The sequence below is a fragment of the Kocuria rosea genome (genome assembly GCF_023715525.1).
GTDB classification, from domain to species: domain Bacteria; phylum Actinomycetota; class Actinomycetes; order Actinomycetales; family Micrococcaceae; genus Kocuria; species Kocuria rosea_A.
The window spans coordinates 114,257-158,923 of record NZ_JAMBOG010000009.1; the positions used below are offsets into that span (position 1 = coordinate 114,257).

A 44,667-nucleotide genomic window follows, 5' to 3' on the forward strand; every position below is an offset into this window, starting at 1 on the left:
GGCGGGGAGATCGTCCTGTTCACGGGCATCGACAGCGCCGTCCGGCGGCGCTCCTGGCCCGACTACGCGCGGCGGCTGGCCGGCAGGGGCGTGGTGGCCCTCGGGATGGGGGTAGGGGAGCACCTGTCGTACACCGGCGTGCCCGATCCCCTCGCGCAGGCCTGCCGCGAGGCGGGGCTGACGCTGTTCCGCGTGCCCGAGCGCACGCCGTTCCTCGGGATCATCCGGGCGGTGGCCGACATGCGGGCCGCCCAGGAGCGGACGGACCTGGAGGCGATGCTGTCCATGCAGCGGGCGCTCACGAGGGCCGCCGTGGGCGCCGACGGCCCGGCACTGGTCCTGCGCTCCCTGGCCTCCCAGCTGGAGGGCTGCTGGGTGGCCGTGTGCACCGCGGACGCCGAGGTCGTGCGCCAGTCCGGTCCCCCCGTTGCCGTCCTGCCCTCGGACCGGACGCTGGGCGAGCTCGTCGGCCGCCTGCGCTCCGCCCGGCTGCGCGGCTCGCTGAGCGAGTCCGGGCCGCGCGGGAGCATCGCCATCCACCCCCTCGGGGTCCAGGGCACCCCGCAGAGCTACCTGGTCGTCGTCCTGCCCCGCGCCTTCGAACGGCTCGAGGTCGCGGTCATCACCACCGCGGTGGCCCTGCTCTCCCTGCACGCGGAGAGAGCCGTGGAGCAGGCCCTGTTCCGGCGCAGGATCCGGGCGGGCGCCCTCTCCCTGCTGCTGAGCGGGGACGTGCGCTCCGCGGACGCGCTGCTGGCCGTCGCCGGGACCGGGAGCTGGTCGGCCACGGCGCGCCGCGTGCGGGTCGTGCGGCTGCGCGGCGGCACCGACCAGCTCCAGGAGGGGATCCGCCGGATCGAGTCGTACGTCGACAGGACCTCCCGCCCGGTGCTGGTCGGCACGCCGACGGCGGAGGCCTCGGGCGAGGAGAGCGCCGCCGTGCTCCTGGAGGACCTGCCCGACCAGCTGGCCGAGCTGCGCGGCGTCGTCGAGCTGTCGGGCCTGCGCGCCGGCATCGGCGGCGCGGCGGACGTCCACGACGCGCGCACCAGCGCCCGCGAGGCCCTCGAGGCACTCGAGCGCACCTCGGCCCGGCACCGCATCGGCGCGTGGGAGGACGCCGTGGCGGGCGGCATCGCGGGGCTCCTCCCGCCCGGGACGGGCCGGATCTACGCCCAGGAGCTGCTCCGGCCCGTCCGGGAGCGCGAGGACGGCGGCGAGCGGCTGCTGCCCGTCCTGCGCACGTTCCTCACCCACAACGGCAACCGGCGGCAGACCGCCGCGGAGCTCGGGATCCACCGCAACACCCTGCTGCAGCGGCTGCAGTCGATCGAGCAGGCCCTGGGCCGGTCGCTGGAGGACCCCCAGGTGCGAGCCGAGCTGTGGATCGCGCTCCAGCTGGCCGGGACCTGAGCGCCCTCCGCCACTGTCCACCATGCACAATTAACAGGCACTTTTTGTCACACATGCTGAACGGCTGTGACGCTAGTCTCAGCGTGTCGGCACAGGTCGGCGGCCCCCGCTGCGGGGCCCGCCCGTCCCCGCGGTGCACCGCCGCGCCGTCGACGCCGTTCCCTTCCCGCACGCCCAGCAAAGGACAGCCGATGACGCCGAACGTTCTTCCCTTCCCGGAGGTCGTGGACGGGAGCCTGAGCCCCGGCGGACCGCTCGGGGACGCCCAGGCACAGTTGGCCGCGGCCGTGGCCACCCTGGGCTACGAGCCGGGCCTGCACGAGATGCTCGCCCGCCCGCGCCGGGAGATGACCGTCTCCGTGCCGCTGCGCCGCGACGACGGGTCGGTGGAGATCCTCACCGGCCACCGCGTCCAGCACAACTTCTCCCGCGGCCCGGCCAAGGGGGGCCTGCGCTTCGCGCCCAACGTGGACCTGGACGAGGTGCGCGCCCTGGCGATGTGGATGACCTGGAAGTGCGCCCTGCTCGACGTCCCCTACGGCGGGGCCAAGGGCGGGGTCCGCATCGACCCCCGGAACTACTCCCAGGCCGAGCTGGAGCGGGTGACCCGCCGCTACACCTCCGAGATCCTGCCGATCATCGGGCCGGAGCGCGACATCCCCGCCCCGGACATCGGCACCGACGAGGCCACCATGGCCTGGATGATGGACACCTACTCGGTCTCCTCCGGCTACACCGTGCCCGGAGTGGTCACCGGCAAGCCCGTGTCCCTGGGCGGGTCCCTGGGCCGGGCCTCGGCCACCTCGGCCGGCGTCGTGCACGTCGCCCTGGCCGCCCTGGCCCACCGCGGGGTCCCGGTGGCCGGCGCGACCGCGGCGGTGCAGGGCTTCGGCAAGGTCGGCGCCGGGGCAGCACAGTTCCTGGCCGAGGCCGGGGTGACCGTCGTGGCCGTGAGCGACCAGTACGGCGCCGTCCACGCCGCGGGCGGACTCGACGTGCCCGCCCTGCAGGCCCACGTGGCGGACACCGGCAGCGTCGTCGGCTTCGGTGGCGGCGAGGTCCTGGACCCGCCGGCGCTGCTGGAGCTCGACGTGGACCTGCTGGTGCCCGCCGCCGTCGAGGGCGTCCTGCACGGCGGCAACGCCGCCCGGGTGCGGGCGAGGATCGTCGTGGAGGGCGCCAACGGCCCCACCACCGGTGAGGCCGACCGGATCCTGGACGAGGCCGGGGTGCTGGTGGTGCCCGACATCCTCGCCAACGCCGGCGGGGTGATCGTCTCCTACTTCGAGTGGGTGCAGTCCAACCAGGCGTACTGGTGGTCGCGGCAGGAGGTGGACGACCGGCTGGAGCGCCGCATGCTCCAGGCGTGGGACGGCGTGCTGGCCACGGCCGGCGCCCGCGGTCTCACGCTGCGCGAGGCCGCCACCGTCACCGCGGTCGAGCGGGTGGCCGACGCCCACCTCACCCGGGGGCTCTATCCCTGAGCACCGGCGCGGACGGCAACACCCCGGCAACACCCGCACCCTACCCTGATGCCACGACCTGGCATCCGCCGGACGGAGGACCTCCTCCGGCGCCTTAAGATGGACGGGCGGGCCCAGTGCTGTCGCCCGCCCGTCCGACCATCCCTGTGACGCACCCGAGGCACCGGCGCCCGGTGTCGAAGCGTCGAGCAAGAGAGGCTGTACAGATGAGCATCACGGACAAGGCTCCCGGCACCACGAGCGGCATCGACCGGGCCAGGATCGAGGAGGTCCTGGGCAAGACCCCGAAGGGGCTGCTGATCAACGGGGCCTGGCGCGACGCCTCCGACGGGGGCACCTTCGAGGTGGAGAACCCGGCCACCGGTGAGGTCATCGCCACCCTGGCCTCCGCCACCCGGGCCGACGCCGCCGCGGCCATGGACGCCGCCGCGACCGCCCAGGAGGGGTGGGCCCGCACCTCGGCGCGGTCCCGGTCGGAGATCCTGCGTGCGGCCTTCGACCTGGTTCAGGAGCGGGCGCAGGACCTGGCGCTGCTGATGACCCTGGAGATGGGCAAGCCCTTCGCGGAGGCCCTGGGGGAGGTGAAGTACGGGGGGGAGTTCCTGCGCTGGTTCTCCGAAGAGGCCGTGCGCGACTACGGCCGCTACGTGGAGTCCCCCGAGGGGAACCTGCGGATGCTGGTCACCCGCAAGCCGGTGGGCCCGTGCCTGCTGATCACCCCGTGGAACTTCCCGCTGGCGATGGCCACCCGCAAGGTCGCCCCGGCCGTGGCCGCCGGGTGCACCATGGTGCTCAAGCCCGCCCGGCTGACCCCGCTGACCTCCCAGTACTTCGCCGCCCTCATGATCGAGGCCGGGATCCCGGCCGGGGTGCTCAACGTCGTCTCCTCCGCCTCGGCCGCGGACGTGTCCGAGCCGATCATGGCCGACCCGCGGCTGCGGAAGGTCTCCTTCACCGGCTCCACCCCGGTGGGCAAGCAGCTGATGAAGGCCGCCACCGACCAGGTGCTGCGCACCTCCATGGAGCTGGGCGGCAACGGGCCGCTGATCGTCTTCGAGGACGCCGACATCGACAAGGCCGTGGCCGGGGCGATGGCGGCGAAGATGCGCAACATGGGCGAGGCCTGCACCGCGGCCAACCGCCTGCTCGTCCACGAGGACGTCGCCGAGCAGTTCGTGGCCAAGCTCGCCGAGCAGATGGGAGCCCTCACCGTCGGCAACGGCGTGGACGAGGGCGTGCAGGTGGGGCCGCTGGTGGAGGCCAAGGCCCGCGACTCCGTGGAGGCCTTCGTGGCCGACGCCGTCGAGCGCGGGGCGAAGGTCGTGGTGGGGGGTGCGCGGATCGAGGGCCCGGGCTACTTCTTCGCCCCGACCCTGCTCACCGACGTGCCCCACGACGCGCGGGTGGTGCGCGAGGAGATCTTCGGCCCCGTCGCCCCCGTGGTCACCTTCCGTGACGAGGACGAGGCGGTGGCGCTGGCGAACGCCACCGAGTACGGGCTGGCCTCCTACGTGTTCACCGAGAACATCTCGAGGGGCCTGCGGATCGGGGACCGCATCGAGTTCGGGCTGATGGGCCTCAACGTCGGGGTGATCTCCAACGCCGCCGCCCCGTTCGGCGGGGTCAAGCAGTCCGGGCTGGGCAGGGAGGGCGGGGCCGAGGGCCTGGCCGAGTACACCACCACCCAGTACATCGGCGTCGAGAACCCCTGGGGCACCCTCCCCCCGGCCGCACCCGGCACCCCCGCCTGAGACCGGCCCGGCACGAACACACTCCACATCGGTGCGGTCGCCGCAGGACGCGGCGGCCGCACCCGTTCCCGAAAGGACTGACCGTCATGACCCAGACCACGTCCGAGGTCCAGTACCGGATCGAGCAGGTCCGCCGCGTCGAGGGCACCCTGCCCGGGCCCCGGTCGCGCGAGCTGTCCGAGCGCCGCTCCGCGGCCGTCGCCTCCGGCGTCGCCTCCTCCGTGCCCGCCTACGCCGCCGACGTCGACGGCGGGATCATCCGCGACGTCGACGGCAACCAGCTGATCGACCTCGGCTCCGGCATCGCCGTGACCACCGTGGGGGGCTCCGCCCCGGCCGTCGTCGCGAGGGTCAAGGAGGCCGTGGAGCACTTCACCCACACCTGCTTCATGGTCACCCCCTACGAGGGCTACGTGACGGTCGCCGAGAAGCTCGCCGAGCTCACCCCCGGCGACCACCCCAAGAAGGCCGCGCTGTTCAACTCCGGCTCCGAGGCCGTCGAGAACGCCGTCAAGATCTCCCGCCTGCACACCGGGCGCCAGGCGATCGTCGTGTTCGACCACGCCTACCACGGCCGCACCAACATGACCCTCGCCATGACCGCCAAGGTCCTGCCGTACAAGCAGGGCTTCGGCCCCTTCGCCGGCGAGGTCTACCGCGTGCCCATGTCCTACCCGTTCCGCGACCCCGAGGGCATGACGGGCCAGGAGGCCGCCCGCCGCGCGCTGCTGCAGGTGGAGAAGCAGGTCGGCGCGGACAACGTGGCCGCCGTCGTGATCGAGCCCATCCAGGGCGAGGGCGGCTTCATCGTCCCGGCCGAGGGCTTCCTGCCGGCGCTGTCCGAGTGGTGCACCGCCAACGGCGCCGTGTTCGTCGTCGACGAGGTCCAGTCGGGCGTCGCGCGCACCGGCGAGTGGTTCGCCGTCGACCACGAGGGCGTCGTGCCCGACCTGATCACCGTGGCCAAGGGTGTCGCCGGCGGCATGCCGTTGTCCGGCGTGGTCGGCCGCGCCGAGATCATGGACTCCGTCCACGCGGGCGGCCTCGGCGGCACCTACGGCGGCAACCCCGTGGCCTGCGCGGCGGCCCTGGGGGCGCTGGAGACCATCGAGGAGTGGGACCTGATCGCCCGCGCCCGCCGGATCGAGGAGATCATCCGCGAGGAGCTGTCCCCGCTGGTGGAGGAGACCGGCATCATCGGCGAGATCCGCGGCCGCGGCGGCATGATGGCGCTGGAGTTCGTGCAGCCGGGCGGCAAGGAGCCGAACGCGGACGCGGCCAAGGCCATCGCCGCGGAGTGCCTGGAGCAGGGCGTCGTCATCCTGACCTGCGGCACGTTCGCCAACATCGTGCGCCTGCTCCCGCCGCTCGTGATCGGCGAGGACCTGCTGCGCGACGGCCTGCAGGTCTTCGCCCGGGCCATCCGCAACGCGGCCCGGTAGGCTCTCCGCCCGCTCCGCAGGGGCCCGTCCGACCGGCACGCGCCCGGGCCGGACGGGCCCCTGCGCGCACTGCGGGTCAGGCCGAGCAGCGCTGCTGCAGTTCCCGCAGCTCCCCGACAACCTCGGTGAGGCGGCGCTCGCCCTGGCGGAAGCCGTCGACGGCGTCCCGGACCTCGCGGATCTGCCCGGCCAGCTCGGCGGGGGCGGTGTCGGCGAGGGCGGTGAGCTCCTCCAGCAGCCCCAGCGGGTCCTCCCCCAGCCGCTGCGGCGCCGTGCGGGCGGTCTCGACCACCCGGGCGCACGCCCGCCGCTCCGCGGCCTCGGAGGTCCCCGGGGACGCGGAGCCCGACCCGGACGAGGCGTCCGAGGACGACGACGGCGGGGGCGCCGGGGCGCCCCCGCCCAGGGAGCAGCCGCTGAGCGCCAGGAGCAGGGCGGCGGCCGCCAGCGGTCGCCGGGCGGCGGGACGGGTGGTCGGCACGGCGGGGCCTCCTGGGGCGCACGGGGACGGGTGGGCCTCACCCTACTAGCCTGGGTCCAGCACCCGGCGGACGACGGGGTGCCGCCGCGAGGACAGGAGCCGCCGTGACCGGGATCGGAGACCTCACCGCCGTGGAACTGCGGGACGAGCTCGCGCGGGGCGGACTGGGCGCGGTCGAGACCGCCGCGTTCTTCCTCGCCCGCATCGAGGAGCGCAACCCCGCACTGGGCGCGTTCGTCCACGTGGCCGCCGGCCCCGCCCTGGACCACGCCCGCGCCCTGGACGCTCTGCCGGCCGGGGCGCCCCGCGGTCCGCTCCACGGCGTGCCGCTCGCGGTCAAGGACCTGCACGACGTCGCCGGGCTGCCCACGACCTACGGCTCGGCCGCCGTCACCGGGGCCGGCGCCCCGGCCGCGGCGGAGGACGACGACCTCGTGCGGGTGCTCGACGCCTCCGGCGCCGTCCTGCTCGGCAAGACGCAGGTGCCGGAGTTCGGTCTCAACTGCTACTCCGAGAACCTCGTCGCCCCGCCCGCCCGCAACCCGCACGACCCCTCGACGGGCGCGGGCGGCTCCTCCGGGGGGCAGGCGGCGGCCGTCGCGGCGGGCATGCTCCCCCTGGCCCCCGGCTCGGACGGCGGCGGCTCGATCCGGATCCCGGCCGCCGTCTGCGGGCTCGTGGGGCTCAAGCCCAACCGGGGCCGGGTGCCCACCGCGGACGCCCAGTCCGACGCGGCGCAGCTCGTGGTCAACGGCCCGATCGCGCGCACGGCCGAGGACGCCGCGCTGCTGCTGGACGTGCTGTGCGCCCCGGCCGCGGGACCGGCCCACGGCAACGTGGTGCACCGGGCCGTGGGCGCCGCCCCGCAGCGCTCCTTCCTCGACGGGGTGCGCGCCGTCCGGCGGGGCGAGCTGCCGTGGGGCGGGCGGGCCCTGCGGATCGGGGTCTCCACGGCGTCACCGTTCGAGTCGGCGTACGACATCGCCGTCGCGCCGGAGGCCCGGGCGGCCCTCGAGGCGGGGGTCGCGCGGCTGCGCGCGGCCGGCCACGAGGTCGGCGACGCCGAGGTCGCCTACGCGCCCGAGTACCCGCAGGCGTTCTTCGACGTGTGGACCACGTCCATGGGCACGGTGCCCCTGCCGGAGGGCGGTGCCCTGCGCCTGACGGGGCTGGCCACGGCGTTCCGCGAGCGCGCCCTGGACCGCTCCGCCGTGGAGCTCGCGCGGGCGGTGGCCGCCCTGCGGCGGATCGAGCAGGACGTGGTGCGCCAGTATGCCGCCTGGGACATGGTCCTGACACCGGCGCTCGCCATGACCCCGCGCCCGCTGGGCTGGTACTGGGAGGGCCACGACCTGGCGGACCCGGCGGGCGCCGACCAGGACTACCGCCGCCAGTGCCAGTACACGCCCTGGACGTCCCTCGTGAACGTGACCGGCCTGCCCGCGGTGACGTTCCCGACCCTGTGGACGCGGGCGGGCGGCGCCGCCGCGCCGACCGTCCCGATGGGCGTGCAGCTCATCGGCCGGCCCAGCGCGGAGGCGCAGCTGCTCGCCGTCGTCGCCCAGTTGGAGGACCAGGGACTGCCGGTCCACCGCCCCTGGCGCTAGGAGTGGCCCAGGGCCACGTCTCCCCCCTCGGGGTCGTCGCCCGGCTCGGGGCTGTCCGTGTCCTCGACGGCCCCGGGGTCCTCCTCGGGCTCGAAGCCGGACGGGTTGTCGTCGGCCGTCAGGCCGATGCCCTGGTCGTTGTCGGGGATGGTGCCCTCCGGGCCCTTGCCCCCGCCGTTCTCCTCGGTGGCCTCGCTCATGCCGTCCTCCTGGCGGTGTCGGTGACTGCTCTGTCGGTGACTGCCCGGTGCTGACTGCCCGGTGGTCTCATCCTGGCCCACCGGCCGCCGATCCTCCACCCCCGGACGAAGGAGGACCCCGGCGCGCAGGAGGACCCCGGGCGTGCGGCCACGGGCGGTCGCTCCCGGGGCGGCGGGCGCGGGGCCGGCTGCGCCGGCCCCGATCGGCGGAGGACGCGGTGCTCGTCCGGCCGCGTGCTACCCGAAACGGGCCGGAGGCTGGAAGACTGTGGGCCATGACCAACCGTGCGGGCACCGTCGCCCAACCCAGTGACCTCGTCGACCTCGGCGCTCTCCTCGACGCCTACACGGACGTCGTGCCCGACCCCTCGGACCCGGGCCAGCGCGTGGCGTTCGGGACGTCCGGGCACCGGGGCTCGTCCCTGAAGGGCTCGTTCAACGAGCAGCACATCGCCGCGATCACCCAGGCCATCGTGGAGTACCGCGCCGGCCAGGGGATCACCGGGCCGCTGTTCATGGGCAAGGACACCCACGCCCTGTCCGGACCGGCCCAGGACACCGCGCTGGAAGTGCTGGCCGCCAACGGCGTGACCGTCCTGCTGGACTCCCGCGACGGGTTCGTGCCCACCCCGGCCCTGTCCCACGCGATCCTCACCCACAACTCCGGCCGCGCCCAGGCCATGGCCGACGGCATCGTCATCACCCCCTCCCACAACCCGCCCGCCGACGGCGGGTTCAAGTACAACCCGCCCAACGGCGGACCCGCGGACACCGACGCCACCGAGTGGATCGCCGGGCGCGCCAACGAGTACCTGGAGAACGGCCTGTCCGGCGTCCGGCGGGTCCCGCTCGAGCAGGCCCGCTCCGCGGAGACCACCGGCGGCTACGACTACCTCGAGGAGTACGTGCGGACGCTGCCGGAGATCATCGACCTCGACGTGGTCCGGGCCTCCGGCCTGCACATCGGCGCGGACCCCATGGGCTCGGCGTCCGTGGCCTACTGGGGCGAGATCGCCCAGCGCTTCGGGCTGAACATGACCGTGGTCAACCCCGCGGTGGACCCGCAGTGGGCGTTCATGACCCTGGACTGGGACGAGAAGATCCGCATGGACTGCTCCTCCCCCTCGGCGATGGCCTCGCTCATCGGCAACCGCGACAAGTACGACATCGCCACCGGCAACGACGCCGACACCGACCGGCACGGCATCGTCACCCCGGACGCCGGGCTGATGAACCCCAACCACTACCTGGCGGTGGCCATCGACTACCTCTTCCGCCACCGCACCGGGTGGTCCCCCGACGCGGGCATCGGCAAGACGCTGGTCTCGTCCTCGATCATCGACCGGGTCGCGGCGTCCCTGGGCCGCCAGCTCGTGGAGGTGCCCGTGGGCTTCAAGTGGTTCGTGCCCGGGCTGCTGGACGGCTCGATCGGCTTCGGCGGCGAGGAGTCCGCCGGGGCGTCCTTCCTGCGGATGGACGGGTCCGTGTGGTCCACCGACAAGGACGGGATCATCCTCGCCCTGCTCGCCTCGGAGATCACCGCCCGCACCGGCAGGACCCCGTCGCAGCGCTACGCGGAGCTGACCCAGGAGTTCGGCGCGCCCGTCTACCAGCGCATCGACGCGCCCGCGACCCGCGAGCAGAAGGCCGCCCTGAAGAAGCTCTCCCCCGCCCAGGTGGAGACCGACGTCCTGGCGGGCGAGCAGATCACCGCCAAGCTCACCAACGCCCCCGGCAACGGCGCGGCCATCGGCGGGCTGAAGGTCACCACGAAGAACGCGTGGTTCGCGGCCCGCCCCTCCGGCACCGAGGACGTCTACAAGATCTACGCAGAGTCCTTCCTGGGCGAGGAGCACCTGGTGCAGGTGCAGCAGGAGGCCAAGGCCCTGGTGGACGCCGTCATCGCCTGACGCGCCTCAGGCGGTCGCCGGCAGCACCCAGACCGCCTCGGCGGCGAGCACCCCGACCTCGACGACGACGCCGCCGATCGTCACCGCCACCGCCCCGGCCGGGGCCCCGTGCTCCCCGAGCACGAGCTCCGCGCCGGGGCGGATCCCGGCGCCGCCCAGCCAGCGCAGCAGCGCGGGGTCGGCGTCGGAGACCCGCGCCACCGTCACCGTGATCCCGGCGGGCACGTCCGCCAGGGGCACGGCCGCGGCGGACGCCACCGAGCCGTCCCGCCGCGGGATGGGATCGCCGTGGGGGTCCCGGTCGGGGTGCCCGAGCAGGGCGTCGAGGCGGGCGACGAACTTCTCGCTCACGGCGTGCTCGAGCACCTCGGCCTCCTCGTGCACCTCGTCCCAGGCGTAGCCGAGCCGGCCGGTGAGGAAGGTCTCCAGGATCCGGTGCCGGCGCACCATCTGGACCGCCGCCTCGCGGCCGCGGTCGGTGAGGGCGATCTCGCCCGCGCCCGGGCGGCGCACCAGCCCCTGGGCCGTGAGCTTCTTGACGGCCTCCGAGACGGTGGACGGGGACAGCCCCATCCGCTGGGCCAGGGTGGTGGTCGTGACGGCCTCCGGCGACCACTCCTGGGCCAGCCAGATCGTCTTCAGGTAGTCCTGGACGGACCGGCTGAGCTCCTCCGCGCGCATCCGTCCAGGCTACCCACCCCCGGACCGGGAGGGGCCGGGGCGCGGGCTCAGCGGGCCCGGAACTTCGCGCGCTTGTGCGAGCCGTCGCAGAAGGGCTTGATGGCCGAGGCCCCGCACCGGCACAGCGCCACGGTGGCGCGCCCCGGGTCGAGCGGGCGGTCGTCGCCGTCCAGCAGCTCGTAGGCGCCGCGCACCAGCAGGGGCCCGTCGGGGCAGACGGTGATCGTCACGGGCTCCGGCGCCTCGGCGGGCTCCTCCGCCGCCGGCTCGGCGCTCACGAGACCAGCTCCTCCGCACCCGCCCGGGCCGGGTCCCCCGCGGCGGGGCGCAGCGCCGAGCGCCCCGCCTCCCAGCACGCGAGCGCCTGGCCCGCGGCGAGCGCGTCGAGGTGCAGGACGCAGCGCGCCCCGAAGAAGACGTCCGCCGCCACGTCCGGGTCGTCCACCACGAGCCCGCCGGCCATGTCGCGGGCCGCGATCTGCTCGTGGGCGGCGTCGGCCACCACGTGCTCGTCGTAGTACGCGGCGACCGCGGGCAGCCCAAGCCGGCGGAAGCCGCGGGCCAGGAACTTGGAGGGCTCCGAGGACTGGATCTCGTACATCGCCAGGTGCCCGACGATCGCCCCGCGCAGCCGCCGGTGCAGCCCGAAGAGCGAGACCGCGTTCACCCCGGCGAGCCACTCGGCGGGCACCCGGTCCACGGCGGCCCCGTAGGCGTCGTCGAGGCCGGCCTCGCGCATCCCCGCCGCGAACAGGGTGGCGTGCACCCGCTGGGGGTTGCCGCCCCCGTACTCGTCGGCCTGGATCTCCACGAGCGCGGCCTTCGCCCGCCCGCGCAGCCGCGGGATCGCCCAGGTGTGGGGGTCGGCCTCCATGAGCTGGTAGACGGACTTCAGCTGCAGGAACTCCCGGGCCTGCCCGGTGTCGGCCCGGCCGGAGAGGAACCGGGCGAGGCTGGGCCCGTCGTCGTCGGCGGCCATGGCGAACAGCGCGTCCGCGACCGCCTGCGGGGTCCGCGGGACGGCGTCCCCGGGCACCTCCGCGCGCAGCTGCGCCTCGAGGGCGCCGGCCAGGACCTGGCGCGCCCGGGCGATCTCCGGGTGGGCCTCCCACCGGTCGTCGACCCCGTCGACCCCGAGGTAGTGCAGGGCGTGCAGGACGAACAGCCCGAGCTGGACGTCCTCGTCCGCGCTCACCGCGTCCGCCCGGGACACGGCGGCGCGGGCCGCCTCCGGGAGGGCCGCGGACCGGCGCTCCGCCTCCACGGAGCCCGGGGCCTCGCGCAGGACCGCGAGCAGCTCCTCGCTGAACGGGCCGCGGGGCTGTGGTTGGCGCATGTCGACTCCTGTCCGATCCGGGCACGCGGTGGCGAGCCCATCCTACTTACCGTCACCGTGCTGATCATATGGCCGGAGGCCGACAGGACCGGGCGCGCCGAGGGCGGCGGGCAGCGACCGAGTACAGTTGGGGAGGCCCGGATCCGCGGCCGCCCCACCCCGCCGTCGAGGAGACCCTCATGAGTTCCCCCGTGCCCGGACGCACCGACACCGCCCGCCTCGGACTGGGCTGGACCCTGCACGGCGACGGCCGCACCGTCGCCCCCGGCCAGGTGGTCACCGCCCGGCAGCGGCTGTCCTGGCCGCGCACCGTCTCGATCGGCGCCCAGCACGTGGTGGCCATGTTCGGCGCGACGTTCCTCGTGCCGCTGCTCACCGGCTTCCCGCCCTCCACGACGCTGTTCTTCTCCGGCATCGGCACGGTCCTGTTCCTGCTCATCACCGCCGGGCGGGTGCCCTCCTACCTCGGGTCCTCGTTCGCCTTCATCGCCCCCATCTCGGCGTCCACGAACCAGTACGGCCCGGGGGGCGCGCTCGGCGGGGTCGTGATGGCCGGCGCGGCGCTGTTCCTCATCGGCCTGGTGGTGCAGTTCGCGGGCACGGCGTGGCTGCAGAAGCTCATGCCGCCGCTGGTCACGGGCACGATCGTGGCCCTCATCGGCTTCAACCTGGCGCCCTCGGCCAAGGCCAACTTCATGGCCGCCCCCGTCACGGCGATCGTCACGCTGGTCTCCATCATCCTCGTCTCGGTGCTGTTCCGGGGGCTGCTGGGGCGGCTGTCCATCCTGCTGGGCGTGGTCATCGGCTACGTCACCGCGGTGCTGCGCGGCGAGGTCGACTTCTCCCGGATCGATGAGGCGTGGCGCAACCAGGGCCTCTTCGGGCTGCCGCAGTTCCAGGCCCCGGAGTTCCACCTGTCCCTCATGGGCCTGTTCGTGCCCGTGATCCTCGTCCTGGTGGCCGAGAACATCGGGCACGTGAAGTCCGTGGCCCTCATGACCGGCGACGACCTCGACCCCTATGCGGGACGGGCCATCATGGCCGACGGGCTGGCCACGGTGATCGCCGGTTCGGGGGGCGGCTCCGGCACCACCACCTACGCCGAGAACATCGGCGTGATGGCCGCCACCCGGGTCTACTCGACGGCGGCCTACTGGGTCGCGGCCGTCGTCGCCGTCCTGCTCAGCGTGTTCCCCGTGTTCGGCGCGGCCGTGGCCACGGTGCCCGCGGGCGTGCTCGGCGGGGCGGCCACGGTGCTGTACGGGATGATCGGCATGCTCGGCGTGCGGATCTGGGTGCAGAACCGGGTGGACTTCTCCAACCCCGTCAACCTCACCACTGCTGCCGTGGCGATGATCGTCGGCATCGCGGACTACACCTGGGAGGCGTCCGGTCTGCAGTTCGCGGGCATCGCCCTCGGCACGGCCGCCACGCTCGTGGTCTACCACGTGATGGCCTCGCTCGCCCGGCACCGCGGGACCGTGGGCAGCGACCCCCTCGAGCCCGACACCACGCGCCTGCCCTCCCCCCTCGGCTGACGGTCCCCCGTCCGGTGGACCTCCGCCGACCCCACGAGGGGGGTTACCCGTCGGTCGGCGACATGTGGAGGGCCTGGACGGGCCCGCCTTGGTGCCCCGGTGCCCCGGTCCTAGCGTGGGGTGCGGGAGGCCGAGCAGCCGGCCCGCTCTTTCGCTGCAGGGGGAACCATGCACCACAAGCTCTCCGTCCTCGTCCACGTGGACCTCGACGGCAGGCACGTCCGCCTGGCCGTCGCCGGGTGCCTCACGGAGCTCAGCCACCGGGCCCTGTGCCCGCTGATCCGCCGCGCCCGGACCGTGGTCCCCGGGATGGTGGTGGTCGTCGACGTCACCGCCGCCCACCACGTGGAGGACTCCGCCGTGGACCGGCTGCGCCGCTCCACGGAGCACGAGGACGCCGTGCGCGGCACGCCCCCGGTGGAGTTCGTGGTGCCCGCCGAGCTGCCGGAGCACGGCACGGTGACCCGCCTGGCCGCGTGGACGGGGACCCGCGGGCGTGCCGGCGTGCGGCCGGCCGTGCCGCTGCGGCCCCTGCCCGGGAACCGGCTCGCCGGCTGAGCCGGGGCCCGGACAGGTCCCGCCGAAGCGAGGAGGGCTCACGACCGGCATCCACGGCGCGCCCATGGCGCACCGGGCCGCCCCGGAGGTCCCCAGCGGGGAGCGCTGGGCCGAGGCCGGGTGCATGGACGCGTGCCCCGGCACCGCCCGGAGCAGCTTCAGCGCCGCACGACGAGCACGGGGCAGTGGGCGTAGGCGACGCACGCGTTGGACACCGAGCCCAGCCGCGCCCCCAGCACGCCCGAGCGGCCGTGCCGGCCCAGCACCAGCAGCTGGGCGTGCTCGCTCTCGGTGATCAGCCGCCCCGCCGGGCGGCCGCGCGTCACCGTGGTGGTCAGGCCCTCGGGGACGTCGTCGCCGAACGCCGCGGCGACCGCCCGGGCGAGGATCTGCTCGTGGCCGGCGACCAGCGCCTCGTCGTCGACGAGCAGCTCGGCGTCCAGCACAGTCGCGTCCCCCGCGCACGCCAGGGCCTCGAGCGGGGCGCCGAGGCCCCGTGCGAGGCGCGCGCCCAGCCGGAGGGCCTCGACCGAGGACTCCGAGCCGTCGACCCCCACGAGGATCCGCTGATCCGACGGTGCACTCATGACAGAACCTCCTCGTTGCGACGTCCGGCGGGCCGGCAGGCCCGCCGCTGGCAGCTCGGCCCGCGGCCCCGTCCGGCCGCGGTCAGTGGCGCACGACGAGCACCGAGCACCGCGCGTGGGAGACCAGCGCCGAGCTGACGGAGCCCAGGATCATCCCGAGCACCCCGCCCGTGCCGCGCCGCCCGACCACGAGCAGCTGCGCGCCCTCGCTCTCCTCGATGAGCCGGGCGGCTGCCTGGCCCCGCAGCAGGCGCGTGGTCAGCCCGGCGGGCCGGTCCTCGCCGAAGACCTCCGTGATCGTGCGCGCGAGCAGCTGCTCGCTGCTCGCGCGGAACTCCTCCGGCTCCACGACGCGGTAGCTCTCGTAGAGGATCGGGTCCTCCCAGCACAGGACCGCCTCGAGGGGCGCGCCCAGGGCCTGGGCGAGGCGGGCGCCCGTGCGCAGGGCCTCCTTGGACGACTCGGACCCGTCGACCCCCACGATGATGCGGCCCTCCGCCGGAACCTCGCTCATGCTGATCCCCCTTGCTCGGGGCGGGCCGCGTCCCGGCCCGCCTGTCGTCACGATGCGCTCCGGCCGGAACGCCCCGTGGTGTGGTTCAGCCGCGGGTCACCTGGATCCTGCGGGTGGCGGGCGGCTCGGTCTGCTCGACGACCGGGACGCGGACCTCCAGGACGCCGTCGTTGTAGGCCGCGCTGATGTCCTCGTCCCTGCACCCCGCGGGGAGGGCCAGGGTGCGGACGAAGGACCCGTAGCGGAACTCGGAGCGGTAGCTGCCCTTGTCCTTGTGCTCGGTCCGCTCCCGCCGCTCGGCCCGCAGGTGGAGCATGTCGTCGGCGACCGTGAGCTCGACGTCCTTGTCGGGGTCGATGCCGGGCAGCTCCGCCCGGATCACCACCGTGTTCCCGTCCCGGTACTCCTCCACCCGGGGCCACGACACGTCCGTCTCCCCCTCGAGGAGTCGGCGGAACGGCTCGAGCATCTCGAACCCCTCCCTGCGCATCAGTCCGGCCATGGCCTGGCTCCTTCCCGTTCACGCCGCTCCCCCGGCGCGGCGGCCGGGTCCGGCCGGCCGGTCCTGCCCGGCGGGGGCGGCACTGCTTCCTGCCTGGGCGCATCCAGCGTAAGACCGCCGCCGCGGTCGTGCCAGGGCCTGTGGCCAGCTGGCGGGCACATGACGCGCACGGCCCGCCCGGCCCCGCTCAGGTCCTGGATCCGCCGTCGCGACGGGACGATAATCGAGGCACCCCCGGGGCGCCGTCGCCGCCGGCTCCGGGCGCCGGGGACGTCGTGGACGGGGTGCTCGGTCGTGGATGACAACAAGGTGATGAAGATCGTCTACACCTTCTTCCTGGGGGCCCTGCTCGCCCTGTTCGTGGGCCTCGGCATCCAGACGTTCTACCCGGGCCCCGAGATGCCGGAGTACCCCGTGGAGATGGAGTACGGCGGGGGCGGGCCGCTCGCGGAGGGCGGTCGGCTCACGGAGGAGCAGCAGCAGGTGGAGCGGGAGTACAACCGGCAGATGGAGCAGTGGCAGGACGAGCAGAGCGACTACCACCGCAACGTCAGCATCGCCTCCCTGGCCGGTGCCGTGCTGCTGCTCGTGCTCAGCCTGCTCGTCGAGAGGCGCAACCGGGTGCTGACCAACGGCATCATGCTCGGCGGCCTGTTCACGCTCCTGTACGCGATCGGGCGCAGCTTCGCGTCGCAGGAGACCGCCACGACGTTCGCCGCCGTCTCGGTGGGCCTGGCCGTGGTGCTCCTGGTGGGCTACCGGCGCTTCTTCCAGAAGCGCGGCGGTCCCCCGCGGCCCCCGGCCGCGGACGCCCCGCGCCGGGAGACGACCGAGGTCTGAGCCGCCGGGGGGCTCACACGCGCACGGGCACGTCCTCGCGCACCACCAGCACGGGGCAGTGCGCGTGCACCAGGCACGCGGAGCTGACGGAGCCCAGCAGCAGGGCGCCGAAGCCGCCGGTGCCGCGGCGGCCGACCACGAGCATCTGGGCGCCCCGGCTGGCCTCGACCAGCTGCTCCCGGGGGTGCCCGCGCAGGAGCGTCCGGGTCAGCCCTGCCGGTGGGTCGTCGCCGAAGACGTCGGCCACCGCGCCGTCGAGGACGCGCTGCGCCTGCGCGCGGAAGAACTCGCTGTCGTACGTGCCGTACCCGGCATAGACGGGGGCGACGTCCCAGCACGTCACCGCCTCGAGGGGAGCCTCCAGGGCGGTGGCGATCCGCGCCCCCTCCCGCAGGGCCGTGCGGGACCACGCGGACCCGTCGACGCCCACGAGAATCCGCTCCGGTGATGTGCTCATGGTCGTGCTCCTCCGCTCGTGCCGGCGCTCACCGGCGGGACCTGGCGGCGGCCGCCCGTGGCGCGCCGCCGTCCTAGAAGCCGGTGGGCTCGGTCTCGAACTCCGGTTCCTCCGGCGGCTGCTCGTGGTGCAGGGGCCGCAGCGCGGCGGTGTCCTGGAACCACAGCAGCGCGTCGTAGCGCCCTCCCATCCGGGTGGGGACGTAGTTGCCGGCCTCGCGCCACGGGTGGTAGACCACCCCGATCGCCCGGTGCCCGTAGCGCCCGGACAGCCACGGCCCGGACCGGTCCGGGCCGAACACCAGCGCGGCCGGCTCCCCCAGCGCCTGGTGCAGCAGGTCCTCGTGGGAGCCGGGACGGGCCGCGGGGACCTCCATGACCTCCTCCGGGTCCCCCCAGGCCCCGGCGGCGATCACCGTGCCGGCGTACGAGGCGAAGCCCACGAGCACCACCCCGTCGGCGGCGTGCCGCTCCCGCAGCAGCTGGCCGACGTTGACCAGCCCGTCCTCGACCATGTCCGTGGCCCTCGCGTCGCCGATGTGGGTGTTGTGCTCCCAGACCAAGCCCTTGGACCCGGGCCCGTGGTGGGCGGCGAGCAGGTCCACGACGTCGGCCATGTGCGTGTCGCGCACGTTCCAGGACCGCCGGTCCCCGCCCACCATGGTGCGGTAGTAGCGCTCGGCGTCGGCGGCGACCATGGCGTTGAGCGCGGCGTCGAAGGCGTCCGGGTCCTCCCCGGCCCGGTCGAGGGTGCGCCGGCGCACCTCGGCGAGCAGGGCCACGACGTCGGCCTCGCAGCTCTGCGGCACGATCCGGGTGCTCCAGGCGTACTCGTGCGGGTCCTCGCGGTAAGGGGTGAAGCACTGCCACGCCTGCCGGGCCGCGGGCAGGGCGTCCGGGGCGTTGGCCTCGAGCCAGCCGATGATCTCGCGCAGGGAGTCCCACAGCGAGTAGACGTCCAGGCCGTAGAGGCCGACCCGCTCCGGCTCGGGCCGCTCCGCGTTGTGCTCCCGCAGCCAGTCCAGGAACTCGGCGACCTCCTCGTTGGCCCACATCCAGGTGGGCCAGCGCTCGAAGCCGGCCAGCACGCCGCGGGCGTCGAGGTGCTGGTCGTCCTGGCCGCGCACCCACCGGTTGAGCCGCCAGCAGTCGGGCCAGTCCCCCTCCACCCCGATCCAGGTGAAGCCGTGCTCCTCGATCAGGCGGCGGCTGAGCACCGCCCGCCACCGGTAGTACTCGTGGGTGCCGTGGGAGGCCTCCCCGATGCACACGAACCGCGCCCCGGCCGCGTGCTCCACGAGCCGGTCGAGGTCCGCCGCGCCCCCGAGGGGAGCGGCGAGGGAGCGGATCTGCGCGAGGACCTCCGCGGCCCGGGCGGCGTCCCGGGCCGCGGAGCGCCCGAGAGGGCTCACCGGGACGCTCCCGCGCGGCGCTCGCGGGCCGCCGAGAGGTGCTCGGTGAACCAGTCGCGCGCCAGCTGCGCGGCCCGGTCGAGGGTGCCGGGCTCCTCGAACAGGTGCGTGGCCCCCGCCACCACCTCCAGCCGGGCCGGGCAGCGCATCGCCTCCTGCGCCCGGCGGTTGAGCCCGAGCACCTCGTGGTCCTCGCCCCCGACGATCAGCAGCGTCGGGGCGCGGACCGCGCCCAGCCGCGAGCCGGCGAGGTCCGGGCGCCCGCCGCGGGAGACGACCGCCGCGACCGGTGACCCGGGCTCGGCCGCGGCCCACAGGGCCGCGCCGGCGCCGGTGCTGGCCCCGAAGTAGCCGACGGGCGAGTCCGCCGAGCCGGGCTGCCGGCGCAGCCATTCCGTGGCCGCCACCAGGCGGCGGGCCAGCAGCTCGACGGCGAAGACGTTGGCGCGGTCCCCCTCCTCCTGCGGCGTGAGCAGGTCCAGCAGCAGGGTGCCGAGCCCGGCCCGCTGCAGGACGGAGGCCACGTGCTGGTTGCGGGGGCTGTGCCGGCTGCTGCCGCTGCCGTGGGCGAAGACCACCACGCCCGCGCCCGGCGCCGGCAGGTGCAGGTGCGCCTCGAGCTCCGTCCCGTCGGCGGGGAGGCGCACGTCGGCGTCGACGGGGTACGCGGTGTCCACCGGGTCCGGGGACGGATGGCCGGGAGGCGGCAGCTGCGGCTGGTGCCGCCGGAGGGCGGAGTCGAGCAGCGCCACCACGTCCTCGTCCTGCGTCGCGGAGAAGTCCCGGTAGTGGTGGCCGACGGCCGTGAAGGACCGCGGCGTCGCGAGGCAGACGATCTCGTCGGCCTCGACGATCCGGGCCAGGGCGTCCTCGGAGGCGACCGGCACCGCGAGGACCACGCGGGCGGCGCCGAGCTGGCGGGCGATCCGGCAGGCCACGCGTGCCGTGGAGCCGGTGGCGATCCCGTCGTCGACGATCAGGGCGGTCCGGCCCGTGAGGTCGATCCGTTCCCGGCCCTCGCGGAACCTGGCCGTGCGGGCCTCGAGCACCGCCCGCTCGCGCTCCTCGATCCGCTCCAGCTGCGCGTCCGTCACCCCGAAGTACTGCAGGGTGCGCTCGTCGAGCACCCGGGCGCCCTCCTCGCCGATGGCGCCCATGGCGAGCTCGGGCTGGGCGGGCACCCCCAGCTTGCGGACCACGATGACGTCCAGGGGGGCGTCGAGGGCCTCCGCCACCACGTGGGCCACGGGCACCCCGCCGCGCGGCAGCCCCAGCACCACCACGTCCTGGCCGCGCCACGGCAGCAGCCGCCGGGCCAGCTGCCGGCCGGCGTCGGCACGGTCCTCGTAGATCGTCATGGCCCCATCACCTCTCCGGCGCGCCGGGCCGCGCGCCCGCCTGCGGTGATCTCCAGGGTAGGCAGGCGCGCGGGGCGGCGGAAGACCCGGGGAGCAGGTGACGGCCGCCGACCGCGCGGCGGCGCCCGGCCTGCCGCACCCGGCGGGTCAGAGGGGCAGCGGCAGCTTCTCGTCGAGCACGGCCCGGACGGCGGCGACGTCGACGTCGGCGACGGAGGGGTGCTCCCAGACGGGGGCGCCGTCCTTGTCCACGAGCACGGCGCGCACGCCCTCGGCGAAGTCGGGGCGCGCGATGGTGTCGACGGCCAGCCGCAGCTCCCGCTCCAGGCAGGAACGCACGCTGCCGTCGGCGGCGCCGCGCTCGAGCAGCTCGAAGGTGCGCACGAGCGAGGACGGGCTCATCCCCGCGACGTCCTCGGGGGCCGCCGCGACGATCTCCTCCAGGGTCCCGGCCCCGTAGCGCTCCTCGATCAGCTCCCACCTGTCGACGAGCGGGGACGGCTCGGGCTCGCGCGCGAAGCGGGCCAGGGCCGCCTCCGGTCCCTCCTCGACCACGGCGTCGGCGAGCGCCCCGAAGTCCTCGTCCGCCACGAAGTGGTCGGCCAGGCCGAGCGCCACGGCGTCGGCGCCGCCGAAGCGCTGACCGCCGAGGGCGAGGTAGCGGCCCACGGCGAGGCCGGGCTCCCCGCGGCGGCCGGGGCGGGAGACGCGCGGGAGGAACCAGGAGGCGCCGATGTCGGGGAAGAAGCCGATCTTCGTCTCGGGCATCGCCATCACCGTGGAGGGCCCCACCACCCGGTGGGACCCGTGCACGGAGATGCCCATGCCGCCGCCCATGCAGATGCCGTTCATCAGCGCCACGTACGGCTTCGGGTAGTCGGCGATCAGGCAGTCGAGGGCGTACTCGACGGCGAAGATCCGCCCCGCCTCCTCGACCTGCCCGCCGAGGACGGCGCCGCGGACCTGGCGGATGTCACCGCCGGCGCACCAGGCCCGGGGCGAGGCGGACGTGACCAGCACGTGCTCGACGCCGGGGTCGTCCTTCCACGCGTCCAGGGCGGCCTTCATGTCGTGGTACATCTGCGCGGTCAGCGCGTTGAGCTGCCGCGGGCGGTTGAGCACGATGTGCCCGGTGCCGCCACGGACCTCGGCGAGGACGTACTGGTCAGTGTCGGTCGGGTAGGTGGCGGTGTCCGTCATGGCTCCCACCCTGCCACGGGGACCGGCGGCATGTCATGGGTCACACGCGCGGCGGCGGCCACTGGCCCCGCTGCTCGAGGAGCCCGGCGAGGAGGTCGGCGCGGTCGGTGACGATCCCGTCGACGCCGAGCTCCAGCAGCTCCGCCATCTCCGCGGTCTCGTTGACCGTCCACACGTGCACGGCGATGCCGTGGCGGTGGGCGAAGTCCAGGAAGCGCGGGGTCACCAGCTCGAGCTCCGCCCCGCCGCGCACCCGGTGGCGCCGGGGGATCTGGACGGTGTCGAACGGCTCGATCCACCGGGCGGCGAGCCGCCGGGCGATCCGCCAGCTGGGCCCGCCCAGCCACGAGCAGGCCAGCAGCAGCCGCATGCCCTCCTTGCCGGAGGACGTGGGCACCGGCTCCCCCGTGAGCTCGCGCAGTCGGCGCAGCGTGCGCCGGCGGCGGCTCTCGGAGAAGGAGGTGACGCGGACGCGGTCCGTGGCGCCCAGCTCGTGCAGCAGCCGCGGCAGCGCGGCCACCGAGGCCTCGTCCTTGACGTCGATGTTGAACTTCAGCTCCGGGAACTGCGTGAGCAGGTCGCCCAGCCGCGGGATCCCGCACACCCCCGCGACCCGTTCGCAGCTGATCCGCTCCCAGGTCATGGCGGAGACCGAGCCCGTGGTGCCGGTGACCCGGTCGAGCGTCCCGTCGTGGAAGCACAGGACCACGCCGTCGCTCGTGGTGTTGACGTCCGTCTCGATCCACTCGTAGCCGAGGTCGCGGGCCGCCCGGAAGGCGTCGAGGGTGTTCTCGGCCCCCTCCCGGGAGAAGCCGCGGTGGGCGAGGGCCGCCGGGGACGCCGGCCGGTGCGCGGATGTGGTCACGGAGCCATTGTTACCCAGTGGTACCGGTTTGTCCCGCGCGTGACGCCCGGGGTCGGCGGCGCAGCAGGGCCTCGATGACCTGCGCCACGCCGTCCTGGGGGAACGGCGGGGCGGTGCGCCCCACCGCCTGCACCACGGCGGGGTGGCCGTCCGCCATGGCGTAGCCGTGGCGGGCCCAGGTGAGCATCTCCAGGTCGTTGGGCATGTCGCCGAAGGCCATCACCTCGTGCGGGCCGATGCCGCGCTCGGCGGCGTACTGAGCTAAAGTCCGGGCCTTGGTCAGCCCCTTCTGGCCCATCTCCACCAGCGGGGCGGCGACCGAGTGGGTCACGGACAACCGCCCGCCCACGAGCTCCGCCAGCGCCCGGAAGTACTCGTGGGGGTCGGCGGAGTCCAGCTTGGCCAGGAACTTCACGAGCCCCGACTCCGCCGGGACGCGCTCGCGCAGGGGACCCACCCGCGGGGCGCCGATCTCCATCCGGTCGCTGCGGGCCCAGCCGTGATCGGTGTAGACGCCCCCCAGGGTCTCGGCGGCGAACAGCGTCCCCGGGTGGCGGGCGGCGACCTCCTCCATGATCGCGAACGCGTCCCGGGCCGGGAACAGGCTGGACTCCACCACGAGGTCGGCCGTCAGGTCGTAGACGACTGCACCGTTCGAGCAGATCACCACGCCCTCGTGGCCGAGCTGCTCGCGCAGCGGGTCGAGCCAGCGCATGGGCCGGCCCGTCACGAACACCACGTGGATCCCGCTGTCCTGGGCGGCGCGGATCGCGTCGACCGTGCGGGGGCGGAAGCGGAAGTCGTGCCCCAGGACGGTGCCGTCGAGGTCGCTGGCGATCAACCGGATCGGGGCCCCGTCCCCGGGGACCTCCAGGGTCGGGCTCACGGACGCAGGGTCACCTCTCGTAGGTGGCGGTCAGGCAGGCGCGGGCGATGCCGTGGCTGAAGAGCTGGAAGTTCACGGCGGCGGGGCTGGCGGTCTCGTCGACGTCCACCCGCTCCTCGCCCACGGCCGTCACGCACACGATGTAGCGGTGCGCGCCGTGCCCGGGGGGCGGGGCCGCCCCGACGAACTCGTCGGTGCCGGCGTCGTTGCGGTGCTTCACCGCGCCCGCCGGCGGGTTCGACGCCGCGCCCCGCTCGAGGGACGTCACGTCCGCGGGGATGTTGGACAGGCACCAGTGCCAGAAGCCGCTGGGGGTGGGCGCGTCCGGGTCGAACATGGTGACCACGTAGCTGCGGGTGCCCTCGGGGGCGCCGGACCAGCTCAGCTGCGGGGAGACGTCCAGGCCGCCGGCACCCATGATGCCGGAGCACTGGCCCCGGCCCAGCGGTTCGCCGTCGACGACGTCCTCCGAGGTGAGGGTGAAGCCCGGCAGGTCGGGGAGGTCGGCGTACGGTTCGCGGTCGAGCACGGGGCTCTCCTTCCGTGGGGGTCCGTGGGTGCGGGATCAGGACGAGGGCAGCTCGTCCCTGCGGGGCAGCTCGTCCCTGCGGGGCAGGTCCGCGCCGGCCCGGGAGACCGTGACGCCGGCCGCGGCGGCGGCGTAGCGGAGCAGGTCCGTGACCTGCTCCCGGTCGAGGTCGTCGATGTGCTCCCTCGCCCGCGCGCCGGTGTAGCCGTGGTCGGCGAGCCAGCCGAGCGTCGCGGCCATGAAGGAGTCGCCGGCGCCCACGGTGTCGACCACCACGGCGCGGGCGGCGGGGACCTCCGCCCCGCGCGGGCCGGTGGCCCGGGTGCGGGCCCAGGGCCCCAGCGCGCCGCGGGTGACGAGGACGATGCCGGCGCCGGCCCTCAGCCACGCGGCGGCCGTCTCCTCGATGCTGCGGTTGGGGTAGAGCCACAGGAGGTCCTCGTCGGAGGCCTTCACGACGTCGGCGAGGGCGACGAGCTGCTCGGCGCGGGCCCGGGCCGCGGAGGAGTCCGGGATGATGGACGGCCGGCAGTTGGGGTCGTAGGAGACCAGGGCGGTGCGGTGGGCGAGCTCGACGGCGTGCCGCACCCTCGAGGCACCGGGCTCCAGCATCGCGCCGATCGACCCGACGTGCAGCAGCTCGGTCTCCGCGAGCAGCTCGGCCAGCTGCTCGTCGGAGAGGTCCAGGGACCAGTCGAGCTGGAAGTCGTAGGTCGCGGCGCCGTCGTCGCCGATGACGGCCTCGGCCACGGACGTGGGACGGGTGTCGGGGTCGAAGGGCAGGAGCACGCCGTTGTCCCGCAGGTGGGCCTCGACCTGGGCGCCGTAGGGGTCCTCGCCGTAGCGGCCGAGGAACTGCACCGCGTGGCCCAGTCGGGCGAGGCCGACCGCCACGTTCATGGGGCTCCCCCCGGCGTGCGCGCGGGGTTCCTGGCCCTGCTTGGAGACCACGTCAACGAGAGCCTCACCGATCACCGTCAGCATTCCCTCACGGTAGCACCCGGCCCCCGGCCCGGACCGTGTCGGCGGGGCGTAACGGGGCCCGTGACCGGTCCCCCCGTACGCCTAGAATGGACGACGGCAACCTGTGTGAGCCGCAGCGGCGCATGCGTCCCCGACCGCGCAACGAGGCGCGGCACGACACGGCCGGGCACGACGACGTCCCCGGCCGAGGAAGAGAGTCATCCTTGAGCACTCCCGAGAGCTGGTCCGAGCGCGAGGCGCTCGCCGAGGCCGTGGTTCCCCTGGTGGGCCGGCTGCACCGCGAGAACAAGGTGGTCCCCACCGTCTACGGCCGGTCCCTGGTCCACAAGTCCGTCACCCAGATCATCAAGGCGCACCGCTTCGCCCGCCGGATCGACGGCGCCGAGCTCCCGCTGGAGGACACCACTCGGCTCCTCGAGGCGCTGTCGGCGCTGGACCTCGGCACCTGCTCCGTCGACCTCGGCAAGCTGAACCGGCTCGCCCAGGCCTCCGACCAGGACCTCGACGCGTTCCTGCGCGAGGAGCTGGCCCCGGTCGTGGGCCGCAAGGAGCAGAACTTCCCGGAGACCCAGGACGTGGTGCTGTACGGCTTCGGGCGCATCGGGCGCCTGCTCGCCCGCATCCTGGTCAACCGCAACGACGGCACCGGCCTGAACCTGCGCGCCGTCGTCGTGCGCAAGAAGCCCGGCAACGACCTCGTCAAGCGGGCCTCCCTGCTGCGCCGCGACTCCGTGCACGGGAAGTTCGACGGCACGATCACCGTGGACGAGGAGAACAACGTCATCACGGCCAACGGGGTGGCGATCCAGTTCATCTACGCGAACGACCCCGCGGAGATCGACTACACCGCCTACGGCATCGACAACGCGATCGTCGTGGACAACACCGGCGTGTGGCGCGACGAGGCCGGGCTGTCCAAGCACCTGCAGGCCAAGGGCGCCGCCAAGGTCCTGCTCACGGCCCCGGGCAAGGGCGACCTGAAGAACATCGTGTGCGGCGTCAACGACCACGTCATCGACCCGCAGGACACCATCCTCTCCGCCGCGTCCTGCACCACCAACGCGATCACCCCGGTCGTGAAGGTGCTCAACGACAAGTACGGCATCAAGCAGGGCCACGTCGAGACGGTGCACTCCTACACCAACGACCAGAACCTCATCGACAACTGGCACAAGGGCGACCGCCGCGGCCGCTCCGCCGCCCTGAACATGGTCATCACCGAGACCGGCGCCGCCAAGGCCGTGGCCAAGGCGCTGCCGGAGATGGCCGGCAAGCTCACCGGCAACGCCATCCGCGTGCCCACCCCGGACGTGTCCATGGCCATCCTCAACCTGCAGCTCGAGCAGGCCCCGGAGTCCAAGGACGCGGTGAACCAGTACCTGCGGGACGTCTCGCTGAACTCGTCCCTGCGCAAGCAGATCGACTACACCGACTCCCCGGAGGTCGTCTCCACCGACTTCGTGGGCTCCCGCCGCGCCGGCGTGGTGGACGGCCTGGCCACGATCGTCAGCGGCAGCTCGCTGGTGCTCTACGTCTGGTACGACAACGAGTTCGGCTACTCCTGCCAGGTCGTGCGCGTGCTCGCCCGGATGGCGGACATCGCCATGCCGCAGTTCCCCGCCGAGCGGGTCCCGGCGGGGGCACTGTCCAGCTGACCGGCGCCTGAGGGCTCCCGGCGCCCAGGGGCCGTCTCCCGTGGGGAGGCGGCCCCTCGGCGTGTCCCGGGCCGGGGCCGGGGCAGCCCCCGGGCGGCGGTCCCCGCCGGTGCCGCCGGTAGGTCTCCGCCGGTGCCGCCGGGCGGTGTCAGCCGGTGAAGAAGGCCCCGGCGACGGCGCCGAGCGCGGCGACGTCGTCCACGTGGCACAGCTCCCGGGCGGAGTGCATCGACAGCAGCCCGATCCCGACGTCGACCGTGCGGATGCCCAGCCGGGCGGCCGTGATGGGCCCGATCGTCGAGCCGCACGGCACCCGGTTGTTGGAGACGAACTCCTGGTAGGGGACGCCGGCGCGCGCGCACGCCTCGGCCCAGATCCCGGCGCCCACCGCATCCGTGGCGTAGCGCTGGTCGGCGTTGATCTTCAGCAGCGGGCCCGCTCCGGGCTCGGGCGTGTTCACGGGGTCGTGGTGGCCCTGGTAGTTGGGGTGCACGAGGTGACCGGCGTCCGCGGACAGGCACACCGAGGCCGCGAGCGCGCGCCGGTGCTCGGCGTCCGTGCGCCCGAGGGCCGCGTCGACGCGCGCGAGCACGTCCTCGAGGAACGGCCCGGCCGCCCCGGAGCGGGTGCCGGAGCCGATCTCCTCGTGGTCGAACGCGGCGAGCACCGCGACGTGCGGCCCGGCCTCGACCGCCTCCGCCTCCCGGACCAGGGCGCCGAGCCCGGCGTGGACGGAGGACAGGTTGTCCAGCCGCCCCGAGGCGAACAGCGCCCCGTCCTTGCCGAAGACCGCGGGAGGCTGCGAGTCGGCCAGCACGACGTCGTAGCCGAGGATCCGCGCCGGGTCCACGGGCCCGTCGGCGGCGTGCTCGGCGAGCAGCGCCAGGACGTCCGCGTCCTGGGCCGCCCCGACGCCCCAGACCGGCTGGACGTGCTGCTGCCGGTCGAGGGCGAGGCCCTTGTTGGCCTCCCGGTCCAGGTGGACGGCCAGCTGCGGGATCCGGGCCACGGGGCCGGTGGCGGTCAGGTGCTCGACCGGCGCGCCGTCGTCGCCGCGCAGGACGAGCCGCCCGGCCATCCGCAGCTCCCGGTCGAGCCAGGAGTTCAGCAGGGGCCCGCCGTAGACCTCGACCGCGGCCTGGTGCCACGTGTGGGTGGTCGTGGTGGGGCGGGGCTTGAGCTTGAAGCTCGGCGAGTCGGTGTGCGCGCCGAGGATCCGGAAGCCCGCCGCGGGCGGGAGGTCCGCGGGCGTGGCCCAGGCGATGATCGCCCCGTCCCGGACCACGTAGCGCCGTCCGCGCACGCCCGGGGTCCCGGGCCCGGACCAGTCCGCCGCCTCGTCGAGCCGCTCGAACCCGGCGCTGTCCAGCCGCGCGGCGGCGGCGTGGGCGGCGTGGAAGGAGCTCGGCGAGTCCAGCACGTAGCGGCCGAGGTCCTCCACGACGGTCAGCGGGTCGGGGGCGGGGGTGCGGGCGCTGGGATCCATGCGGTCAGTCTACGGAAGGCGCTCCGGCGCGGGCTGCGGCGCGGAGGGGTGCCCGGGCCCCGCCCAGTGCCCGGGGCACGCGGGCGGGCCGGGGCACATCCAGGCGCCGGGAGGGACCGGCGCGGCGGGCACGGGACCCCAGCCGCCGGTCAGCGGCGGGAGCGGCGCGGGCACCGTCCGGGTCACCGCGACGCCGTGCTTCCGGGCGAGGCGGACCACCAGGACGGCGTAGACGACGTCGAAGACCACGGTGAGGGCCGCCGCCACCCAGGAGGACTCCGTGGCGTTCGGGTCCGCCCAGCCGACGGCGGCGAGGAGGGTGACGACGACGTTGTTGGCCACGTGCAGGCCGATGGCGGCCTCGAGCCCGCCGGTGCGCCAGCTGAGCCAGCCGGCGACCACGGCCATGACGGCCACGGAGAGCAGCCCCCAGACGTCGTAGAAGTGCGCGAACGTGAACAGCGGCACCGGCAGCAGGACGGCGAACACGGGCCGCCGCACCCACCGGCCCACGGTCTGGAGGAGGTAGCCGCGGAAGACCAGCTCCTCCGCCGCGCACTGCAGCGGGACCACGAGCACGACCATGGCAAGGATCAACCCGAAGCCCTCGACCGGCTGCGGGGCGGAGAGCTCCCCCAGCACCAGCAGCTCGAACAGGCTGACGGCGCCGTAGCCGATCACGTAGATGGTCAGGGCCACGGCGAGCGTGCGCGCCAGGAAGGCCCAGCGCAGCCGCCCGGTCACCGACAGCAGCAGGCCCACCGGACGGGGGCCCATGACGAGGCGGGCGAGGAGGATCGCGGGGATCATCAGGACGATCGAGAAGAACATCATGAAGAAGACCGCCGGGTCCATGACGTCCAGCGCCAGGGGGTCGGCGAAGAGGTCGTCCAGGGCGTCCTGGCCGCGGGTGCTCATCACGCCCACGGCCCAGACGACGCCGAACACGACGGTCACCAGCAGGTAGACGGCACCGAAGACGACGAGCTCCACGAGCGGTTTCCACCACCGGTGCTCGGGGTCGGCGTGGCCGAGCCGGTGGAAGGGCAGGAGTCGGGGGCCGGCGTCGCGGCGGCGGTGGTCGCCGTCGTCGGACACCGGGCCCCAGGGGGCGGTGCGCAGGGTCATGGCTCCACGCTAGCCGCCCCGGCGGCTTCCCGGCAGGAATCGGACCCGTGGACCGGCTCCGTGCCCGGGCAGGGCCCGTGCGTCTCCGGTGCCGGGCTCAGCGGGCGTAGCGGTCGACGAACGCGGCGAGGATCTTCTCCGGCTCGGTCACGGGCGGGCCCGAGCGGATCCGGTCCTTGACGTGCTCGGCGTCCTCCGCCGGGAAGTAGCCGTGGTCCTTGTAGGCCTCGATCCGGTTCAGCAGCGCCGGGGCGTCGAGCTCGGGGTGGAACTGGGTGGCGTAGAGGTTCTGCTTGACCCGGAACATCTGCACGGGGCAGCCGGTGCCGCTGGCGAGCAGCACCGCCGAGGGCGCGAGCGTGCGCGTGCCCTCCTTGTGCCCCACGAAGCCGTGGAAGACGGGCGGCAGCTCTCGCAGCAGCGGGTCCCGCCGCCCCTCCTCGGTGAGGGTCACCTCGATGACGCCGATGTCCTCGCCGTGGGCACGGTCGACGACCCCGCCCTGGTGGGTGCCGAGCGTCCCGACCCCGTAGCAGGCGCCGAGGAAGGGGAAGTCGCGGGCGACGACCTCGTCGAGCAGCTCCCGCATCTCGGCCTCGGCCCGCCGCTGCACCTCGGACTTCAGCTCGGGCGGGTCCGAGGAGTTGAAGGGGGAGCCGCCGATGATGACGCCGGAGTAGCGCTCGAGGTCGACGGGGGGCATGGGCCCGGACTCCAGCCGGACCCGGTGCAGCCGGCCCTCCCGCAGGCCGCTGAAGCGGAGGACGGTCTCGTACTCCTCGTCCGCGACGTCGTCCTCGGCACGGGTGGCGAGCAGCAGGAACGGTTTCATGGCGTCCATCCTATTCAGCGCCGAGGTCCTCCCCTGCCACCTCTGACGAGGTGCCGAGCCCCCACACCGCCGGGCTCAGTTGCGCCGGGCCCCCACGGTGCCTGCGATTCCCCACGATGGACCGTGGGGAATCGCAGGCACCGTGGGGGCCCGGCAGGATGGGCTGGGGGCTCGGCAGGGGATCAGGGGGTGATGCGCTCCCGGTGCGCGTACGCGTTGAACGAGCTGCCCCGGCTGAAGCCGAGCAGGGTGACGCCCGCCTGGTCGGCGAGGTCCACGGCCAGCGCCGAGGGCGCCGAGACGGCCGCGAGCGCCGGGACGCCCGCCATGTACGCCTTCTGGACCAGCTCGAACGAGGCCCGCCCCGAGACCTGGAGCACGGTCGAGCGCAGGGGCAGCAGCCCCGCGCGCAGCGCCCAGCCCACGACCTTGTCCACGGCGTTGTGCCGGCCGACGTCCTCGCGCACGCACAGCAGCTCGGGCGCGGCAGGACCGGCCACGGCGGCGTCGTCGGGAAAGCGGAAGAGGCCGGCGGCGTGGACGCCGCCGGTGCTGGAGAACAGTTTCTGCCCGGTGCGCAGCCGGTCGGGCAGGGCGAGCAGGGCGGGGACGGGCAGGCGGGCGGGGTCGGCGGCGGGGTCGTGGGAGGAGACCTTGGTGACCGCCTCGATCGAGGCCGTACCGCAGACACCGCACGACGACGACGTGTAGACGTGCCGCTCCATGGAGGTGTCCGGCAGGGCGACTCCCGGTGCGAGCCGCACCTCGACCACGTTGTAGGTGCGCTGGCCGTCCGGGCCGATGCCGGAGCGGTAGTCCATCTGGGAGATCTCCGCCATGGAGCGCACCACGCCCTCGGAGACGAGGAACCCGGCCACGAGGTCGAAGTCGTTGCCGGGCGTGCGCATGGTGACCGTGAACGGGCTGCCGTTGAGCCGGATCTCGAGGGGCTCCTCCCCCGCCAGGGTGTCCGCGCGGCCCGCGGCGGTGCCGTCGGCGGTGTACCGGTGCACGCGGCGGCGCTGGGATGCTCGGGTCATGGTGGTCCTCCGGTCCGGGTCCGCACGGGGCACGGACCCTTCCCGGAATCCTAGGCCCGCGCGCAGAGGACGGCCGAAACACGGTAATTACCCATCAGTAACGTCGGGTGAAGTGGGGACAGTCCAACACTGTTCATTTTCATAGACTTTCGTCTAGTGTTGACGTGTCAAGGGATGACGCCGGCAGAGCTGCCGGACGATTCCCTCCGGCGACTCACCGCCGGTCCGCGGCTCCGCGCGCTGCAGCGCGGTCGTCGCACCGGGACCGCCGGCCCCCTCGATCAGGGGCCGTCGCTCCCGGCGCTCACGCGGACACCGCACGGAACGCCCGGCACGACCTGCGCACTGATCCCGCGCAGTCCTCCCTCACCGCTCTCTCGCAAAGGCACCCCCATGAGCACTGCACCGCAGAACCCCCTGTCCCCGTCCGGCCCGGAGGCCGGCAAGAACCGCCGCGCCGGCAAGGCCGTCCTGGCCGGCGTCGTCGCCGTCGGACTGCTCGCCGCCGGCGGGGGCACCTTCGCCAAGTGGTCCGAGGAGCACGCAATCGCCTCCGACGACATCGTCCGGGCCGGCGAGCTGTCCATGACGGCCCCGAAGGTCTCCTGGACCGACGGGCAGGGCAAGCCGATCGACGTGAGGTCCTACCGGATCGTCCCCGGAGACACCATCCAGCTCCACGCCTCGACCACGATCACCGCGGTGGGCGACACCCTCAACGGCAGCCTCGAGCTGAAGCTCCCTGCCGCGCTCGAGGCGGAGATCAAGCAGCTCGACGAGGCGGGCTACGTCGACTACGACGTCACTCTGAGCCGCAACGACAAGACCAAGTCCGCCGACGATTCGTACCCGATCACCGACGCCGACGACGGAACCACCGTAGAGGCCGTCGCCCAGTTCACCTGGGACGCGCAGAAGACCACGGGCAGCGCCGGCGAGCGGGTCACCCAGGCGATGGCCGGCACCAGGCTCGTCCTCGCGCAGCAGTAGCCGCGCCGGGCTGGGACCAGCCCGTCGAGGCCGTGGGACGGTGCCACGCCCCGCCCCACGGCCTCCCCACCCGTTCCTCGTCTCGTCCCCCAGAGGCCCCCATGACGCCCCGTCCCTCCTCCCGGCTCCCGGTCCTCCGCGCCGCCGCAGCGGCCGTGCTGGCCGTGACCCTCCTCAGCAGCGGTATCGGCACCGCGGCACGGTGGTCCGACGACGCACCGCTCGAGCTGCAGGCCATCTCCACCGGAGTCCTCGACCTGCGGCTCGACCCGGCCCGGATCGTGCTGGAGCACACCGACCTGGCGCCCGACGCCGTCGGCACGGTCCGGACGCAGACCGTGCCCGTGGACGTCACGCACCTGCCGAGCCTGCCCGGCCTGGCTCCGGGCGACACCGTCGCCGTCACGACCCGCGCGCATCTCGATGTCGAGGGCACCAACCTGGCGGCGAGCCTCGTGGTGGACCCCGGAGTTCCTGCCGGCAGCCCCCTCACCACGGCCGTCCGTGCCGCCCCGGAGCTCGGCGCCCCGGTCGCGCCCAACACCTGGTCGGTCACCCCCGCCCACGGCGGGGCGTACGACGTCACGGTCACCTACCGCGTTCCGCTCGACGTCCCCGGCCCGCAGGCCGGCGGCACACTGGGCACGCCCCGCCCGACCGTCACTCTCGCGCAGATCTGACCCCAGGAGTTCTCATGCGGCTGCCCCCCACCCACCGCGAGCCGATGGCCTTCGTCCTCGGCGTCCTCGCCGTGCTGGCCGCGGTCGTGCTCGCGACCCCCAGCGGCGCCACGCAGGCCAAGTGGGCGGACCAGCAGGCCGCCGCCGCACCGGCCATGTCGCTGGGACGGATCGGCCTCGGGGTCGCCCCCGCGGGATCCACGGCGACGCTGACGAACACCTCGGACTTCGGCGTCGGGTACCGGCCCGTCCAGGTCTCCCTGCTCGACCGCTCGGGCAGGCCGATGAGCCCGCCGAGCGGCATGACGTTCGAGTACCGCACGGGCACGGGCTGCACCACGGCAGGCGTCCCCGCACGGTGGGCCACCACCTCCGGAGGGCAGGGCCCGGTGGCGGTCGGTGATCCCGCGGCCCCGCTCCGGCGCGGCGGCTCCACCGGGATCTGCCTCGCGGTGTCGACGAACGCCGCCGCCGAGGAGGCGCTGCGCCCCCTGGACGGACAGCGGCTGCAGGTGGTGACCACCGTGGAAGCCGTTCCCGCCGGCGGCGGGTCGTGGGCCGATCGCCGCACCTGGGCGATGGACTACGTCGTGGACGCCCCGCCGGCGCAGGTCACGGGGAAGGTGGTCCCGGGCACGTGCACCGCGAGCGGCGATGCGGTGAGCCTGAAGTGGGACTGGACCGGCACCGCTGCCGTGGACCGCTGGGAGATCTGGATCCGGCCCCTGGACGGCACCGAGACCCCCGCCGTCGTCGGCCTGCCGGCCGCCGCGCGCAGCGTCCAGCTGACGGTGGACAGGTTCCCGAAGACGGCTGCCGGCGCGCGGTCCTACGACGTGGTGGTCCGCGCCTTCCCGGCGGGGTCGTCCGCCTCCGTCGACAGCGCCCCGGTCCGCGGGTTCAAGGTCCCCGGCAACAGCAACAAAGTCCAGTGCGAGTGAGGGCACCGATGACCACCCTGATCCGCCGGACCGCCCGGCTCCTGCTCGTCGCCCTGCTGACCGCGGTCTCCGCGCTGCTGGCCGCGATCGTCGTCGTCCCGCTGCTGGCCGGGTGGGTGCCGCTGACCGTGCTCTCCGGCTCCATGGAACCGACCGTCCCGACCGGCAGCCAGGTCGTCGTCGAACCCCTGGACGGCGAGGACGACGCCGCCCGGCTGGGCGTGGGCGACGTCGTGACCTTCATGCCCCGGCCCGACGACGCGACCCTGGTCACCCACCGGATCGTCCAGGTCGCCTACGACGGCGAGGGGAAGCCGGCCTTCACGACCCAGGGGGACGCCAACGCCGACCCGGACGAGGGCGAGGTCACCGCCGTGCAGCTGCGGGGCCTCGTGAAGTACCACGTGCCGTACGCGGGCTGGGCCGCGACCCTCCTGGACCAGGAGCAGAAGCGGGGCGGGATCGTGCTGGCAGCCGCGGCCCTGTCCGGCTACGCGCTGTGGCAGGCGGTGGGCGCGCTGCGCGACGGCCGTGCGCGCCGGACGTCACGGCCCGCCGCCGAGAACGCCGGACCGGCCCCTCCCGTTGACACCGTCCCCGCTACCCGATAAGCACGGGCCATGGACGGAACACCGCTCAAGCCCCTGCCCGAGAACTGGAACCGCGCCCTGGTGGTCGTCGCCCACCCGGACGACATGGAGTTCGGCGCCGCCGCGGCCGTGGCCCGCTGGACGGGGCAGGGCAAGGAGGTCGTCTACTGCCTCGTCACCAGCGGCGAGGCCGGGATCGACGGGATGGACCCGGAACGCGCCGGCCCGCTGCGGGAGGAGGAGCAGCGGGAGTCGTGCCGGGTCGTGGGCGTGGACCGGGTGGAGTTCCTGCGCCTGCCGGACGGTGTCCTGGAGTACGGCGTGGCGCTGCGGCGGCGGATCGCCGAGGTCGTCCGCCGGCAGCGCCCCGATGTGGTGATCACCAACAACTTCCGCGACACCTGGGACGACGCCACGAACCTGAACCAGGCCGACCACATCGCGGTGGGCCGCGCCACCCTGGACGCCGCGCGCGACGCCGGCAACCGGTGGATCTACCCGGAGCAGCTGGTGGACGGCTTGGCCCCGTGGCCCGGGGTGGTCGCGGTGTGGGCCGCGGCCTCCCCGGGCTCCCGGCACGCCGTGGACGTCACGGACACGTTCGACGCCGGCGTGGCCTCCCTGCGCGCGCACCAGGCCTACCTGGAGGGCCTGGGGTGGGCCGACTTCGACCCGGACGCCTTCCTGCGGGGCAACGCCCGCGCCGTGGGCGAACGGGCCGGGGTCGAGCTCGCGAGCTCCTTCGAGGTCCTGCCCCTGCGGTGGGGCGGCACCGACGACTGACCCGGCCGGGTCAGGAGGCGGGCCGCGGCTCCCGCAGGACCACCAGGGCCAGGACGACGGCGGCCACGACGAGCGCCGCCACGAACCCGACCGCACCGCCCCAGCCCGAGCGGGTGTAGAAGACGCCGCCGGCCGAGCCGAGCACCGAGGACCCCGCGTAGTAGAAGAGGGTGTAGAGCGAGGACGCCTGCGCCGTGCCCGTTCGCGAGCGCACCGGCACCCACCCGGAGGCCACGGCGTGCGCCGCGAAGAACCCGGCGGTGAACAGCAGCAGCCCCGCGACCACCACGGGGATCGACGGGACGAGCGTACCGAGCAGGCCCGCGAGCATGAGCGTGCCGCTGCCGGCCAGGACCACGCGCCGGCCCCGGGCGGCGGCGGCGCGCCCGGCCGTCCCCGAGGACCAGGTACCCGAGAGATAGGCGAGGAACAGCAGGCTCACCACGGTCTGGGACACCCCGAACGGCTCCTCGCCGAGGTGGAAGCCGAGGTAGTTGTAGATCGCCACGAACCCGCCCATGAGCAGGAACCCCTGCAGGTAGAGCACGACCAGGCCGGCGTCCGCGAGGTTCGCGCGCAGCCGCCCGAGCAGCCCGCCCGGTCCGGTGAGCCGGACGCTCTGGCGCACGAACCCGCGCTGGCGCGGGGCGAGGAGGACGAAGCCCACGGCGGCGAGCGCGGCGAGCACGCTCACGGTGATGGTCCCGGTCCGCCAGCCGAGGGCGTCGCCGACGGGCGCGGCGACGATGCGCCCGGCCAGCCCGCCCAGGCTCGTGCCCGCCACGTAGGTGCCGGCGGCGACGGCGGAGTGCCGGCTGTCGACCTCCTCCGCGAGGTAGGCCATCGCGACGGCGGGGATCCCGCCCAGGGCCGCGCCCTCCACGAAGCGCAGGACGACGACGGCCTCGAAGCCCGGGGCCAGCGGCATCGCCAGCCCCAGCACCGTGGCGGCGGCGACGGCCACGACCATGGTCCGCAGCCGGCCCCAGCGGTCGGAGACCACCGACCACGGCAGGACGGCCACGGCCAGCCCGAGCGTCGCGGCGGAGACCCCCAGCGACGCCTGCGCGGCGTCCAGGCCCAGGTCCGCCGCCATCAGGGGCAGCACGCCCTGCACGGAGTAGAGCTGGGCGAACGTGGCCACCCCGGCGCACAGCAGCGCCAGCAGGACGCGGCGGTAGCCCGCGCTGCCCCGCTCGTAGCCCTCCCAGCCACCGGGCGGGACCGGCTCAGCCACGGCGCGCGGCGCGCGGCCCCGAGGCCCCGGAGCGCAGCCCGGCCACGGTCCACAGCGCCAGGAGCAGGAACAGGGCGAGGTAGGGCAGGGTCGCCACGACGTCGAGCACGGGCCCGGGCACGCCCGCGGGACCCAGCCACGCGTCCCAGCGGATGGGCCCCACGTAGAGGCCCACGGCGGTGACCCCGCCGAGCACGAGGGCGGCCGTGCGCGCGCCGCCCCGGAGGAACGCGGGCCACGCCTCGACCCACAGCGCCGTGAGGACGACCGGCCACCACACGTGGTGGTGGGACCACGTCACCGGGGACATGTACATCATGACGAGGGCGTTGACGGCCACGATCGACAGGGTCATCCCGCGGGCCGCGAGCACCCGGATCAGCAGCGCCACGCCCACGACCATCGCCAGGATCAGCGCCCAGCGCAGCACGGGCTCGGCCCCGGCGGGCACGCCCAGGTGCAGGAGCACGCCCTGCAGCGAGACGTTGTCGATGTACGCGGTGTTGCCGACCCGCTCGTCGCTGACCACGGCGTCCGTCCAGAACACGACCGCGTCCCGGGGCAGCGCCAGGAACCCGACCAGCACGGTCGCGGCGAAGGTGAGGCCCATCGTGAGGATCGGCCTGAGCTCCTTGCGCATGAGGAACACGAGCCCGAACGCCAGCGGGGTCAGCTTGATCCCGGCCGCCAGCCCGATCCAGAACCCGCGCGGGAGCCGGCCCAGCAGGGTGTCGTCGCGGGTGCGCAGGAGGTCGTAGGCCACGAGGGCCAGCAGGAGGGCGTTGATCTGCCCGAGCCCGGCGTTGCGCATCCACGGCCCCGACCACAGCAGCACCGCCGTGCCCGCCGCGACGGCGGTCGCCGGGCCCAGCAGGGCCTGTAGCGGCAGCGGCCGGCCCCGCTGGGCGGCGTAGCGCAGCAGGGACCGGGACAGGACGGCGGCGATCCCGATCGTGGCGAGCACCAGCGCGAGCTCGGTCAGCCACTCCGGCAGGTAGGCGAGCGGGACGAACAGCAGGGCGGCGAACGGCGGGTAGGTGAACGGCAGGCCCCCGTCGTCGTGCAGGCTCAGGCCGGGGCCGTAGAGCTCGTCGGCGAAGCCGTGGCGGTCCACGACGGCCATGCCGCCGAGCCGGTAGACGTCGAGGTCGATGCTACCGTCGAGGGCCAGCCACAGGGAGCGGACCACCGCGGCGGCCAGGAGCAGCCAGGCGAGGGCGGCCGGCGCCGCGGCGCGCGCCGGGCGGCCGGCGCGGATCGGTGCGGACGTGGACGGAACGGTCACCGGGGCCTCAGTTCTTGAAGGAGTGGACGGGGGCGGGGATCCGGCCACCGCGGGCGACGAACGCGGCGTTGCCGAAGCCGTTGACGGGCAGGACGGGGGCCCGGCCGAGCAGGCCGCCGAACTCCACGGTCTCCCCCACCCCCAGCCCCACGGCGGGGATCACCCGCACCGCGGTGGTCTTGGAGTTCATCACCCCGATCGCGGCCTCGTCCGCGATCATCGCGGACAGCGTCGACGCCGGGGTGTCGCCGGGCACGGCCACCATGTCGAGGCCCACCGAGCAGATCGCCGTCATGGCCTCGAGCTTGTCGAGGGAGATCGCGCCGAGCTGCACGGCCTCGATCATCCCGATGTCCTCGGAGACCGGGATGAAGGACCCGGACAGCCCGCCCACGTGGCTGCAGGCCATCAGCCCGCCCTTCTTCACGGCGTCGTTGAGCACCGCGAGCGCCGCCGTCGTCCCGTGCGCGCCCACGCGCTCCAGGCCCATCTCCTCGAGGATCCGGGCCACGGAGTCGCCCACCTCGGCGGTGGGCGCGAGCGCCAGGTCCACGATGCCGAACGGCACCCCGAGCCGTTCGGCGGCGAGCGCGCCGACGAGCTGGCCGGCGCGGGTGATCTTGAACGCCGCCTTCTTCACGGTCTCGGCGACGACGTCCATGGGGGCGCCCCGCACCTCCTGGAGGGCGCGCTTGACCACCCCGGGCCCGGAGATGCCCACGTGGATCTCCACGTCGGGCTCCGCCACCCCGTGGAAGGCCCCCGCCATGAACGGGTTGTCGGAGACCGCGTTGGCGAACACCACGAGCTTGGCGCAGCCGAAGCCGTGCCGGTCGGCGGTGAGGTCCGCGGTCTCCCGGACCACCTCCCCCATCCGCGCGATCGCGTCCATGTTGATCCCCGCCCGAGTCGAGGCGACGTCCACGGACGCGCAGACCGTCTCCGTGGTGGCCAGGGCCTCGGGGATCGAGTCGATCAGGGTGCGCTCGCCCGGCGTCGCCCCCTTCGAGACGAGGGCGGAGAAGCCGCCGATGAAGTTCACGCCCACGGCGGCGGCCGCGGCGTCGAGGGTGCGGGCGAACGCGACGTGGTCCGCGTCCGCGCTGGCACCGGCCACGAGGCTGATCGGGGTCACCGACAGGCGCTTGTTGATGATGGGGATGCCGAGCTCGGCCTCGATCCCGTCGGCGACCTCCACGAGCCGGGCGGCGTGGCGGACGATCTTGTCGTAGATCCTCCGCCGGGCCCGTTCGCCATCGGAGTCGGCGCAGTCGAGCAGGGAGATGCCCATGGTGACGGTGCGGATGTCGAGCTTCTCCTCCTCGATCATCCGGAGGGTCTCGAGAATGTTGTCGGTGCGGTCCACGGGGGTCTCTCCGGTTCGGGAACGAGCGGGCGGCGTCCGGTCAGATGGTGTGCATGGCCTTGAAGATCTCCTCCGACTGCAGCTGGATGCTCAGCCGTTCCTGCTGCTCGACCTCCCGCATCGCCTCCCGCACCTGCTGGATGCTGTGCTCGGAGCGGCTGAGGTCGCACAGCAGGATCGCGGTGAAGTACTCGTCCATGAGCGTCTGGGAGACGTCGAGGATGTTGACGCCCAGCTGGGCGAGCTTGGTGGTGACGGCGGCGAAGATCCCGACGTGGTCGAGACCGGTCACGGTCATGATGGCGCGCATGGCAGGGCTCCTCGGACGGTCGGCGGGGTCGGTCCCTACTCTAAGCCCGGGCCCGGGTCCCCGGCTCCCGTGGGACCCCCGTCGACGGCGGCCGCCTCAGGCCGCACCGGCCCCCTGGTCCGCGCCGGCGCGGGTCTGCTCGAGGGCGTCGGCCAGCACGGCGCGGAGGTCGCCGCCGCGCCGGTGGGCCTCGCGCTGGCGCCGGGCGCCGGAGCCGTCGCGCAGGACGTCGGTGAGCACGGCCTCGACCGCCGGCTCCTCCCCGTACTCGGCGAGCACCGGGCGCACCAGCTCGAGCAGCTCGGTGACGACGTCCCCGGCCGGCACGGGGGTACCGGTGCGCGGGCTGACCAGCTGCCCCTCGACGCCCGAGCGGCTGGCCTCCCACATCCAGGCGCGCAGCAGCGTGGTCCGCACGGGCAGCGGCGGCACCCCGGCACGCCACTCGCGCGCGGCCGTCTCGACCAGCGCCCGGACCAGGGCGGCGAGCACGGCGGCGTGCTCGGCGCGCAGGCACACGTCGGCGACCCGCACCTCCACGGTGGGGTGGTTGCGGGAGAGCCGGGCGTCGAAGTAGAGCTGGGCGGCGTCCAGCGGCACGCCCGAGGCCAGCAGCTCCTCCACGTAGCGGTCGTAGGCCTCGGCCGAGCCGAGGACGTCGTTGGGCCCGGCCGAGGGCCACCGGCTCCACGCCTGGTAGCGGTAGCTGCTGTAGCCGGAGTCGGCGCCCTGCCAGAAGGGCGAGTTGCTGCTGAGCGCGAGCAGGGCGGGCAGCCACACCCGGATCCGGTCGAGGACGGCGACGCCCTCCTCCCGGGACTCCACGGCCACGTGCACGTGGAAGCCGTTGGTGAGCTGCTCCCGGGCCGTGAGCCCGAACCGGTCGACGAGCTGCAGGCAGCGCGGCGCGGGCACCACGTGCGGCGGCGCCGTCGAGGGGGCGGTCGGCAGGGCGACGGCGCGGCCGCCGACCCGGGCGGCGACGACGTCGGCCAGCGCGCGGCCCTGCCGGATGGTCTCGAGCTGCTCGGCGAGGGTGGTGCGCGGCGGGCCGATGATCTCCAGCTGCTCCTGCTGCAGCTCGGAGGCGACGCGGTGGCCTCCCGCCGGGGACTCGCCGGCCTGCTCGTGCAGGTCCACGGCCCACTCCCCCGCCGGCAGCGGATCGAGCGTCACCGCGTCCACCAGCAGCAGCTCTTCCTCGACCCCGAACGTCCGCACCGAACCTCTTTCCCACGCGTTTGCTAAGCAGTCTTACCGACATGCGCAGAGAACGATATCACCGCCGCGCCGCACGCCGGCACGCCGCCCCCGCCACCGACCTTCAGGGTGCCCTGCCGAGATGACCGCGGCCTGAACAGCCGGGGCACGCCGGACGAAGAACCCCGGGACCGGGGCACGGGGACCGGAGCCCGTGCGTCACCGTCCGCGGGCGTGGGCCAGGCGGAGGATCCGGTCGGGACGGTAGCCGGACCAGTGCTCCGTGGCGGTCTCCACCACCGGGACCTGCTGGTGGCCCAGCTCCCGGACGTGGGCGAGGGCGCCGTCGTCGGCCGTCACGTCGACCAGGCGGAACGCGATGCCCCTGCGCTCGAGCGCCCTGACCGTCGCCCCGCACTGCACGCACGCCGGCTTGGTGTAGACCGTGACCGCCGCGGCCCCTGCCGGGCCGGTGGGTGCTAGCCCTTCCGCCACTCGTCGCTCGTGAGGTGGGAGCCGGCCTGCGGGCCCATCTGCACCATGCCGCCGTCGACCACCCAGGACGCACCGGTGACGTACGCGGAGGCCGGGGAGGCGAGGAACGCGATGACCGAGGCGATCTCACGGGCGTCCCCGGGCCGGCCCAGCGGGACGCCGGGACGCCGTGTGCGCCGCGGGTTCTCGTCCTCCTGCCCCGTCATGGGGGTGGCGATCTCGCCCGGGGCCACGGAGTTCGCGGTGATCCCGTGCTCGCCGAGCTCCAGCGCGATCGTCTTCACCAGTCCGCCGAGCCCGTGCTTGGCGGCGTCGTAGGCGCTCGAGCCCACGCGCGGCAGGTGCTCGTGGACGCTCGTGACGGCGATGAGCCGCCCGCCCCGGCCCGCGGCCACCATGTGCCGGGCGGCGGCCTGGAGGCACACGAACGCGCCGTCGAGGTCCGTGGCGAGGACCTTGCGCCAGGTCTGCAGGGGGGTGTCCAGGAACGGGACGTTCGCCCCCGTCCCGGAGTTGGCGACGAACACGTCGAGCCCGCCGAGCTGCTCGGCGAGGGAGTCGACGACGGCGCCCGCCCCCTCCAGGTCCGTGGTGTCCAGCCGCGCGACCACGGCCGTGCGGTCGTAGGTGCGCACCTCCTCCGCCGTCTGCTGGGCTCCGGCCTCGTCCTGGTGCCACGTGATGCCCACGTCCATGCCGGCCGCGGCGAGGGCGACCGCCGTCGCGCGCCCGATGCCGGAGTCCGAGCCCGTCACGATGGCCGTTCGAGGGGTGAAGTCCATGGTCGCGCCTTCCTGTCGTCGGAGGGACCGGCCCGGCGGCGGGCACGGCCCGGGATCATCAGCCTACGTCCGGTCGCGGCCCGAGGCACAGGGTCCGCGGCACAGGGGCAGGGGGACCGGGAGGTGACGCCGGCGGAGCATTGCGGCGCGCCCGGAAGGGGAGGATCCTGGTGAGCACCGCGCTGTCGAGGAGGCAGTCATGAGCCAGCAGCACCCGTCGGACAACAGCTCGTGGGACCGCTCCGGCGCGAGCACCCCCAAGGCGCGGCGCCACGAGCTCGTCGCAGCGGAGAAGCAGCAGTTCGGGGGCATGAAGCCCGGCTCGGCGTTCTTCGGCTGGCTGACGGCCACCGGCATGGCGGTGCTGCTCACGGCCCTGCTGGGTGCCGTGGGCGCCGGGCTGGGGGTGGCCACGACCACCGACACCGGGCAGATCGCCGAGCAGGTGGCCCAGGACGCGCCCACCGTGGGGGTCGTCAGCGGGATCGTGCTGGCCCTGGTCCTGTTCCTGGCCTACTTCTGCGGGGGCTACGTGGCCGGGCGCATGGCCCGCTTCGACGGCGTGAAGCAGGGCATCGCCGTGTGGCTGTGGGCGATCGTCATCGCGCTCGTCCTGGCGCTCGTGGCCGCGGTGGCCGGTGACCGGTTCAACGTCCTGCGGGACCTCAACAGCTTCCCGCGGATCCCGATCGGCGAGGGGCGGCTGACCACCGGGGGCCTCGTCGCCCTGGTCGCCGCCGTGTTGATCCCCCTGCTCGGCGCGGTGCTCGGCGGCATCGCCGGGATGCGCTTCCACCGGCGGGTGGACCAGGTCGCCGCCGACCACCGGGCCGGGCTGACGAGCTAGAACTCCAGGACCAGGCGGCCCCGCACACCGCCGGCCTCGAGCCGGCGGTGGACCTCGGCCGCCTCCGCCGCCGGGTGCACGCCGGCCACCCGCAGGGTGAGGACCCCGTCCTCGACGTACCGGCGCAGCAGCTCGAGCTTGTCCCCGGAGTGGTACTCCCGGGGCGCGCTGATCCGGTGGACCGTGATGCCGCGGCCGGGATCGCCCGTCCAGTGCCGCACGGTCGCGAAGCCCCCGCCGTCCCGCACGGCCGGGGCCGCCTTCTCGTCGAGCACGGCGGCGTCCACGACCGCGTCCACCCCGTGGGGGAAGAACTCGCGGATCCGCTCGGCGACGTCGTCCCCGCGGGCGACCACGTGGTCGGCCCCGAGGCTGTCGACGAGCTCGAGGTCCCCCTCCGCGGCGTCGGCCACGACGGTCAGGCCCTGGTGCTTGGCGAGCTCCACCACGTAGTTGCCGAGCACGCCGGCCGCGCCCGTCACGGCCAGGACCTGCTCGGGCTGCAGGTCCAGGACCTCGAGGATCTGCAGGGCGGTCAGCCCGTTCATCGGCAGGGTGGCGGCGGCGGCGAAGTCCGCGCCGGCGGGGATGCGGGCGATCGAGTCGTCGGGGGCCACCAGGTACTCGGCGTAGGCCCCGCCGCGCTCCCCGCGGGGCAGGGCGATCGCCATGACGGCGTCGCCGGGGTGCCAGACGCTGCCCTGGCCGGCCTCGTCGACGATGCCGGCGGCGTCCATGCCGGGGACGTACGGCGGCCGCAGCCCGCCCATCGGCTGACGGCCGGCGCGCAGCATCGTGTCCGTGGGGCTCACGGCCGCCGCCCTGACCCGGATCCGCACCTCCCCCGGACCCGGGTGCGGGTCCGGCACCTCGTGGACGGTGAGGACCTCCGGTCCTCCGAACTCCTCGACTCCCATGACCAGCATGTCCGTTCCAACCGGGCCGGCGGCCACCGCATTCCGGCCCCGTCCCGCCGCCGCTCCGACACGCACAAGTGGGGCGCGTCACATCGTTGCACCAGCACTGCCGGGCGGACCATCCTGGGGGCGAGCCCGACCGCACCACGAGGGACCTGCCATGACGACGACCGCCTTCATCACGCTTCCCGTCTCCGACCTGGAACGGTCCAAGCGGTTCTACACCGGTCTCGGCTGGTCCCTCCACCCGGTGTTCAGCGACGCCGGCGCCGTCCTGATCAGCGACACCGTCCACGTCATGGTCCTCAGCGAGGACCGCCACCACCACCTCGTGGGCCCGGAGCGCCCCGGCAGCGGGGCCGGCTCCTCCGTGGTCAGCGCCCTCGGCGTGGACCGCCCCGAGCAGGTCGACGCCATCGTCGACAAGGCCCTCGCCGCCGGGGCCACCGAGGTCGACGCCCAGGACTACGGGTTCCTGCGCTCGCGCTCGTTCCGGGACCCGGACGGCCACCTGTGGGAGATCCTGTGGGTGGAGCCGGCGACGACGCCGGACCGCCCGGCGCCGCGCTCGGCCGCCGCCCCGACGACCGGACCCGGATGCTGACCCGGGCGCGGGGCCCCGCACCCGGGTTCCGGCGGGACCCGTGGGAGCACCGCGACCGGACGAGGAGGAGATGGGCATGGCCGCACGACGAGTCGTCGTCCTGGGCGCCACCGGCACGATGGGCCGCCGCGTGACGGAGCAGCTGCGCTCCCGCGGCCACGAGGTGACCGGGGCAGCTCGCAGCACCGGCGTCGACGCCTGTGCCAGCACGGGGCTGCGTGCGGCCCTCGAGGGGGCCGACACGGTCGTCGACTGCCTCAACCGCCCGGCCCTGCGCCGGCGCCCGGCGGTCGGCTTCTTCACCGCCTCGGCCCGCAACGTCGCCGCGGCCGCCCGGGAGGCGCAGGTGGGCCACGTCGTGTGCCTGTCGATCGTCAACGCGGGCGACCCCGCGGTGTCCCGGGCCGTGGGCTACTACGCGGGCAAGGCCGCGCAGGCCGCCGCCTACGCGGCCTCGGGCCTGCCCGTGACGTTGGCCGCCACGACCCAGTGGTTCGAGCTCACGCGGCAGCTGCTGGACCAGTTGCGGATCGGCCGGGTCGCGGGGGTGCCGAGGATGCCCGTCCAGCCGGTGGCCGCCGTCTCCGCGGCGCGGTTCCTGTGCGACGTCGTCGAGGCCGGCCCGCTGGACCGGGTCCAGCTGGCCGGGCCGCAGGCCATGGACATGGCCGAGGCCTGCCGCCGGGTCGCGGCCGCCCTCGCGCCGGGCACCGTGGTCGTCCCCCTGCCGCAGCCCCTGCCCATCCTGCGGCACGGCGGGCTCCTGCCGCGGGGATCGGTCCGCAGGGACGACGTGACGCTGGAGCAGTGGCTGCAGGACGAGATGGCCCGCGTCGGCTCGGCGGGGGCGGGTCAGTAGGGTTGCTGGTCGGGGTCGATCTGGTCGATCCAGGCGAGGATCCCGCCCTGCAGGTGGGTGACGTCGCGGTGGCCGTGGCCGGTGAGCAGCCGCAGGGCGGTCTCGG

Annotated in this window: 46 protein-coding genes (1 of these 46 running past the window's edge); 18 read left to right on the plus strand and 28 right to left on the minus strand. The window is 74.5% G+C overall.

Annotated features, from left to right (window positions below; translation table 11 throughout):
* The 4 genes from M3185_RS08555 to gabT form a co-directional block, all read left to right on the plus strand.
* On the plus strand, window positions 1-1,413 hold the 3' portion of the coding sequence (locus tag M3185_RS08555; RefSeq protein ID WP_251333241.1) for a PucR family transcriptional regulator. It extends 129 nt beyond the left edge of the window; the window shows 1,413 of its 1,542 coding nt (coding positions 130-1,542); its start codon lies off the left edge, out of view; the stop codon is at window positions 1,411-1,413.
* Between the two features lie 191 nt (window positions 1,414-1,604).
* Entirely contained in the window at window positions 1,605-2,897 is a 1,293-nt protein-coding gene (locus M3185_RS08560; protein WP_251333242.1) for a Glu/Leu/Phe/Val family dehydrogenase, read from the plus strand.
* A gap of 206 nt (window positions 2,898-3,103) precedes the next feature.
* Entirely contained in the window at window positions 3,104-4,648 is a 1,545-nt protein-coding gene (locus M3185_RS08565; protein ID WP_251333243.1) for an NAD-dependent succinate-semialdehyde dehydrogenase, read from the plus strand.
* Between the two features lie 86 nt (window positions 4,649-4,734).
* On the plus strand, window positions 4,735-6,090 hold the full coding sequence (gene gabT / locus M3185_RS08570; protein WP_251333244.1) for a 4-aminobutyrate--2-oxoglutarate transaminase: 1,356 nt from the start codon (window positions 4,735-4,737) through the stop codon (window positions 6,088-6,090).
* 76 nt (window positions 6,091-6,166) lie between these two features.
* Here the strand turns inward: gabT and M3185_RS08575 are convergent, their stop codons facing one another.
* Window positions 6,167-6,571 carry a hypothetical protein gene (locus M3185_RS08575; protein ID WP_251333245.1) on the minus strand — a complete coding sequence of 135 codons (405 nt, stop codon included), beginning with the start codon at window positions 6,569-6,571 and terminating at the stop codon, window positions 6,167-6,169.
* A gap of 104 nt (window positions 6,572-6,675) precedes the next feature.
* Here M3185_RS08575 and M3185_RS08580 point away from each other — a divergent pair, with 104 nt between their 5' ends.
* Window positions 6,676-8,178: an amidase gene (locus tag M3185_RS08580; protein ID WP_251333246.1), complete on the plus strand. Its 1,503-nt coding sequence runs from the start codon at window positions 6,676-6,678 to the stop codon at window positions 8,176-8,178.
* Here the strand turns inward: M3185_RS08580 and M3185_RS08585 are convergent.
* Window positions 8,175-8,378 carry a hypothetical protein gene (locus M3185_RS08585; protein WP_251333247.1) on the minus strand — a complete coding sequence of 68 codons (204 nt, stop codon included), beginning with the start codon at window positions 8,376-8,378 and terminating at the stop codon, window positions 8,175-8,177. The genes M3185_RS08580 and M3185_RS08585 overlap by 4 nt on opposite strands.
* 275 nt (window positions 8,379-8,653) lie before the next feature.
* Here M3185_RS08585 and pgm point away from each other — a divergent pair, with 275 nt between their 5' ends.
* Window positions 8,654-10,288 (plus strand): phosphoglucomutase (alpha-D-glucose-1,6-bisphosphate-dependent), encoded by a 1,635-nt coding sequence (gene pgm / locus M3185_RS08590; protein WP_251333248.1) that lies wholly within the window; start codon window positions 8,654-8,656, stop codon window positions 10,286-10,288.
* 6 nt (window positions 10,289-10,294) lie between these two features.
* Here the strand turns inward: pgm and M3185_RS08595 are convergent, their stop codons facing one another.
* Genes M3185_RS08595 through M3185_RS08605 form a run of 3 tightly spaced genes read right to left on the minus strand, consistent with a single transcriptional unit; the run spans window position 10,295 to window position 12,305 of the window.
* A complete protein-coding gene (locus M3185_RS08595) occupies window positions 10,295-10,969 on the minus strand; it encodes a metal-dependent transcriptional regulator (protein ID WP_251333249.1) in 675 nt (224 codons plus the stop codon).
* 47 nt (window positions 10,970-11,016) lie between these two features.
* Window positions 11,017-11,247 carry a CDGSH iron-sulfur domain-containing protein gene (locus M3185_RS08600; RefSeq protein WP_251333250.1) on the minus strand — a complete coding sequence of 77 codons (231 nt, stop codon included), beginning with the start codon at window positions 11,245-11,247 and terminating at the stop codon, window positions 11,017-11,019.
* The gene (locus M3185_RS08605; protein ID WP_251333251.1) at window positions 11,244-12,305 is read right to left on the minus strand and encodes an iron-containing redox enzyme family protein; all 1,062 of its coding nucleotides are present in this window, start codon (window positions 12,303-12,305) and stop codon (window positions 11,244-11,246) included. The genes M3185_RS08600 and M3185_RS08605 overlap by 4 nt, the downstream gene beginning before the upstream one ends.
* Before the next feature lie 179 nt (window positions 12,306-12,484).
* On the opposite strand from M3185_RS08605, the gene M3185_RS08610 reads away from it, so the two are divergent.
* Complete coding sequence (locus M3185_RS08610; protein WP_251333252.1) at window positions 12,485-13,843, plus strand: uracil-xanthine permease family protein; 1,359 nt, start codon at window positions 12,485-12,487, stop codon at window positions 13,841-13,843.
* A gap of 168 nt (window positions 13,844-14,011) precedes the next feature.
* A complete protein-coding gene (locus tag M3185_RS08615) occupies window positions 14,012-14,401 on the plus strand; it encodes a hypothetical protein (RefSeq protein ID WP_251333253.1) in 390 nt (129 codons plus the stop codon).
* Between the two features lie 158 nt (window positions 14,402-14,559).
* On the opposite strand, the gene M3185_RS08620 is transcribed toward M3185_RS08615, so the two are convergent.
* The 3 genes from M3185_RS08620 to M3185_RS08630 form a co-directional block, all read right to left on the minus strand.
* Window positions 14,560-14,988, minus strand: coding sequence for a universal stress protein (locus M3185_RS08620; protein WP_251333254.1), 429 nt, complete (start codon window positions 14,986-14,988; stop codon window positions 14,560-14,562).
* Between the two features lie 82 nt (window positions 14,989-15,070).
* Window positions 15,071-15,502, minus strand: a complete 432-nt coding sequence (locus tag M3185_RS08625; protein WP_251333255.1) for a universal stress protein — start codon at window positions 15,500-15,502, stop codon at window positions 15,071-15,073.
* Between the two features lie 85 nt (window positions 15,503-15,587).
* Window positions 15,588-16,004: an Hsp20/alpha crystallin family protein gene (locus M3185_RS08630; protein ID WP_251333256.1), complete on the minus strand. Its 417-nt coding sequence runs from the start codon at window positions 16,002-16,004 to the stop codon at window positions 15,588-15,590.
* A 294-nt stretch (window positions 16,005-16,298) separates the two neighbouring features.
* On the opposite strand from M3185_RS08630, the gene M3185_RS08635 reads away from it, so the two are divergent.
* The gene (locus tag M3185_RS08635) at window positions 16,299-16,844 is read left to right on the plus strand and encodes a hypothetical protein (protein WP_251333257.1); all 546 of its coding nucleotides are present in this window, start codon (window positions 16,299-16,301) and stop codon (window positions 16,842-16,844) included.
* A gap of 13 nt (window positions 16,845-16,857) precedes the next feature.
* Here the strand turns inward: M3185_RS08635 and M3185_RS08640 are convergent, their stop codons facing one another.
* The 8 genes from M3185_RS08640 to M3185_RS08675 form a co-directional block, all read right to left on the minus strand.
* Complete coding sequence (locus tag M3185_RS08640) at window positions 16,858-17,301, minus strand: universal stress protein (protein ID WP_251333258.1); 444 nt, start codon at window positions 17,299-17,301, stop codon at window positions 16,858-16,860.
* 73 nt (window positions 17,302-17,374) lie between these two features.
* Entirely contained in the window at window positions 17,375-18,712 is a 1,338-nt protein-coding gene (locus tag M3185_RS08645; protein ID WP_251333259.1) for an erythromycin esterase family protein, read from the minus strand.
* Window positions 18,709-20,070, minus strand: a complete 1,362-nt coding sequence (locus M3185_RS08650; protein WP_251333260.1) for a phosphoribosyltransferase — start codon at window positions 20,068-20,070, stop codon at window positions 18,709-18,711. Before M3185_RS08650 ends, M3185_RS08645 begins: the two co-directional genes overlap by 4 nt.
* Window positions 20,071-20,217: 147 nt before the next feature.
* Window positions 20,218-21,270: an enoyl-CoA hydratase/isomerase family protein gene (locus M3185_RS08655; RefSeq protein WP_251333261.1), complete on the minus strand. Its 1,053-nt coding sequence runs from the start codon at window positions 21,268-21,270 to the stop codon at window positions 20,218-20,220.
* Between the two features lie 40 nt (window positions 21,271-21,310).
* On the minus strand, window positions 21,311-22,135 hold the full coding sequence (locus M3185_RS08660; protein ID WP_251333262.1) for a glycerophosphodiester phosphodiesterase family protein: 825 nt from the start codon (window positions 22,133-22,135) through the stop codon (window positions 21,311-21,313).
* 10 nt (window positions 22,136-22,145) lie between these two features.
* Window positions 22,146-23,021: an HAD family hydrolase gene (locus tag M3185_RS08665; RefSeq protein ID WP_251333263.1), complete on the minus strand. Its 876-nt coding sequence runs from the start codon at window positions 23,019-23,021 to the stop codon at window positions 22,146-22,148.
* A gap of 10 nt (window positions 23,022-23,031) precedes the next feature.
* Window positions 23,032-23,550, minus strand: coding sequence for a YbhB/YbcL family Raf kinase inhibitor-like protein (locus M3185_RS08670; RefSeq protein WP_251333264.1), 519 nt, complete (start codon window positions 23,548-23,550; stop codon window positions 23,032-23,034).
* A 36-nt stretch (window positions 23,551-23,586) separates the two neighbouring features.
* Window positions 23,587-24,534: a carbohydrate kinase family protein gene (locus tag M3185_RS08675; RefSeq protein WP_251333265.1), complete on the minus strand. Its 948-nt coding sequence runs from the start codon at window positions 24,532-24,534 to the stop codon at window positions 23,587-23,589.
* Between the two features lie 203 nt (window positions 24,535-24,737).
* Here M3185_RS08675 and M3185_RS08680 point away from each other — a divergent pair, with 203 nt between their 5' ends.
* Window positions 24,738-26,189 carry a glyceraldehyde-3-phosphate dehydrogenase gene (locus tag M3185_RS08680; protein ID WP_251333266.1) on the plus strand — a complete coding sequence of 484 codons (1,452 nt, stop codon included), beginning with the start codon at window positions 24,738-24,740 and terminating at the stop codon, window positions 26,187-26,189.
* Between the two features lie 148 nt (window positions 26,190-26,337).
* Here the strand turns inward: M3185_RS08680 and M3185_RS08685 are convergent, their stop codons facing one another.
* The 4 genes from M3185_RS08685 to fdhD form a co-directional block, all read right to left on the minus strand.
* Window positions 26,338-27,675, minus strand: a complete 1,338-nt coding sequence (locus tag M3185_RS08685; RefSeq protein ID WP_251333267.1) for a M18 family aminopeptidase — start codon at window positions 27,673-27,675, stop codon at window positions 26,338-26,340.
* Between the two features lie 9 nt (window positions 27,676-27,684).
* Entirely contained in the window at window positions 27,685-28,803 is a 1,119-nt protein-coding gene (locus tag M3185_RS08690; protein ID WP_251333268.1) for a CPBP family intramembrane glutamic endopeptidase, read from the minus strand.
* Between the two features lie 97 nt (window positions 28,804-28,900).
* On the minus strand, window positions 28,901-29,635 hold the full coding sequence (locus tag M3185_RS08695) for a glutamine amidotransferase (RefSeq protein WP_251333269.1): 735 nt from the start codon (window positions 29,633-29,635) through the stop codon (window positions 28,901-28,903).
* Window positions 29,636-29,817: 182 nt separating this feature from the next.
* Complete coding sequence (gene fdhD, locus M3185_RS08700) at window positions 29,818-30,675, minus strand: formate dehydrogenase accessory sulfurtransferase FdhD (protein ID WP_251333270.1); 858 nt, start codon at window positions 30,673-30,675, stop codon at window positions 29,818-29,820.
* A 393-nt stretch (window positions 30,676-31,068) separates the two neighbouring features.
* On the opposite strand from fdhD, the gene M3185_RS08705 reads away from it, so the two are divergent.
* From M3185_RS08705 to M3185_RS08725, 5 genes are all read left to right on the plus strand, one after another.
* Window positions 31,069-31,665, plus strand: coding sequence for an alternate-type signal peptide domain-containing protein (locus M3185_RS08705; protein ID WP_251333271.1), 597 nt, complete (start codon window positions 31,069-31,071; stop codon window positions 31,663-31,665).
* A gap of 101 nt (window positions 31,666-31,766) precedes the next feature.
* Window positions 31,767-32,345: a hypothetical protein gene (locus M3185_RS08710; RefSeq protein WP_251333272.1), complete on the plus strand. Its 579-nt coding sequence runs from the start codon at window positions 31,767-31,769 to the stop codon at window positions 32,343-32,345.
* Window positions 32,346-32,359: 14 nt separating this feature from the next.
* Window positions 32,360-33,286, plus strand: a complete 927-nt coding sequence (locus M3185_RS08715) for a hypothetical protein (RefSeq protein WP_251333273.1) — start codon at window positions 32,360-32,362, stop codon at window positions 33,284-33,286.
* 8 nt (window positions 33,287-33,294) lie between these two features.
* Window positions 33,295-33,897 carry a signal peptidase I gene (locus M3185_RS08720; RefSeq protein WP_251333274.1) on the plus strand — a complete coding sequence of 201 codons (603 nt, stop codon included), beginning with the start codon at window positions 33,295-33,297 and terminating at the stop codon, window positions 33,895-33,897.
* A 9-nt stretch (window positions 33,898-33,906) separates the two neighbouring features.
* A complete protein-coding gene (locus M3185_RS08725) occupies window positions 33,907-34,659 on the plus strand; it encodes a PIG-L deacetylase family protein (RefSeq protein ID WP_251333275.1) in 753 nt (250 codons plus the stop codon).
* A gap of 10 nt (window positions 34,660-34,669) precedes the next feature.
* Here the strand turns inward: M3185_RS08725 and M3185_RS08730 are convergent, their stop codons facing one another.
* From M3185_RS08730 to M3185_RS08760, 7 genes are all read right to left on the minus strand, one after another.
* On the minus strand, window positions 34,670-35,896 hold the full coding sequence (locus M3185_RS08730) for an MFS transporter (protein WP_251333276.1): 1,227 nt from the start codon (window positions 35,894-35,896) through the stop codon (window positions 34,670-34,672).
* The gene (locus M3185_RS08735; RefSeq protein WP_251333277.1) at window positions 35,889-37,181 is read right to left on the minus strand and encodes a glycosyltransferase 87 family protein; all 1,293 of its coding nucleotides are present in this window, start codon (window positions 37,179-37,181) and stop codon (window positions 35,889-35,891) included. The genes M3185_RS08730 and M3185_RS08735 overlap by 8 nt, the downstream gene beginning before the upstream one ends.
* A gap of 7 nt (window positions 37,182-37,188) precedes the next feature.
* The gene (locus M3185_RS08740; protein ID WP_251333278.1) at window positions 37,189-38,547 is read right to left on the minus strand and encodes a PFL family protein; all 1,359 of its coding nucleotides are present in this window, start codon (window positions 38,545-38,547) and stop codon (window positions 37,189-37,191) included.
* 40 nt (window positions 38,548-38,587) lie between these two features.
* Complete coding sequence (locus M3185_RS08745; protein ID WP_251333279.1) at window positions 38,588-38,857, minus strand: ACT domain-containing protein; 270 nt, start codon at window positions 38,855-38,857, stop codon at window positions 38,588-38,590.
* Window positions 38,858-38,953: 96 nt separating this feature from the next.
* Complete coding sequence (locus M3185_RS08750; protein ID WP_251333280.1) at window positions 38,954-40,078, minus strand: glutamate--cysteine ligase; 1,125 nt, start codon at window positions 40,076-40,078, stop codon at window positions 38,954-38,956.
* 198 nt (window positions 40,079-40,276) lie between these two features.
* Window positions 40,277-40,552 (minus strand): glutaredoxin-like protein NrdH, encoded by a 276-nt coding sequence (gene nrdH, locus M3185_RS08755; protein ID WP_251333281.1) that lies wholly within the window; start codon window positions 40,550-40,552, stop codon window positions 40,277-40,279.
* Window positions 40,537-41,334 (minus strand): SDR family oxidoreductase, encoded by a 798-nt coding sequence (locus M3185_RS08760; protein WP_251333282.1) that lies wholly within the window; start codon window positions 41,332-41,334, stop codon window positions 40,537-40,539. Before M3185_RS08760 ends, nrdH begins: the two co-directional genes overlap by 16 nt.
* Before the next feature lie 199 nt (window positions 41,335-41,533).
* On the opposite strand from M3185_RS08760, the gene M3185_RS08765 reads away from it, so the two are divergent.
* Window positions 41,534-42,181 (plus strand): hypothetical protein, encoded by a 648-nt coding sequence (locus M3185_RS08765; RefSeq protein ID WP_251333283.1) that lies wholly within the window; start codon window positions 41,534-41,536, stop codon window positions 42,179-42,181.
* Here the strand turns inward: M3185_RS08765 and M3185_RS08770 are convergent.
* Window positions 42,178-43,107, minus strand: coding sequence for an NADP-dependent oxidoreductase (locus tag M3185_RS08770; protein WP_251333284.1), 930 nt, complete (start codon window positions 43,105-43,107; stop codon window positions 42,178-42,180). The two genes, M3185_RS08765 and M3185_RS08770, sit on opposite strands and share 4 nt — an antisense overlap.
* 151 nt (window positions 43,108-43,258) lie before the next feature.
* On the opposite strand from M3185_RS08770, the gene M3185_RS08775 reads away from it, so the two are divergent.
* Window positions 43,259-43,702, plus strand: coding sequence for a VOC family protein (locus tag M3185_RS08775; RefSeq protein ID WP_251333285.1), 444 nt, complete (start codon window positions 43,259-43,261; stop codon window positions 43,700-43,702).
* 76 nt (window positions 43,703-43,778) lie between these two features.
* Window positions 43,779-44,561 (plus strand): SDR family oxidoreductase, encoded by a 783-nt coding sequence (locus M3185_RS08780; RefSeq protein WP_251333286.1) that lies wholly within the window; start codon window positions 43,779-43,781, stop codon window positions 44,559-44,561.
* Window positions 44,562-44,667: the final 106 nt, after the last annotated feature.

What these genes read in the sequence shown, in the direction of transcription:
- M3185_RS08560 (WP_251333242.1), top strand. Translation starts at nt 1,605, where the DNA reads ATGACGCCGAACGTTCTTCCCTTCCCGGAGGTCGTGGACGGGAGCCTG.
- M3185_RS08565 (WP_251333243.1), top strand. Translation starts at nt 3,104, where the DNA reads ATGAGCATCACGGACAAGGCTCCCGGCACCACGAGCGGCATCGACCGG.
- gabT (WP_251333244.1), top strand. Translation starts at nt 4,735, where the DNA reads ATGACCCAGACCACGTCCGAGGTCCAGTACCGGATCGAGCAGGTCCGC.
- M3185_RS08585 (WP_251333247.1), bottom strand. Translation starts at nt 8,378, where the DNA reads ATGAGCGAGGCCACCGAGGAGAACGGCGGGGGCAAGGGCCCGGAGGGC.
- pgm (WP_251333248.1), top strand. Translation starts at nt 8,654, where the DNA reads ATGACCAACCGTGCGGGCACCGTCGCCCAACCCAGTGACCTCGTCGAC.
- M3185_RS08595 (WP_251333249.1), bottom strand. Translation starts at nt 10,969, where the DNA reads ATGCGCGCGGAGGAGCTCAGCCGGTCCGTCCAGGACTACCTGAAGACG.
- M3185_RS08605 (WP_251333251.1), bottom strand. Translation starts at nt 12,305, where the DNA reads ATGCGCCAACCACAGCCCCGCGGCCCGTTCAGCGAGGAGCTGCTCGCG.
- M3185_RS08610 (WP_251333252.1), top strand. Translation starts at nt 12,485, where the DNA reads ATGAGTTCCCCCGTGCCCGGACGCACCGACACCGCCCGCCTCGGACTG.
- M3185_RS08615 (WP_251333253.1), top strand. Translation starts at nt 14,012, where the DNA reads ATGCACCACAAGCTCTCCGTCCTCGTCCACGTGGACCTCGACGGCAGG.
- M3185_RS08620 (WP_251333254.1), bottom strand. Translation starts at nt 14,988, where the DNA reads ATGAGTGCACCGTCGGATCAGCGGATCCTCGTGGGGGTCGACGGCTCG.
- M3185_RS08625 (WP_251333255.1), bottom strand. Translation starts at nt 15,502, where the DNA reads ATGAGCGAGGTTCCGGCGGAGGGCCGCATCATCGTGGGGGTCGACGGG.
- M3185_RS08630 (WP_251333256.1), bottom strand. Translation starts at nt 16,004, where the DNA reads ATGGCCGGACTGATGCGCAGGGAGGGGTTCGAGATGCTCGAGCCGTTC.
- M3185_RS08640 (WP_251333258.1), bottom strand. Translation starts at nt 17,301, where the DNA reads ATGAGCACATCACCGGAGCGGATTCTCGTGGGCGTCGACGGGTCCGCG.
- M3185_RS08650 (WP_251333260.1), bottom strand. Translation starts at nt 20,070, where the DNA reads ATGACGATCTACGAGGACCGTGCCGACGCCGGCCGGCAGCTGGCCCGG.
- M3185_RS08655 (WP_251333261.1), bottom strand. Translation starts at nt 21,270, where the DNA reads ATGACGGACACCGCCACCTACCCGACCGACACTGACCAGTACGTCCTC.
- M3185_RS08675 (WP_251333265.1), bottom strand. Translation starts at nt 24,534, where the DNA reads ATGCTGACGGTGATCGGTGAGGCTCTCGTTGACGTGGTCTCCAAGCAG.
- M3185_RS08685 (WP_251333267.1), bottom strand. Translation starts at nt 27,675, where the DNA reads ATGGATCCCAGCGCCCGCACCCCCGCCCCCGACCCGCTGACCGTCGTG.
- M3185_RS08690 (WP_251333268.1), bottom strand. Translation starts at nt 28,803, where the DNA reads ATGACCCTGCGCACCGCCCCCTGGGGCCCGGTGTCCGACGACGGCGAC.
- M3185_RS08695 (WP_251333269.1), bottom strand. Translation starts at nt 29,635, where the DNA reads ATGAAACCGTTCCTGCTGCTCGCCACCCGTGCCGAGGACGACGTCGCG.
- fdhD (WP_251333270.1), bottom strand. Translation starts at nt 30,675, where the DNA reads ATGACCCGAGCATCCCAGCGCCGCCGCGTGCACCGGTACACCGCCGAC.
- M3185_RS08705 (WP_251333271.1), top strand. Translation starts at nt 31,069, where the DNA reads ATGAGCACTGCACCGCAGAACCCCCTGTCCCCGTCCGGCCCGGAGGCC.
- M3185_RS08710 (WP_251333272.1), top strand. Translation starts at nt 31,767, where the DNA reads ATGACGCCCCGTCCCTCCTCCCGGCTCCCGGTCCTCCGCGCCGCCGCA.
- M3185_RS08715 (WP_251333273.1), top strand. Translation starts at nt 32,360, where the DNA reads ATGCGGCTGCCCCCCACCCACCGCGAGCCGATGGCCTTCGTCCTCGGC.
- M3185_RS08720 (WP_251333274.1), top strand. Translation starts at nt 33,295, where the DNA reads ATGACCACCCTGATCCGCCGGACCGCCCGGCTCCTGCTCGTCGCCCTG.
- M3185_RS08725 (WP_251333275.1), top strand. Translation starts at nt 33,907, where the DNA reads ATGGACGGAACACCGCTCAAGCCCCTGCCCGAGAACTGGAACCGCGCC.
- M3185_RS08745 (WP_251333279.1), bottom strand. Translation starts at nt 38,857, where the DNA reads ATGCGCGCCATCATGACCGTGACCGGTCTCGACCACGTCGGGATCTTC.
- M3185_RS08760 (WP_251333282.1), bottom strand. Translation starts at nt 41,334, where the DNA reads ATGGACTTCACCCCTCGAACGGCCATCGTGACGGGCTCGGACTCCGGC.
- M3185_RS08765 (WP_251333283.1), top strand. Translation starts at nt 41,534, where the DNA reads ATGAGCCAGCAGCACCCGTCGGACAACAGCTCGTGGGACCGCTCCGGC.
- M3185_RS08770 (WP_251333284.1), bottom strand. Translation starts at nt 43,107, where the DNA reads ATGCTGGTCATGGGAGTCGAGGAGTTCGGAGGACCGGAGGTCCTCACC.
- M3185_RS08775 (WP_251333285.1), top strand. Translation starts at nt 43,259, where the DNA reads ATGACGACGACCGCCTTCATCACGCTTCCCGTCTCCGACCTGGAACGG.
- M3185_RS08780 (WP_251333286.1), top strand. Translation starts at nt 43,779, where the DNA reads ATGGCCGCACGACGAGTCGTCGTCCTGGGCGCCACCGGCACGATGGGC.